This window comes from Rhodocyclus gracilis (genome assembly GCF_009617575.1).
In the GTDB taxonomy this organism is placed as follows: domain Bacteria; phylum Pseudomonadota; class Gammaproteobacteria; order Burkholderiales; family Rhodocyclaceae; genus Rhodocyclus; species Rhodocyclus gracilis.
The window spans coordinates 343,493-399,674 of sequence record NZ_WIXJ01000001.1; the positions used below are offsets into that span (position 1 = coordinate 343,493).

The 56,182-nt window shown below is 65.1% G+C and carries 55 protein-coding genes and 1 riboswitch (2 of these 56 cut by a window edge); of the genes, 15 read left to right on the forward strand and 40 right to left on the reverse strand.

Annotation, left to right across the window (positions count from 1 at the left end; genetic code table 11):
- The 24 genes from purF to fdxA form a co-directional block, all read right to left on the reverse strand.
- Positions 1-24 carry the beginning of an amidophosphoribosyltransferase gene (gene purF / locus GHK24_RS01550; RefSeq protein ID WP_153467886.1) on the reverse strand. 1,512 nt of this gene lie to the left of the window's left edge, so 24 of the gene's 1,536 nt are visible here — the first part of the coding sequence; the start codon lies at positions 22-24; the stop codon falls past the left edge of the window.
- Positions 25-33: 9 nt separating this feature from the next.
- A complete protein-coding gene (locus GHK24_RS01555; protein ID WP_153467889.1) occupies positions 34-525 on the reverse strand; it encodes a CvpA family protein in 492 nt (163 codons plus the stop codon).
- Complete coding sequence (locus GHK24_RS01560) at positions 522-1,418, reverse strand: SPOR domain-containing protein (protein WP_153467892.1); 897 nt, start codon at positions 1,416-1,418, stop codon at positions 522-524. Before GHK24_RS01560 ends, GHK24_RS01555 begins: the two co-directional genes overlap by 4 nt.
- Positions 1,419-1,464: 46 nt before the next feature.
- Positions 1,465-2,886, reverse strand: a complete 1,422-nt coding sequence (locus GHK24_RS01565) for a bifunctional folylpolyglutamate synthase/dihydrofolate synthase (protein ID WP_153468820.1) — start codon at positions 2,884-2,886, stop codon at positions 1,465-1,467.
- A 26-nt stretch (positions 2,887-2,912) separates the two neighbouring features.
- Positions 2,913-3,785: an acetyl-CoA carboxylase, carboxyltransferase subunit beta gene (gene accD / locus GHK24_RS01570; RefSeq protein WP_153467895.1), complete on the reverse strand. Its 873-nt coding sequence runs from the start codon at positions 3,783-3,785 to the stop codon at positions 2,913-2,915.
- A complete protein-coding gene (gene trpA / locus GHK24_RS01575; RefSeq protein ID WP_153467897.1) occupies positions 3,782-4,594 on the reverse strand; it encodes a tryptophan synthase subunit alpha in 813 nt (270 codons plus the stop codon). The genes accD and trpA overlap by 4 nt, the downstream gene beginning before the upstream one ends.
- A 17-nt stretch (positions 4,595-4,611) precedes the next feature.
- A complete protein-coding gene (gene trpB, locus GHK24_RS01580) occupies positions 4,612-5,817 on the reverse strand; it encodes a tryptophan synthase subunit beta (RefSeq protein ID WP_153467900.1) in 1,206 nt (401 codons plus the stop codon).
- Between the two features lie 191 nt (positions 5,818-6,008).
- Positions 6,009-6,626: a phosphoribosylanthranilate isomerase gene (locus GHK24_RS01585; RefSeq protein WP_153467903.1), complete on the reverse strand. Its 618-nt coding sequence runs from the start codon at positions 6,624-6,626 to the stop codon at positions 6,009-6,011.
- A 2-nt stretch (positions 6,627-6,628) separates the two neighbouring features.
- On the reverse strand, positions 6,629-7,453 hold the full coding sequence (gene truA, locus GHK24_RS01590; RefSeq protein WP_153467906.1) for a tRNA pseudouridine(38-40) synthase TruA: 825 nt from the start codon (positions 7,451-7,453) through the stop codon (positions 6,629-6,631).
- Between the two features lie 3 nt (positions 7,454-7,456).
- Complete coding sequence (locus GHK24_RS01595) at positions 7,457-8,095, reverse strand: hypothetical protein (protein WP_153467909.1); 639 nt, start codon at positions 8,093-8,095, stop codon at positions 7,457-7,459.
- A 50-nt stretch (positions 8,096-8,145) separates the two neighbouring features.
- Complete coding sequence (locus tag GHK24_RS01600) at positions 8,146-11,139, reverse strand: motility hub landmark protein FimV (protein ID WP_479725244.1); 2,994 nt, start codon at positions 11,137-11,139, stop codon at positions 8,146-8,148.
- Between the two features lie 176 nt (positions 11,140-11,315).
- Complete coding sequence (asd, locus tag GHK24_RS01605) at positions 11,316-12,446, reverse strand: aspartate-semialdehyde dehydrogenase (RefSeq protein ID WP_153467915.1); 1,131 nt, start codon at positions 12,444-12,446, stop codon at positions 11,316-11,318.
- Between the two features lie 145 nt (positions 12,447-12,591).
- Entirely contained in the window at positions 12,592-13,656 is a 1,065-nt protein-coding gene (leuB, locus tag GHK24_RS01610; protein ID WP_153467920.1) for a 3-isopropylmalate dehydrogenase, read from the reverse strand.
- Between the two features lie 163 nt (positions 13,657-13,819).
- A complete protein-coding gene (gene leuD, locus GHK24_RS01615) occupies positions 13,820-14,461 on the reverse strand; it encodes a 3-isopropylmalate dehydratase small subunit (protein WP_153467925.1) in 642 nt (213 codons plus the stop codon).
- Positions 14,461-14,586 carry an entericidin A/B family lipoprotein gene (locus GHK24_RS01620; RefSeq protein WP_153467928.1) on the reverse strand — a complete coding sequence of 42 codons (126 nt, stop codon included), beginning with the start codon at positions 14,584-14,586 and terminating at the stop codon, positions 14,461-14,463. Before GHK24_RS01620 ends, leuD begins: the two co-directional genes overlap by 1 nt.
- Positions 14,583-16,016: a 3-isopropylmalate dehydratase large subunit gene (gene leuC / locus GHK24_RS01625; protein WP_153467932.1), complete on the reverse strand. Its 1,434-nt coding sequence runs from the start codon at positions 16,014-16,016 to the stop codon at positions 14,583-14,585. The genes GHK24_RS01620 and leuC overlap by 4 nt, the downstream gene beginning before the upstream one ends.
- 141 nt (positions 16,017-16,157) lie before the next feature.
- The gene (locus GHK24_RS01630; RefSeq protein ID WP_153467936.1) at positions 16,158-17,045 is read right to left on the reverse strand and encodes a M48 family metallopeptidase; all 888 of its coding nucleotides are present in this window, start codon (positions 17,043-17,045) and stop codon (positions 16,158-16,160) included.
- On the reverse strand, positions 17,042-18,220 hold the full coding sequence (locus GHK24_RS01635) for an MFS transporter (RefSeq protein ID WP_153467940.1): 1,179 nt from the start codon (positions 18,218-18,220) through the stop codon (positions 17,042-17,044). The genes GHK24_RS01630 and GHK24_RS01635 overlap by 4 nt, the downstream gene beginning before the upstream one ends.
- 48 nt (positions 18,221-18,268) lie before the next feature.
- Positions 18,269-19,369 carry a chorismate synthase gene (aroC, locus tag GHK24_RS01640; protein ID WP_153467945.1) on the reverse strand — a complete coding sequence of 367 codons (1,101 nt, stop codon included), beginning with the start codon at positions 19,367-19,369 and terminating at the stop codon, positions 18,269-18,271.
- Between the two features lie 134 nt (positions 19,370-19,503).
- Positions 19,504-21,177, reverse strand: coding sequence for a long-chain-fatty-acid--CoA ligase FadD (fadD, locus tag GHK24_RS01645; protein ID WP_153467948.1), 1,674 nt, complete (start codon positions 21,175-21,177; stop codon positions 19,504-19,506).
- A gap of 181 nt (positions 21,178-21,358) precedes the next feature.
- On the reverse strand, positions 21,359-21,808 hold the full coding sequence (locus GHK24_RS01650) for a CBS domain-containing protein (protein ID WP_153467951.1): 450 nt from the start codon (positions 21,806-21,808) through the stop codon (positions 21,359-21,361).
- A gap of 182 nt (positions 21,809-21,990) precedes the next feature.
- Positions 21,991-25,821 carry a UvrD-helicase domain-containing protein gene (locus GHK24_RS01655; protein ID WP_153467954.1) on the reverse strand — a complete coding sequence of 1,277 codons (3,831 nt, stop codon included), beginning with the start codon at positions 25,819-25,821 and terminating at the stop codon, positions 21,991-21,993.
- Positions 25,814-28,867, reverse strand: coding sequence for a PD-(D/E)XK nuclease family protein (locus tag GHK24_RS01660; RefSeq protein ID WP_153467958.1), 3,054 nt, complete (start codon positions 28,865-28,867; stop codon positions 25,814-25,816). Before GHK24_RS01660 ends, GHK24_RS01655 begins: the two co-directional genes overlap by 8 nt.
- Positions 28,868-28,889: 22 nt before the next feature.
- Positions 28,890-29,213, reverse strand: a complete 324-nt coding sequence (fdxA, locus tag GHK24_RS01665) for a ferredoxin FdxA (RefSeq protein ID WP_153467962.1) — start codon at positions 29,211-29,213, stop codon at positions 28,890-28,892.
- Positions 29,214-29,678: 465 nt separating this feature from the next.
- Between fdxA and trxA the strand changes: the two genes are divergently transcribed.
- The 4 genes from trxA to GHK24_RS01685 all read left to right on the forward strand — a co-directional run bounded on the left by trxA (position 29,679) and on the right by GHK24_RS01685 (position 33,835).
- Positions 29,679-30,005: a thioredoxin TrxA gene (gene trxA, locus GHK24_RS01670; protein WP_153467965.1), complete on the forward strand. Its 327-nt coding sequence runs from the start codon at positions 29,679-29,681 to the stop codon at positions 30,003-30,005.
- 310 nt (positions 30,006-30,315) lie between these two features.
- Positions 30,316-31,572 carry a transcription termination factor Rho gene (gene rho, locus GHK24_RS01675; protein WP_153467968.1) on the forward strand — a complete coding sequence of 419 codons (1,257 nt, stop codon included), beginning with the start codon at positions 30,316-30,318 and terminating at the stop codon, positions 31,570-31,572.
- Between the two features lie 127 nt (positions 31,573-31,699).
- Entirely contained in the window at positions 31,700-31,915 is a 216-nt protein-coding gene (gene rpmE / locus GHK24_RS01680; RefSeq protein WP_153467971.1) for a 50S ribosomal protein L31, read from the forward strand.
- Between the two features lie 156 nt (positions 31,916-32,071).
- Positions 32,072-33,835: an ArnT family glycosyltransferase gene (locus GHK24_RS01685; RefSeq protein WP_153467974.1), complete on the forward strand. Its 1,764-nt coding sequence runs from the start codon at positions 32,072-32,074 to the stop codon at positions 33,833-33,835.
- A 38-nt stretch (positions 33,836-33,873) separates the two neighbouring features.
- Here the strand turns inward: GHK24_RS01685 and orn are convergent, their stop codons facing one another.
- Positions 33,874-34,419, reverse strand: a complete 546-nt coding sequence (gene orn / locus GHK24_RS01690) for an oligoribonuclease (protein WP_153467976.1) — start codon at positions 34,417-34,419, stop codon at positions 33,874-33,876.
- Between the two features lie 128 nt (positions 34,420-34,547).
- On the opposite strand from orn, the gene GHK24_RS01695 reads away from it, so the two are divergent.
- The 3 genes from GHK24_RS01695 to rsgA are packed head-to-tail and all read left to right on the forward strand — an operon-like array spanning position 34,548 to position 37,017.
- A complete protein-coding gene (locus tag GHK24_RS01695) occupies positions 34,548-35,801 on the forward strand; it encodes a M48 family metallopeptidase (RefSeq protein WP_153467979.1) in 1,254 nt (417 codons plus the stop codon).
- Positions 35,802-35,842: 41 nt separating this feature from the next.
- Positions 35,843-36,154 (forward strand): 4a-hydroxytetrahydrobiopterin dehydratase, encoded by a 312-nt coding sequence (locus GHK24_RS01700; RefSeq protein ID WP_153467982.1) that lies wholly within the window; start codon positions 35,843-35,845, stop codon positions 36,152-36,154.
- Positions 36,145-37,017, forward strand: coding sequence for a ribosome small subunit-dependent GTPase A (rsgA, locus tag GHK24_RS01705; RefSeq protein WP_422917817.1), 873 nt, complete (start codon positions 36,145-36,147; stop codon positions 37,015-37,017). The genes GHK24_RS01700 and rsgA overlap by 10 nt, the downstream gene beginning before the upstream one ends.
- Positions 37,018-37,164: 147 nt before the next feature.
- On the opposite strand, the gene GHK24_RS13545 is transcribed toward rsgA, so the two are convergent.
- Both GHK24_RS13545 and GHK24_RS01715 read right to left on the reverse strand, forming a co-directional pair.
- Positions 37,165-37,911, reverse strand: a complete 747-nt coding sequence (locus GHK24_RS13545; protein WP_228384475.1) for a phasin family protein — start codon at positions 37,909-37,911, stop codon at positions 37,165-37,167.
- Positions 37,912-38,084: 173 nt separating this feature from the next.
- Complete coding sequence (locus GHK24_RS01715; protein ID WP_153467985.1) at positions 38,085-39,014, reverse strand: esterase/lipase family protein; 930 nt, start codon at positions 39,012-39,014, stop codon at positions 38,085-38,087.
- A gap of 242 nt (positions 39,015-39,256) precedes the next feature.
- Here GHK24_RS01715 and gstA point away from each other — a divergent pair, with 242 nt between their 5' ends.
- Positions 39,257-39,871, forward strand: coding sequence for a glutathione transferase GstA (gene gstA, locus GHK24_RS01720; RefSeq protein ID WP_153467988.1), 615 nt, complete (start codon positions 39,257-39,259; stop codon positions 39,869-39,871).
- An 82-nt stretch (positions 39,872-39,953) separates the two neighbouring features.
- Here gstA and GHK24_RS01725 read toward each other — a convergent pair whose 3' ends face one another.
- The gene (locus GHK24_RS01725) at positions 39,954-40,670 is read right to left on the reverse strand and encodes a Crp/Fnr family transcriptional regulator (RefSeq protein WP_153467991.1); all 717 of its coding nucleotides are present in this window, start codon (positions 40,668-40,670) and stop codon (positions 39,954-39,956) included.
- Between the two features lie 431 nt (positions 40,671-41,101).
- Positions 41,102-41,340: riboswitch (cobalamin riboswitch) on the forward strand.
- Positions 41,341-41,562: 222 nt separating this feature from the next.
- On the opposite strand from GHK24_RS01725, the gene GHK24_RS01730 reads away from it, so the two are divergent.
- From GHK24_RS01730 to GHK24_RS01740, 3 genes are read left to right on the forward strand one after another with little or no spacing between them, the layout of a single operon-like run.
- Positions 41,563-43,599 carry a ribonucleoside triphosphate reductase gene (locus tag GHK24_RS01730; RefSeq protein WP_340642701.1) on the forward strand — a complete coding sequence of 679 codons (2,037 nt, stop codon included), beginning with the start codon at positions 41,563-41,565 and terminating at the stop codon, positions 43,597-43,599.
- Positions 43,600-43,624: 25 nt separating this feature from the next.
- The gene (gene nrdD, locus GHK24_RS13700; RefSeq protein ID WP_153467997.1) at positions 43,625-43,840 is read left to right on the forward strand and encodes an anaerobic ribonucleoside-triphosphate reductase; all 216 of its coding nucleotides are present in this window, start codon (positions 43,625-43,627) and stop codon (positions 43,838-43,840) included.
- A 16-nt stretch (positions 43,841-43,856) separates the two neighbouring features.
- Complete coding sequence (locus GHK24_RS01740; RefSeq protein WP_153468000.1) at positions 43,857-44,588, forward strand: radical SAM protein; 732 nt, start codon at positions 43,857-43,859, stop codon at positions 44,586-44,588.
- A gap of 55 nt (positions 44,589-44,643) precedes the next feature.
- On the opposite strand, the gene GHK24_RS01745 is transcribed toward GHK24_RS01740, so the two are convergent.
- The 3 genes from GHK24_RS01745 to GHK24_RS01755 form a co-directional block, all read right to left on the reverse strand.
- The gene (locus tag GHK24_RS01745; RefSeq protein WP_153468003.1) at positions 44,644-45,702 is read right to left on the reverse strand and encodes a CobD/CbiB family protein; all 1,059 of its coding nucleotides are present in this window, start codon (positions 45,700-45,702) and stop codon (positions 44,644-44,646) included.
- Between the two features lie 104 nt (positions 45,703-45,806).
- On the reverse strand, positions 45,807-46,433 hold the full coding sequence (locus GHK24_RS01750) for a CoA pyrophosphatase (RefSeq protein WP_153468006.1): 627 nt from the start codon (positions 46,431-46,433) through the stop codon (positions 45,807-45,809).
- 13 nt (positions 46,434-46,446) lie between these two features.
- Complete coding sequence (locus tag GHK24_RS01755) at positions 46,447-46,710, reverse strand: hypothetical protein (protein ID WP_153468010.1); 264 nt, start codon at positions 46,708-46,710, stop codon at positions 46,447-46,449.
- 165 nt (positions 46,711-46,875) lie between these two features.
- Here GHK24_RS01755 and GHK24_RS01760 point away from each other — a divergent pair, with 165 nt between their 5' ends.
- Complete coding sequence (locus tag GHK24_RS01760; protein ID WP_153468013.1) at positions 46,876-47,610, forward strand: type 1 glutamine amidotransferase; 735 nt, start codon at positions 46,876-46,878, stop codon at positions 47,608-47,610.
- 148 nt (positions 47,611-47,758) lie between these two features.
- On the opposite strand, the gene GHK24_RS01765 is transcribed toward GHK24_RS01760, so the two are convergent.
- The 7 genes from GHK24_RS01765 to GHK24_RS01795 form a co-directional block, all read right to left on the reverse strand.
- Entirely contained in the window at positions 47,759-48,253 is a 495-nt protein-coding gene (locus GHK24_RS01765; protein WP_153468016.1) for a YajQ family cyclic di-GMP-binding protein, read from the reverse strand.
- Between the two features lie 30 nt (positions 48,254-48,283).
- Positions 48,284-48,604, reverse strand: coding sequence for a pyrimidine/purine nucleoside phosphorylase (ppnP, locus tag GHK24_RS01770; RefSeq protein WP_153468020.1), 321 nt, complete (start codon positions 48,602-48,604; stop codon positions 48,284-48,286).
- Between the two features lie 67 nt (positions 48,605-48,671).
- Positions 48,672-49,100: a DUF2721 domain-containing protein gene (locus GHK24_RS01775; protein WP_153468023.1), complete on the reverse strand. Its 429-nt coding sequence runs from the start codon at positions 49,098-49,100 to the stop codon at positions 48,672-48,674.
- Positions 49,101-49,219: 119 nt separating this feature from the next.
- Positions 49,220-49,429, reverse strand: coding sequence for a DUF2788 domain-containing protein (locus GHK24_RS01780; RefSeq protein ID WP_153468026.1), 210 nt, complete (start codon positions 49,427-49,429; stop codon positions 49,220-49,222).
- 21 nt (positions 49,430-49,450) lie between these two features.
- Positions 49,451-50,692 carry an argininosuccinate synthase gene (locus GHK24_RS01785; RefSeq protein ID WP_153468030.1) on the reverse strand — a complete coding sequence of 414 codons (1,242 nt, stop codon included), beginning with the start codon at positions 50,690-50,692 and terminating at the stop codon, positions 49,451-49,453.
- A gap of 65 nt (positions 50,693-50,757) precedes the next feature.
- Positions 50,758-51,684 carry an ornithine carbamoyltransferase gene (gene argF, locus GHK24_RS01790; protein WP_153468033.1) on the reverse strand — a complete coding sequence of 309 codons (927 nt, stop codon included), beginning with the start codon at positions 51,682-51,684 and terminating at the stop codon, positions 50,758-50,760.
- Entirely contained in the window at positions 51,681-52,874 is a 1,194-nt protein-coding gene (locus GHK24_RS01795; protein WP_153468036.1) for an aspartate aminotransferase family protein, read from the reverse strand. The genes argF and GHK24_RS01795 overlap by 4 nt, the downstream gene beginning before the upstream one ends.
- 200 nt (positions 52,875-53,074) lie before the next feature.
- On the opposite strand from GHK24_RS01795, the gene GHK24_RS01800 reads away from it, so the two are divergent.
- On the forward strand, positions 53,075-53,950 hold the full coding sequence (locus tag GHK24_RS01800; RefSeq protein ID WP_153468039.1) for a ParA family protein: 876 nt from the start codon (positions 53,075-53,077) through the stop codon (positions 53,948-53,950).
- Here GHK24_RS01800 and GHK24_RS01805 read toward each other — a convergent pair.
- Positions 53,914-54,141: a hypothetical protein gene (locus GHK24_RS01805; protein WP_153468042.1), complete on the reverse strand. Its 228-nt coding sequence runs from the start codon at positions 54,139-54,141 to the stop codon at positions 53,914-53,916. The two genes, GHK24_RS01800 and GHK24_RS01805, sit on opposite strands and share 37 nt — an antisense overlap.
- 140 nt (positions 54,142-54,281) lie before the next feature.
- On the opposite strand from GHK24_RS01805, the gene GHK24_RS01810 reads away from it, so the two are divergent.
- Positions 54,282-54,608, forward strand: coding sequence for a DUF3579 domain-containing protein (locus GHK24_RS01810; protein WP_153468046.1), 327 nt, complete (start codon positions 54,282-54,284; stop codon positions 54,606-54,608).
- A gap of 50 nt (positions 54,609-54,658) precedes the next feature.
- Here the strand turns inward: GHK24_RS01810 and mnmL are convergent, their stop codons facing one another.
- Positions 54,659-55,561, reverse strand: coding sequence for a tRNA modification radical SAM protein MnmL/YtqA (gene mnmL / locus GHK24_RS01815; protein ID WP_167680694.1), 903 nt, complete (start codon positions 55,559-55,561; stop codon positions 54,659-54,661).
- 305 nt (positions 55,562-55,866) lie between these two features.
- Here mnmL and GHK24_RS01820 point away from each other — a divergent pair, with 305 nt between their 5' ends.
- Positions 55,867-56,182, forward strand: the 5' portion of a protein-coding gene (locus GHK24_RS01820) for a lipid-binding SYLF domain-containing protein (RefSeq protein ID WP_153468049.1). The gene runs 248 nt beyond the window's last position; only the first 316 of its 564 coding nucleotides appear in the window; it begins with the start codon at positions 55,867-55,869; the stop codon falls past the right edge of the window.

Consider the following 56,182-nt stretch of genomic DNA (forward strand, 5'->3'; position numbering starts at 1 on the left):
GACGACCCCGAGAATGCCGCACATAGGTTTTCCTTACCTGAAACGAATTCGTTTAGCCGCTTCCTGGGGCAACCAGGGGCGTGCGGCGAGAACTGCCGTCTCCAGTGGTGGAGAGAGGACCGCCTCGCTCCACCAACGTTCCTTCGGCAATGATGTCATGCCACCGACCGCCACCAACGCGGCGATGACCACGAGTCCACGAGCAGCGCCGAACAGCAGACCGAGCAAACGGTCGGCGAGCGACAAACCCAGCGCCTTGAGGAGTCCCTGAACCGCCAGCCGGCCGAGCGCCAGCAAGAGGAGCGTACCGACGAAGACCGCCGCCCAGCCGGCGACCAGTCGCAAAGCAGGATCGGCGATGCTGGTGAAGGCCAGCGCGGCGATGTCGGCACCCCACGCCTGCGCGGCGAAGAAACCGAGCACCCAAGCCGCGAGAGCGATGACTTCGCCGACCACGCCCCGCCACAGGCCGAGTACGGCGGAAGCCACCGTGATGCCGATAACAACATAGTCAAAAACGGTCATTGCTTGGCAGCAACCACTCCGCTGACGCCGATGCGTTTCATCCGGTCAAGCGCCTTTTCCGCCGCCTCGCGGCTCGGGAAGGGGCCCGCGCGCAAACGCGTCTTGGTTCCCTGCGGCGATTCGAGCGGCTCGGTGTAGGTCTTGATCGACAACTCGTTGAGCTTGGACTGCAACTGTTTGACATTACCCGGATTGGCAAAAGCGCCGATCAGAATCACATGTGCCGCATCCGAGGCCGGCGCGGCAGCGGGCTTGCCACCGAGAATGGCAGCCGCACGCCGCGATTCCTCGGCCGTTTTGGCCGCTTCGGCAGATTTGTCAGCCGCCTTGGCCGCCGACGCCTTGGCGGCATCTTTGGCGTTGTCCTTGGCCGACTCTTTCGACGACTCTTTCGACGATTCTTTCGCCAGTTCCTTGGCCGGTGGTTTGGCGGCTTCTTTTACTGGCTCTTTCGGCGTCTCTTTCGCCACATCACGCGACGGCGCTTTGTCGGAGGCCTTGTCAGCCGGCTTGTCGGCTGGCTTCTCCGGCGATTTCTCGGCAGGTTTTTCCGGCGCTTTCGCTACTGCCTTGTCGGCGGGAGGCGCCGCTACCGGAGCCACCTTGCCATTAGCGTCGGCGGGCGCAACAGGCACCGCAGCGCGCGTATCAACGGCGCTTGCCCCCGTCGCCGGCGCGGCTGGTGGCGCATTGGCGGCGAGACGCGTGGGATCGTATGGCGTCTGATCGAGCGAGGGAATGCGAATCTGGACGTCGTTCGCAGGCGCTTTCGGCTCTTCATCCATGACCATCGGCAAGACGATGGCCGCCAGTCCGGCGAAAGCAAAGGCGCCAACGAGGCGGCGCCGGGCCCGCTTCTTGAGCTGGAGTTGCGCGTCGGCAGTGTCGGTCATGGGCAGCGGCAGGGAATTCGGGGCGTCGAATCGACTTCTTGGAGGATCAGCCGCAACGTCGCAATTCGCCCAACACGGCGGCGACCGTCAAAAACGATCCGAAGGCGACGATTCTATCATCTTCACCCGCCAGCTTGAGCGCACGCGCACACGCGTCGCCGGGCGTGGCGAAACACTCGACTTCGCCACCCAACTCGCCGGCAGTGATCGCCGACGCCAGGGACTGCGCTGTCGCCGCCCGCGGTCCGCTGAGGTCAGCCACGAGCCAGACGTCGACACGCCCGCGCAGCGCGGCGAGGGTGCCCGCGATGTCCTTGTCGGCGAGCATGCCGACGACAGCGAAAGTGCGCCGGAAAAACGCCATGCCCGACAGACTCTCGGCCAGCGCCGACGCTGCTTGCGGGTTGTGCGCCACATCAAGAATCCAGACAGGACGGCCCGGCAAGACCTGAAAGCGGCCCGGCAGCTCGATCTCGATCAGGCCGCGACGTACCGCCTGCATCGACACCGGCAGGCGGGGCCGCAGCAACTCGACGGCCGTCATGGCTGCCGCCGCATTGTCGAGCTGACGTGCGCCACGCAAAGCCGGTGGCGCCAGCCCACCGCGCCGCAGCAAGGGCAGCGTGCTTTCGGAAGCAATCTCCTCCGCACCGCGCGTTGGCGCATCGGCTGCCGCAGCCACAGCGTCTTCGGCGCCCACGGACGACACGCGAGGGCGCAGCCAGTACGTCCATTGCATACGCTCGTCCGTCTGCGCGAAATGTCCAAAATCGCGGCCGAGCACGTACAGCGGAGTACCGATTTCGCGCGCGTGCCCGGAGAGCGACTGCGGCGGCTCGACATCGGCACAAATGGCCGGTGTCGCGGAGCGGAAGATGCCCGCCTTCTCGCGGCCGATGCTCTCCCGCGTCGGCCCCAGCCAGTCGGTGTGGTCCAACGCAATCCCCGTGATGATCGCGCAGTCGGCCGAATAGGCATTGACCGCGTCGAGACGACCGCCCAGGCCGACCTCCAGGATGATCACATCCACCGCCGCCACGACAAACGCCTCCCACGCGGCAAGGGTGCCGAATTCGAAGTAGGTCAGAGCGATATCGCCCGCCTGCCGCCGCGCCAGCTCGACTCGGGCAAAGGCGGCGCAGAGCGCGGCATCGTCGATGGACGCGCGGTCGAGGCGAACGCGTTCGTTATAGACCAGCAAATGCGGCGAGGTGTAGCAGCCGACGCGATAGCCGGCAGCGCTGTATATGGCCTCCAGATAGGCGCAGGTCGATCCCTTGCCGTTGGTGCCGCCCACCGTGATCAGCGGACAAAAGGGCGTCTGAGCGAGCGCATCGCGCACACGCTCGACACGCGCAAGCCCCAGCTCAATGCCGGCCTGCCCCTTCGGGTGCAGGCTTTCCAGATGCGCCAGCCAGCCGTCCAGCGTCGTTGGCAGTGCTCCTGCCGAGGACGACGCCTGCGCCATCGGCCAGGGCGCGCTCGTTCTCCCGGTCACGCCGCCGCCGGCGCTTTCTGCAGCAAGGCCAGCAGGTCAGCCAGCCGGTCCTTCAGTTCGCGACGGTCGACGATCATGTCGATGGCGCCCTTCTCGATCAGGAACTCGGAGCGCTGGAAACCTTCAGGGAGCTTCTGGCGCACCGTCTGCTCGATCACACGCGGCCCGGCAAAGCCGATCAGGGCGCCCGGTTCGGCAATGACGATGTCGCCGACGAACGCGAAAGACGCTGAAACGCCCCCCATCGTCGGGTCGGTCAGAATCGAAATGAACGGCTGCTTCACCTGCGCAAGACGCGTCAGCGCCGCCGTCGTCTTGGCCATCTGCATCAGCGAAAAGAGACTCTCCTGCATCCGCGCGCCGCCCGAGGCCGTCACGCAGATGAAGGGGATGCGGTGCTCGACGGCGGCCTGCACGCCGCGCACGAAGCGCTCACCCAGCACCGAGCCCATCGAACCACCCATGAAGCCGAACTCGAAGGCCGCGACGACCGCCGGCTGCGAGCGAATGGCGCCCTGCATGACCACCAGCGAATCGGTTTCGCCGGAAGACTCGGTCGCATCGCGCAGCCGCTCGGGATAGCGGCGGCTGTCCTTGAAGCGCAGCGGATCAACCGGCAGCACCTCGGCGCCGATCTCGAAACGGCCAGCGGCGTCGAGCAACAAGTCGATGCGCTCGCGGGCGCCCAAGCGGTTGTGGTGCGCGCACTTCGGGCAGACGTTGAACGTCGTCGCCAGATCGGTCGCGTAGAGCACGGCCTCGCAGGCCGGGCACTTGCTCCACAAGCCTTCGGGCAGCGCGGAGCGGCGGGCCGCGCCGGGTTCGGCGCGCTTGATTTTCGGCGGTAGCAGCTTGTTCAACCAGTTCATGTTTTTCCTCCCGCGGCATCGATACCGCGACGCAGTTCAGTGACCAGCGCATGCACGCGCGTGCACACGTTCTCAGGTTCAGATTTTTCAATTTCCTCGATGATACGACTGCCGACAACGACTGCATCGGCAACTTCTGCAATGGCACGCGCCGTGTTGGCGTCGCGAATACCGAATCCCACCCCGACCGGCACGCCCGTACTCGCGCGGATATGCGGAATGCGGGCGGCGACGGCGCCGATATCCAGCGCGCCGGAGCCGGTCACGCCCTTCAGCGAAACATAATAGACATAGCCCTGCGCATGCTCGCCAACGCTGGCAATGCGCGCCTCGCTCGACGTCGGCGCCAGCAGGAAGATCGGATCGAGCCCGTGCCGCGTCAGCGCATCAACGAAGCCCGCACATTCCTCAGGCGGGTAATCGACGATCAGCACACCATCGACGCCGGCATGCTGCGCCAGTGCTGCGAACGCTTCGACGCCCATCGCTTCGATCGGATTGGCGTAGCCCATCAGCACCACCGGCGTCACGGCGTCAGTGGCGCGGAACGTCTCCACCATGCCCAGCACCTGCCACAAGCTGACGCCCTTCGCCAGCGCACGCTCGGAAGCACGCTGGATGGTCGGCCCATCGGCCATCGGATCGGAAAACGGTACGCCCAGTTCAATGATGTCGGCACCGGCCTCGACCAGCGTAGCCATGAGCGCCGGCGTCAGCGCCGGATCGGGATCACCGGCAGTGATGAAGGGAATCAGTGCCTTGCGGCCTGCGGTTTGCAAACGGGCGAAGGTAGCTTGAATTTTCGACATAGTGGTCTCCCGCGCGCTCAGAACTGCAAGCCGGATTTTTCGGCGACGGTATGCATATCCTTGTCGCCGCGACCGGACAGGTTAACCAGCAGAATCTTCTCGCGTGAAAGCGTCGGCGCCAGTTTCAGGGCGTAAGCGAGAGCGTGGCTCGACTCCAGCGCCGGAATGATCCCTTCCAGACGGCACAAATCATGGAACGCCGCCAGCGCCTCGCTATCGGTGATCGTCACGTACTCGGCACGACCGGAGTCCTTCAGCCAGGCGTGTTCCGGCCCGACACCGGGGTAGTCGAGGCCGGCAGAAATCGAATGCGTCTCGATGATTTGACCATTGTCATCCTGCAGCAGATAGGTGCGGTTGCCGTGCAGCACGCCGGGACGACCGGCGGTGAGCGAGGCCGCGTGCCGCCCGGTATCGATACCGTCACCCGCCGCCTCGACGCCGATCAAGCGCACATTCTCGTGCGGGATGTAAGGATGGAATATGCCGATGGCGTTGGAACCGCCGCCGACGCAGGCGATCACGGCATCGGGCTGGCGACCGCAGTGTTCCGGCATCTGCTCCAGGCACTCGCGGCCAATGACCGTCTGGAAATCGCGCACCATCATCGGATAGGGATGCGGCCCCGCCACCGTACCGATGATGTAGAAGGTGTCGGAGATATTGGTCACCCAGTCGCGCATCGCTTCGTTGAGCGCGTCCTTGAGCGTCTTCGAGCCACTTTCGACTGGGCGTACTTCGGCGCCGAGCAGCTTCATGCGATAAACGTTGGCGGCCTGCCGGCGCACGTCCTCGGCGCCCATGTACACGACGCACTGCATGCCATAGCGGGCGGCGACCGTCGCCGTGGCGACACCGTGCTGACCGGCGCCGGTTTCGGCGATGACACGCGGCTTGCCCATGCGGCGGGCGAGCATCGCCTGACCGATACAGTTGTTAACCTTGTGCGCGCCGGTGTGATTGAGGTCTTCGCGCTTAAGATAAATCTGCGCGCCGCCCAGACGCTCGGAAAGCCGGCGGGCGTGATAGATCGGGCTCGGGCGTCCGACGTAATGCTTGAGTTCGTATTCGTATTCCGCGACGAAAGCGGGGTCGCGACGCGCGGCGGCGTAGGCTTCGTTCAACTCGTCGAGCGCGGCCACCAGCGTTTCGGCGACAAAGGTACCGCCATATGGGCCAAAGTGGCCGCGGGCGTCGGGCAGATCATAGGTAGGCTGGGTCATGCGTACTCTCCTGGGGTTCGTGGCATTGGCTGCGAAGTGACCGGGCGTGCGCATCAAGCGCGCGCCATCAGGCACTCCCTCAGGTGTGCTTCGCCACAAAATACCGCCAGGACCTACGGGTCCGGCCACCGGCAAATCTGCGCATAAAACTCCTGTTAGTGCTCACCGGCTCGCGCGTCCGGCCAGCTTGATCACGCGGCGCCGCGAACGGCCGCAATGAAGGCACGTACCTTCGCCGCGTCCTTGATTCCCTTGGCCGACTCGACGCCGGAAGAGACATCCACCGCCGCCGGACGTACGCGTCGAACCGCCTCGCCGACATTGCCGGCATCCAGCCCGCCGGAAAGAATCAGCGGCCGGGAAAACCCTGCGGGAATCAGCGACCAGTCAAAGACGGCGCCGCCACCGCCGTAGCCCTCGACGAAGGCATCGAGCAAAATGCCCTGAGCCGAGGGAAACGCGGCGGCGTATTGTAGCAAATCCATTCCCGGCCTCACGCGCGCCGCCTTGATGAAGGGACGGTCGAACTGGCGGCACCAGGCGTCATCCTCGTCGCCATGAAACTGCAGGAGATGGATCGGCACCTGCGCCAGTATCTGCCGAACCGTCGCCGCCTCGGCATTGACGAACAAGCCGACAGCGCTGACGAAAGGCGGCAAACGCCGCGCCAGCAGAGCGGCCTGCTCGGCGCTGACGTAACGCGGACTCGGCGGGTAAAAAACAAAACCGATGGCATCCGCGCCAGCACTGACGGTGCTGTCGACATCCTCCTCGCGCGTCAGGCCGCAGATCTTGATGCGTGTCGGCATACTCAATCCTCGCGGGGCAAAGCAATGCGTTGTTCGTCGGCGGCAGGAGCGCCCGCCAAAAGGTCATCGGCGAGCGGCGGCAAGCCCCAGCGGGGATCGTAATCGACCCCGACAAGATACAAGCCCGCCGCCGAAAAGGTGGGCGCCGCCAGACGGCGGTCGCGAGCCGCGAGCAGTTCGTCGATCCACGCGGGCGCTTGGCGCCCCAAGCCAACGTAAACAAGGCTGCCCACCATGTTGCGCACCATGTGGTGCAAGAATGCCCCCGCAGCAAAATCGAAGACGATGAAGTCGCCCTGCTGCGAAACATCTGCACGCCGCAACCGTTTGATGGGCGAGCGGGCCTGACACTCAGCCGCACGAAAGGCCGAGAAATCGTGCTCACCGAGCAAAGAGCAGGCAGCGGCCTGCATCGCCGACAGATCGAGTGGCGCGTGATGCCAGCCGGCGCGTCCGTGCCATATCGCCGGGCGCTGCGGACGATTCAGTAGCAGATAGCGGTAGTGCCGACCCTGCGCACAGAAACGCGCATGAAAGTCGTCCGCCACCGGGCGCGCCCACCGCACGACAACCGCCGGCGGCAAGAAGGTATTCGTGCCCCGCACCCACGCCGACACGGGACGCGCAACCGGCGCATCGAAGTGCACCACCTGCGCACTGGCGTGCACACCGGCGTCGGTCCGTCCGGCGCAGACGATATCGATGGGCTGCCCTGCCAAAGCGGCCAGCGCGGTCTGTACCGCATCCTGCACACTGCCGCCCGCCGGCTGCGTTTGCCAGCCGCAGAACCCGCCGCCGTCGTACTCGATGCCCAAGGCAATACGCATCGCTTACCCCCCCAGCAAAGCGACGAGGCCGATCAAGCCCAGCGCGAGCGCCAACCGGTCACGCCCGCGCAAAGGCGAATCGTCAAGCTCGATGCTCTCGGCAAGAGGCGTCGCCGGCGCAGCGAGAAGGCTGCGCCAATCGCGCGGACGCGGCAGCGCCTCGGCGTAGCGCAGCGCCAGCATCAGCCGAATGACACCGCGATCCGCATCGATCCCCGTCCAGCGCAAGGGCTGCAACAAACGCCGTGCGCCGCTCAGCAAGGTGCCCAAGGGCATTTTCTCCAGAAACGCCGCGACGACGACCAGTACGAGCAGCAAACGTCCTAACTGCAAGGCCGCCTCGTCGAGGCCTTCGCGCGTCGGCGCCCCCCAGCCAGCCCAGAGAGGATCGCCGGCCACGCCCCAGGCGAAGACCGCGAAGAGCGACAACAACAACCAGCGCGTACGCCGGATCAGGCGTCCGGCACGCTGGCGAATCGCGCTGCCCGCAAAAACGCTCAAGGCCAATGCGAGTAGCAAAGGCACGCCGGAAAGGCGCTGTATCGCCAGCAAAGCGAGCAGCCAGCCAGCCAGGCGAACGGCGGGATGAAAAGTCGGGAACACGAGCGTATTGGCAAAAACGCGGTAATCAGAGGGGCGCAAAAAAACGGCCGCTGCGACCTGAGTCGCAACGGCCTGCGCCTACGCGAAGATCAGCCCTCAAGACGGGCGAGGGTCATGCCGGCACGCTCACGCTGCTCGGTGTTGCCCTCGGCAAGGACTTCTTCGAGCAACTCGCGCGCGCCCTCCAGATCGCCCATCTCTTCATAGGCCTTGGCAAGATCGAGCTTGGTCTCCGCCTCTTCGTTGACTGGTTCCTCAACATCGGCCGGGGGTTCGGTCGCGGCCGGCGCAGCGGCCTCAGCCGGTGCGGCGGGCGACTCGAACTCCTGTCCGAAATCAAGCGGCTCCGCTAATTCAGGCGTTGCAGGCGAAGCCGGCGAGCGACCGGCGAAGGGGTCAGGCAGGTCCGGCGGCACAGAATCAGCGGTATCAGCGGTCGCAGCCTCGTCATCGGCTGAATCAGCCGGTTCAACTGGCCCGGCTGGCTCGGCGAGATCGAGATTGATCGAGGAGAGATCAAAAGGCGGCGCCACCGGCGCCTCGTCGGGAATACCGACATCGACGAGATCGGCGAGGTTGGCGTCGAACTCCAGCGCCCCCTCTTCGTCTGCCGGCAGTTCGTCGCTGGCCGCTTCTGCCACATTCTCCGACGACTTCTCCGCCTCGACGTCTGGCGCGGGCGGAACCGCAGCGCCCGTCGCAGGCGAAGGCGTAGCGCCCAGATCGAAATCAATGTCGAGCATCGCCTTGGGCAAGGCGCTAGCCGGCGCCTCAGGCGGCTGCGGCAGGGAGTCGGTCGACGCTTCACTCAGGAGCAACTCTTCACTCGGCTCGTTCACCGCGCCGGCGTCAGCGAGGTCGGGGGTGAGATCGAAATCGAGCATGCCCGGCTCGCCCGGCGTTTCGTTTTCGGCAAACGCAGGAGCTTCTTCCGGCACGACTGCCGCGCCGTCTTCGATACGCGTATCGCCGGCTTCTTCCGCCGCCGACACCGGCTCGGCGACTGCCGCAGGTTCGCTGGCGACAGCGTCGGCGCCAGGCTCAGCCGCAGAGACGGCGGACTCAGCGGGCGAATCCACCTCGACCGCAGCACCCTCAACGGCGGCGAACGACTCGCCCGGCAACTCTTCGGGAACGGCGACCGTATCGGCGCGACCGGCTGCGGCCGAAGCCTCCGGCGCGGCGGAAGTAGGGCCAGCGGCATCCGCGAAATCGTCTTCCTTTGGCGCCGCATGCGCATCATTGGCGAGCGCCGCGTAGGCCGCCGTGGCGACTGGCGCGAAAGCTGCGGCGGGCGCAGCCGCCGGCGCATACGGCGACGACTGATCTGCCACCACTTCAGTGCTCGCAATTACCGGCGACACTGGCGCCGGGGCCTCCTCCCGCTCAGGCTCTGGCGACGCCTCCTGCGGCTCGTTGGCCGAGAGCGTATCGCTGCCTTCGGAACCGTCTTCTTCCTCGACAGGCGTCACGGCGGGCTGGCGCCGACGGGCGAAGGCGAAGAAAAGCCCCAGCACGGCGGCAAGCCCCGCTCCGGCCAGCAGAATCGGGTTGGCCTGAAGTTTCTTGAGCAGCGACTCGTCGGCGTTCGTCGCGTCCGTCGCAGGCACAGCCGCTGGCGCGTCGGCAGCGGCGGATGTCGCGGGAGTCTCGGGTTTCGCTTCCGGTGCGGCCGCTTCTGGGGTCGCGGCGGGTTCCGCAGCCGTAGCAGGAGTCTCTTGTCTGGCGGGTGCTGCCGAATCGGCTGTTTCAGCGGTGGTCGCGTGAGGAGCTGACGCCTCGGGCACGGCCGCCTTACTGGCGTCTGCTTCGGCTTTCCGGGTTTCGCTCGCCGGTACCGGCGTTGACTCCTTGGCGGCGGCGAGCTTTTGCAAGTCGGCGAGTTTCTGGTTTTTCAGTTCAACGAGCTTCTGCAAATCGGAGACGTTCTTTTCCAGCAGGACGATGCGCTCGTTCGCCTCTTTCAGCGCCTTCTCGCGCGCGATGGCCTCTTCTTCGGCCTTCGCTCCGGCGCGTGCGGCGGCCGACTCGCTCTTCGAGACCTGGAGCCGGTCTTTGGTATCGCTGGCCGGTGCCGCCTTGTCTTCGACGCGCGTCGTCACGCGCCCCGTCGCGCCCTGCCGATCCTGATCGTCCTTGGCTGCGGACTTGGCAGCCAATTGCGCAAGTTTGCGCCGATAGGCTTCCCAATTGGCTGACTGGGCAACGACGATCTTCTTCGCCTCTTCGTCGGGCAGCGCGGCAGCTTCCTCGGCCGAGGGAATAGTGAGAATCCGCCCGGCCTGCATGCGATTCATGTTGGCGCCGTCGAATGCCTCAGGATTGGCGCGAAAGAGGCCAACCAGCATCTGCTCGAGCGAAACGTTCTGGGGACGCGTCTCGCTGGCGACGCGGTGCAAGGTTTCGCCACGCTTCACCTCGTGCGTTGCGCGCGGGGCTGCGGTTTTTGACATCGTCGGATCGACACGCAGCGAGGGAGAGGCATCGGCCGCCGCCTCGCTCGTGCGCTCCGGCGTGCTTTCGCTGGATTTCTCCGCCGCCTTGGCAGACGCATCGGTGGCAGACTCCGAGCGGATGACACGGCGAATCGGAGACGGCGCCGTTACCGCAGGCACCACTGGCGCCACGGCCGTCAGGGAGGCAGGCGCGTTCGCCTCAGGCGGATCGAGCAAGAAGCTGAATTCGCGCACCAGACGGCCGGCCGGCCAGTTCAACTCGAGCAGAAGATCGACGAAGGGTTCAGCCATCGGGCGCTCGCTGGAGAGCTTGACGACCGCCTGACCGTTCGCCCGCGTATCGATAGCAAAACGCAGGCCGAGCAACGCCGGGTTGTAGTCAACGCCGGCCTGGCGAAAGGCCTCTGGCGAGCCGAGGCTGGCTTTCATCCCCGCCAGTTCATCGGACGTTGCCGCCAGGTCGATCTCGGCGCGCAAAGGTTGCCCCAGAGCGGAAAGCACATTCACCCGCCCCAGACCAGCCGCCTCTGCCGCCAGCGGGAGCGAAAAACCAAGACATGCCGCGACTGCCAGCGCGCAGCCGCGCCGCCGAAACCGGGTCAATGCGGGTTGAGATGGTTTGGCCACGGCACCACCTTGAGCGTCGATTTTTAGAATAATCAAAATAACATCATGCAGTTAGCGGCGCAAGCTAAACTTGCTTGTGATCTGGGAAGCGTCTGCGGAAAAAAACCGGGGCTTTCCCCGGCTTTTTTCGGCGCGCCTACGCACATCCACCGCGCCACCCGAAGGCAGCGGCGGAGTCAGCTTTCCAGAAGGATGCGCAGCATGCGCCGCAGCGGTTCGGCGGCACCCCACAGCAGCTGATCGCCGACGGTGAAGGCGCCGAGGTATTCGGGGCCCATCGCCAGCTTGTGCAGGCGGCCGACCGGAACGGAAAGCGTGCCGGTGACGGCGGTCGGCGTCAGTTCGCGCTCGCTGATCTCGCGCTCGTTGGGAACGACCTTGACCCACGGATTGGCAGCGGCGATCAGCCCTTCGATGTCGGCCAGCGGCACGTCCTTCTTCAGCTTGATGGTCAGGCCCTGCGAGTGGCAGCGCATGGCGCCGATGCGCACGCACAGGCCGTCGATCGGGATCGAGCCGGCGCTGCGGAAAGCGGGCTTGCCGAGGATCTTGTTGCACTCAGCGCCACCCTTCCACTCTTCTTTCGACTGGCCGTCGGCGACGGGAACGTCGATCCACGGGATCAGGCTGCCGGCGAGCGGGGTGTTGCGGAAGTTCTTGGTCGGGAAGTCGGCCGAACGCATCGTCGCCGCGACCTTGCGGTCGATGTCGAGGATCGCCGACGCCGGATCGGCCAGCTCGGCCTTCACCGCGTCGTGCAGCGCGCCCATCTGCGCCAGCAGTTCGCGCATGTTCTGCGCGCCGGCGCCCGACGCCGCCTGATAGGTCATCGCCGACACCCACTCGACGAGGTCGGCACGGAACAGGCCGCCGAGGCCCATCAGCATCAGCGAGACGGTGCAGTTGCCGCCGATCCAGTTGTTCACGCCACGCGCCTGCGCCGCCTTGATCACGTCAAGGTTGACCGGGTCGAGGACGATCACTGCGTCGTCGGCCATGCGCAGCGTCGATGCCGCGTCGATCCAGTGCCCCTTCCAGCCGGCCGCGCGCAGCTTCGGGAACACCTCCTTGGTGTAGTCGCCGCCCTGACAGGTGATGATGATGTCCATCGCCTGCAGCGTGTCGATCGACGCCGCGTCGTGCAGGACGCCGCCTTCCTTGCCGCCGAAGGCGGGCGCCGCACTGCCGGCGGCCGAGGTCGAGAAGTAGAACGGCTCGACGTGGGCGAAGTCGCCCTCCTCGGCCATGCGCTGCATCAACACCGAGCCGACCATGCCGCGCCAGCCGACCAGACCCAACTTTGTCATCGCCATCTTCGTGTCACTTTCTTCGCATCGCCACGACGGCTCCTGCGCACTTGGGCGCGCGGGCCGCCGATTCGTTCATTCGGGAGGGAGAGCCGGGCTGACGCCCGACCCTGTCTACGGGTAACGCAGGAGCTGCGGTTTTCGCCTACAGCGCGGCGAGGACGGCGTCGCCCATGCCGCGCGTGCCGACCAGCGTCGTTCCCGGTTCGTAGATGTCGCCGGTGCGATAGCCCTGCGCCAGCACCTTCTTCACCGCGTTCTCGATGCGCTGCGCACCTTCTTCCTGCGCGAAGGTGTAACGCAGCATCATCGCCGCCGAGAGAATGGTCGCCAGCGGGTTGGCCTTGTCCTGTCCGGCGATGTCGGGCGCCGAGCCGTGCGAGGGTTCGTACAGGCCCTTGTTGTTGGCGTCGAGCGAGGCCGAGGGCAGCATGCCGATCGAACCGGTGAGCATCGAGGCTTCGTCGGAGAGGATGTCGCCGAACATGTTGCCGGTGACCACCACGTCGAACTGCTTCGGGTTGCGCACCAGCTGCATCGCCGCGTTGTCGACGAGCATGTGCGAGAGCTGCACGTCCGGATAGTCGCGCGCCATGTCGCTGACGATGTCGCGCCACAACTGCGTGCATTCGAGCACGTTCATCTTGTCGACCGAGCACAGCCGGCCGTTGCGCTTCTGCGCCGCCTCGTAGGCGACCTTGGCAATGCGACGAATCTCGCTCTCGCTGTAGATCATCGTGTTGTAGCCGACGCGCTCATTGCCGTTGCCCGTGTCGCGCATCTCGATGCCGCGCGGCTGGCCGAAGTAGATGTCGCCGGTGAGTTCGCGCACGATCAGGATGTCGAGACCGGCGACGACCTCGGGCTTCAGCGTCGAGGCGTTGGCGAGTTCCGGGTAAAGGATCGCGGGACGCAGGTTGGCAAAGAGGCCGAGCGTCTTGCGGATGCCGAGCAGACCGCGCTCCGGACGCTGCTCGCGCGGCAGCGTATCCCACTGCGGGCCGCCGACGGCGCCCAGCAGCACCGCGTCGGACTCCAGCGCCAGACGGCGCGTTGCTTCCGGGAAGGGATCGCCGGTGGCGTCGACGGCACAGCCGCCGAGCAGCGCTTCCTCGAAAGTGAAATCGAGGTCGAGCGCGCGCAGCACGCGCAGCGCCTGCGCCATGATTTCGGGACCAATGCCGTCGCCGGGCAATACGCAAATCTTCATGTCATTCCTCGCTGTAAGCGCCGCTGGCGCTGGGTCGCTGGCAGGTCGTCGTGATGGACGACGCTGCGCTGCCGCCGGACTCGCCGACGGGATGAAAAAACACCGGCACCTTACGGCGCCGGTTTGCCCGCACCGCGACACGCACGGTGCAAAAGACGGGAAATCAGCCGCAGAACAGCCAGGGCTGTTCGCGCCGACGACGTTCCTCGAATTCGCGAATGATGTCGGCGTGGCGCAAGGTCAGGCCGATGTCGTCCCAGCCATTGAGCAGACGTTCCTTGCGGTAATCGTCGATGGCGAAAGGCAGTGAAACGCCGTCAGGCCGCTCGATGACTTGCCGTTCGAGATCGATCAGCAGGCGGAAGCCGGGCGTACCGCTCACAGCGGCAAACAACGCATCGATCTCGGCGGCCGGCAGCGTGATCGGCAGGATGCCGTTCTTGAAGCAGTTGTTGAAGAAGATGTCGGCGAAGCTCTCGGCGATCACGGCGCGGAAGCCGAAGTCGAGCAAGGCCCAGGGCGCGTGCTCTCGCGAGCTGCCGCAGCCAAAGTTCTTGCGTGCCAGCAGAATCTGCGCGCCCTGATAGCGCGGCTGGTTGAGCACGAAATCCGGGTTGCGCGGACGATTCGTACTGTCCTGACCCGGCTGGCCGACATCGAGGTAACGCCACTCGTCGAACAGGTTGGGGCCGAAGCCCGAACGCTTGATCGACTTGAGGAACTGCTTCGGGATGATCGCGTCGGTGTCGACGTTGGCGCGGTCGAGCGGCGCCACCAGCCCGTTGAGGCGAACGAAAGCGTCCATTAGCGTGCCGCCTTTTCGATGGCCTGACCACCGCGTTCAATGTCCTTGCCGATGCCGTGAACGGTGTTGCACGCCGTCGCGGCAAGCGCCAGCAAAACGAGGAAGGATGCGGTAGCGCGACTCATACAGGCTCCTTGCAGACAATTTCACGAACGTCGGCGAAACGGCCGGCGATCGCCGCCGCCGCTGCCATTTGCGGACTCACCAGATGCGTGCGCCCACCGGCGCCCTGGCGACCTTCGAAATTGCGGTTCGAGGTCGACGCGCAGCGCTCGCCCGGCTCCAGGCGGTCGGCGTTCATCGCCAGACACATCGAACAGCCCGGTTCGCGCCACTCGAAACCGGCGGCGATGAAAACCTTGTCGAGCCCTTCGGCCTCGGCCTGGCGCTTGACCAGACCGGAACCGGGCACCGCCAGCGCCAGCTTGACGTTGGCGGCGACATGGCGGCCCTTGAGCACGCTGGCAGCGGCGCGCAGATCCTCGATGCGCGAGTTGGTGCACGAGCCGATGAACACCTTGTCGATGGCGATGCTCTCGACCGACTGGTTCGGCGCGAGCCCCATGTAGGCGAGCGCGCGCTCGGCGCCCTCGCGCTTGACCGGATCGGCGAACGACGCCGGATCGGGAACGCGGCCCTTGATCGAGACGACCATCTCCGGCGAGGTGCCCCAGGTGACGAGCGGGTCGATCGCCTCGGCGCGCAACTCGACCACCTGATCGAAACGCGCCCCTTCGTCGCTCGTGAGCTGCCGCCAGCTGGCGACGGCGCGCTCCCAGTCGTCGCCCTTCGGCGCGAACGGACGGCCCTTCAGGTAATCGATGGTGGTCTGGTCGACGGCGACGAAGCCCATGCGTGCGCCAGCCTCGATCGCCATATTGCACAGCGTCATGCGGCCTTCGATCGACAGCGCGCGGATGGCGCTGCCAGCGAACTCGATGGCGTAACCGGTGCCGCCGGCGGTGCCGATGTTGCCGATCACCGCCAGTGCGATGTCCTTGGCCGAGACGCCGCGGCGCAATTGGCCCTCGACGCGAACGAGCATGGTCTTCGACTTCTTCTGCACCAGACATTGCGTCGCCAGCACGTGCTCGACTTCCGAGGTGCCGATGCCGTGCGCCATGCAGGCGAAAGCGCCGTGCGTGCTGGTATGCGAGTCGCCGCAGACGACGGTCATCCCCGGCAACGTCGCGCCGTTTTCCGGGCCGACGACGTGCACGATGCCCTGGCGCGAGTCCTTGAACGGGTAGTAGGCAAGCGCGCCGAACTCGTGGATGTTGGCGTCGAGCGTCTCCACCTGCAGGCGCGACACCGGATCCTCGATACCGCGCTCCCAGTGATTGGTCGGCGTATTGTGGTCGGCGGTGGCGACCACCGACGAAATCCGCCACGGCTGGCGCTTGGCCAGCTTCAAGCCCTCGAAGGCCTGCGGGCTGGTCACTTCGTGGATGAGGTGACGGTCGATGTAGATCAGCGCGGAGCCGTCGTCCTGTTCGAGCACGACGTGGCTTTGCCAGAGTTTGTCGTAGAGCGTTTGCGGCGAATTGTGCGACATGGAATCAGCCCGAAGAACGTGCCGGGAAGGCATGACAGTCAAAGCGGCCATAAAACCGGCCAGCGGATGCGCCGTCGGCCGCCCATCCTGCCGGCAACCGCAACGAAAGCCGCCGATTATGTCACAGCGCTGGCGGCGCTGTCAGCCGGGGCGGGGCTTCTCGCTCCGCTCGGGGCGCAGCGTTCGCCGCGCCGCGACATAGAGCGGCTGCACGCGTTCGGCGGCGACTTGCAGATCCGCAATGCGCGTCGCGTGCGAGGGGTGGGTCGACAGCCACTGCGGCGGCTGCCCGCCATTGCGCGCCGCCATTTTCTCCCAGAGCGACACGGCCGCCTGCGGGTCGTAGCCGGCGCGCGCCGCGAGTTCGACGCCGATGCGGTCGGCCTCGGCCTCGTTCTGCCGGCTGTTTGGATGCAGCACGGTCAGATCGGTGATTTGCCCGGCCAGATCGACCTGATTGCGCGACAGGCCAGCCGCCGCTCCCAGGAACGTCAGCCCGAGATTCGCCGCCTGCGCCTGTGAGGCGCGCTCGCGGCCGTGTTCGCGCAGGGCATGCGCGATCTCGTGGCCCATGACGGCAGCCAGTTCCGCGTCGGTCGGCCGTAGCGTATCGATCAGGCCGGAATAAACGGCGATCTTGCCGCCCGGCATGCACCAGGCGTTGAGCTCCTTGCTGTCGATGACATTGACTTCCCAGCGCCACGCCGGCGCGTCGGCCCGAAAGGCAGCGGTTGCGGGAATCAGGCGGTTGGCGATGGCGCGCACGCGCGCCGTGTCGCCGGCATCATGGTTGAGCTGACCCTTCGCCTGCGCCTCGCGCAGGATCTGCCGATACGACTGCTCGGCGGCACGATCCATGTCTGCCGCCGGAATCAGCAGCATCTGCTGCCGGTCGACGCCAACCGCGCCCGGCAAGGTGGTCTGTGTCGCGCAGGCGGCGAGCAGCGCCGCAGCCACCAGTACAGCGCCGCTCGCACGGCGCAGGCGGAACCAATGGGGCCAATCACTACGCGTCGAAAATTGCCTCATGTTTTGCTCTCAATCACCGCTTCGCCCGCCCCGTCTTCGCCGCGCACACCGGCGTACACCAGCAAAAAACCAAGCAGGGCGAAGGCCGAACCTATCGAAAAACTGATGCCGGCGCCGAGGCTATCCCAGCTCCAGCCGCTGATCAAGGCACCGAACAGCCCGCCGGCACCGAAGGACAGGCTCGAATACAAGGCCTGTCCGCGCCCCTGCGCGCGCCCGGGGAACCAGCGGTTGATCGCAGCGATGGCCGCCGCGTGGTGCGCACCGAAGGTCAGTGCGTGCAGCACTTGCGCGACGAGGAGGATGGCGAGACTGTCGGCGCCCCAGCCAATCAGCACGAAACGCAGCGCCGCCGCCGCGAAGCAGGTGAGCAGGACGGCGCGCAGGCTGAAACGGCGCATCAGCGGCGCCATGATCATGAAAACGCCAATCTCGGCGACAACCCCAAGCGACCACAAGCCGCCGACCAGCGAGGTCGAATAGCCGTGTCCGGCGAGATGGATCGAGTAGAAGACGTAGTACGCGCCGTGCGCCGCCGACATGGCAAAACACGCGGCGAGCAGCGCACGCACGCGCGTCTGCCTGAGGATCGCGCCGAGCGCCGGCGCCGGCCCGGTGGTGCTGCTGTGCGCCTTCGCTTCCGGCACGCGCAGCGCGCAAACCATGATGCCGACTTGCGTCGCCAGCAACATCCAGAGCAGATGGCTGATCGGCTGGTATTCGAGCCAGGCGCCGACCACCATGACAGCGAAGATGAAGCCAATCGATCCCCAGACGCGGATGCGGCTGTAGCGCGCCGGATCGTCGCGCAGGTGGTCGAAGGTCTGCGTTTCGACCAGGGGCAATGCTGCGCTCCAGAAGAACGCGAGCATTGCCATCGCCGCCAGCAGCCCGCCGAGGCTGGTGGTGAAGAAGAAGGCGACGAAGGAAACCAGGCTGATCGCCGCTGCCAGGCGGATGATCGGCGTGCGCCGTGGCTGCCGGTCGGCGAGCGCGCCCCACAGATAGGGCGCGAACATGCGCATCAGCTGCATCTGCGACATCACCAGACCGATGTCCCAGGCCGAGAACGACAGCGACTTCAGGTACAGGCCGAAGTACGGCGAGAAGGCGCCGATGAAGGCGAAGTGGAAGAAGTAGTAGCTGGACAGTCGCCAGTAGGGCAGCGCGGACAAAGTGACGGCAGCGGGTGTTAAGCGCGCGAATCAGGCGGAGCAGGCCGCTCAGGCCGCCGACGACGGCAGGCGCGGCGTCGCGCAGACGACGTCGCCGCACTGCGCACGGTGGCGCAACGCGTGGTCGATCAGCACCAGCGCCAGCATCGCTTCGGCGATCGGCGTCGCACGCAGGCCGACGCAGGGGTCGTGCCGGCCGTGCGTCGCCACCGTCGACGCTTCGCCGGCGAGATTCACCGACTGCCGTTCGAGGCGGATGCTCGACGTCGGCTTCAGCGCGATGCGCGCGACGATGTCCTGCCCGGTCGAGATGCCGCCGACGATGCCGCCGGCGTTATTGGAAAGGAAGCCAGCCGGGCTCATCTCGTCGCCGTGCTCGCTGCCCTTCTGCGCCACCGCGGAAAAACCCGCGCCGATCTCGACGCCCTTGACCGCGTTGATTCCCATCAGCGCATGCGCGATGTCGGCGTCGAGGCGGTCGAACACCGGCTCGCCCCAGCCCGGCGGCAGGCCGCTGGCGGTAACGGTGATCAGCGCGCCGACCGAATCGCCCGACTTGCGCAGCGAATCCATGTACGCCTCGAGTTCGGGGACGATCGCCGCGTTCGGCGCGAAGAAGGGGTTGTCGTCGATCGCTGCCGCGTCGACAAAGGGAATCGGCAGCGGTCCGAGCTGGCTCATCCAGCCGCGAATGACGACGCCGTAGCGCTCCTTCAGCCACTTGCGCGCGATCGCGCCGGCGGCAACGCGCGTCGCCGTCTCGCGTGCCGACGAACGGCCGCCGCCGCGATAGTCGCGGAAACCGTATTTTTGCGTATAGGCGTAGTCGGCGTGGCCGGGGCGGAAGGTCTCGGCGATGTTGCCGTAGTCGCGGCTGCGCTGGTCCTCGTTGCGGATCAGCAGGCCGATCGGCGTGCCGGTGGTGCGCCCCTCGAAAACGCCGGAGAGGATTTCGACCGTGTCGGACTCACGTCGCTGCGTGACGTGGCGCGAACCGCCGGGCTTGCGCCGGTCGAGTTCGACCTGGATATCCGCCGCCGACAGTTCCAGCCCCGGCGGGCAACCGTCGACGACGCAACCGATCGCCGGACCGTGCGACTCGCCGAACGAGCTAACCGAGAAAAGAAGGCCGAAACTGTTGCCGGACATGGCGATTCCATGCAAGACGAGGGGAGCGGAAGTCTACCATAGCCCTCCGCCCCCTCCAGGACAGCCGGGAAAGCGCCTCTACGCAGCCGGACGGCCCACTAACAGGCCGCCCAGCCGCAGCGGAAGCCGCGCGTTCAGACGCCCGGCACGTCGTCGCGCAAGGCGCGGCGCAAGATCTTGCCGACGTTGGTCTTCGGCAATTCGTCGCGGAACTCGACGATGTGCGGCACCTTGTAGCCCGTCAGGCTCTCGCGACAGTGCGCGATGAGGTCGGCTGCCGTCAGCGCCGGGTCTTTACGCACGACGAAGATCTTCACCGCCTCGCCGGAGCGGGCATCGGCAACCCCCAGCGCCGCCACTTCGAGAACGCCGGGGTGCAGGGCCACGACGTCTTCGACCTCGTTCGGATAGACGTTGAAGCCGGAGACGAGAATCATGTCCTTCTTGCGATCGACGATGCGCACGAAGCCGCGCTCGTCCATCACCGCCACATCGCCGGTACGCAAGAAGCCGTCGGCGGTAAACACGTTGGCCGTCTCGTCGGGGCGATTAAAGTAGCCCTTCATCACCTGCGGCCCGCGCACACAGAGTTCGCCGGGCTTGCCAAGTGGCACTTCCTTGCCGTTGTCGTCGAGGATGAGCACTTCGGTCGACGAAATCGGCAAGCCAATCGAGCCGTTGAAATCGGTGATGTCGAGCGGGTTGATGGTGACCGCCGGGGAGGTTTCGGTGAGGCCATAAGCTTCGATCAGCGGCTTGCCGGTGACGCGCTTCCAGCGTTCGGCGACGCTTTTCTGCACCGACATGCCGCCGCCGAGCGTCACGTTCAGGCGGCTGAAATCGAGGCGGGCAAAATCCTCGTTGTTCAGGAGGGCGTTGAAGAGCGTGTTGACCCCCGTCAGCACCGTGAACGGGTATTTGCGCAACTCGGCAATGAAGCCTGGAATGTCGCGCGGATTGGTGATCAGCACGTTGGTTGCACCGATCTTGAGGAAGGTGAAGCAATTCGCCGTCAGTGCAAAGATATGGTAAAGCGGCAAGGCGGTGACGATCAGCTCCTGCCCCTCGCGCACCGCCGAGCGAATCCACGCGTGCGCCTGCGTCAGATTGGCGAGGATGTTGCCATGCGTCAGCATGGCGCCCTTGGAGAAACCGGTCGTGCCGCCGGTGTATTGCAGGAAGGCGATGTCGTCGTGACCGATTACCGGCGGCGCGTAACTCGCCGCCGCGCCACGCGCCAGCGCCGTATTGAAGCCCGTCACACGCGGCAGACGCCAAGCCGGCACCATGTGCTTGATGTATTTGACGGCGAAATTGACCACCATGCCCTTCGGGAAACCGAAGAGATCGCCAATGCGCGCCATGACGACATGCTTGACGGCCGTTGCGCCGATGGCGTGCTGCAACGTATGCGCAAAGTTCTCGAGGATGACGATGGCCTCTGCCCCCGAGTCCTTCAACTGGTGTTCCAGTTCGCGCGGGGTGTAGAGCGGATTGCAATTGACCACCGCGTAGCCCGCCCGCAAGGCGCCGAGCATCGCCACCGGGTATTGCAGCACGTTCGGCATCATGATCGCCACGCGCGCGCCGCGCGGCAGCGCAATGACCGACTGCAGATACGCCGCAAACTGCCGCGATAATTCATCCAGCTGACCGTAGGTCAACGACACGCCCATGTTGATGTAGGCGACGCGGTCGCGATAGCGCGTAACGCTCTGCTCGAACAGTGCCCCCAGCGAGGCGAATTCGCCAAGATCGACTTCCGCGGGAATACCTGCCGGATAGCTTTTCAGCCAGATTTTTTCCAAAGTCTCCTCCTGAGGATGCGTCTTATGGTCTGTTTATGTTGTAGTTTTCAGAGAAAAGCCCCGCTATACGGGGCTGTGCAACAGGTAAAACACGACATCAACCACCAAGCGGCGCCGTCGAACGCGACGCGCGACGCGCTCAAAAATGCAAAAGGCGCCGCACGAAGCGGCGCCTGAAGTCTTATTCGCTCTTTTCGCCCTCTGGCCAATTGCGGATGTAGTTCTTGAGCAGCAGGTTTTCGAAGCTCTGTTCTTCGAGCACCGCGCGCGCCACATCGTGGAAGGAAACGATGCCGGCGAGTTCTTCGCCATCGAGCACCGGCAAATAACGCGAGCGCTTGTCGACCATCAGCCGACGCAGTTCGTCGAGGTCCATGTCGGGCGACGCCGTCACGGGATCGGGCACCATGACCTGCGCCACGGTGATCGCCGAGGTCTCACCGAGGGGACGATGCAGCGCATGCAACATCTCGCGGAAAGTGAGAACGCCAACCAGGCGCTTGCCGTCGAGCACCGCCAGCGAGCCGATGTCGTGGTCGGCCATGGCCGCCAGCGCCTCGCTCAAAGGCTGATCGGGCGAAACGGTGTACAAACGCGAGCCCTTGACCCGCAAAATCTCTCTCACCAGCATGGTTCATCCTCTCAAGTGCCACCACCCGACAAACGCCGAGCCATGAATAGAGCGCTTTGACGCCCTCTGATTATTGCCAAATGTTATTCCATTGACGCGCTTTGCGGAAGCCGCCACTTGGCTCACCAAAGCACTCCACGCGCCCCGCGCGGCGCACGGCATCCTCCCGGAAGCAGAGCGCGTTATCCGGCCTCGACAGGAGCAGTCGCCGCCTGCTCGACGCACACCTCCAGCGCCGACAGATCGCCACTGGCAAAAGCCAGCATGCCGCGCACCGGGCGCCCGGCAAAGATCGCGGCAATCGCCCGACAATACGCGTCCACCTGCTCCTGATACTCGGCAAGACGCGAAGTCGTTGCCGCCGAACTCTTGTAATCGAGCACCCACAACTCGCCCGGCCCGCCGTCGGCGTTGGCGAATTCGACGAGGCGGTCAAGACGCAGCAGGCGGCCATCGAGACTGACCAGTTCGGCCTCGTCCCAGGCGCGCCGGTAGCATTGCGGATCGAAAAAGCGGCGCAGGATCGGCGCATTCAGCAAGCGCTCAGCGGCTGGCAAGGCAGCGCGGTATTCCTCGTCGCTAAAGCCCAAGGCAAGCCACCACTCATCTGCGGCGATGCGCCCGGTGCGGTGTTCGAGAATCGCGTGCAGCAACACGCCGAAACGCTCGTTGGCCGTTGGCACGCCACGCCGCACGCCAACGGGCGCGCCGGGCGCACCGGTTGCTGTGGGTGCCGCTGCGTCAGGCACCTCCCCTTGCGTCTCGCCTGTACTGCCGGCAACCGCCTCATCGGTCGCGGCGGGGAAGCCCCCAACTGCTGCCGAAACCTTGTTCGCGCTGGCGCCGAAAAACGCATCGCCCGACGCCCTCCCCTCTGCCGCGCGCGGCGCCAGATCGGCAAGGCTCGACAGATCGCACCAACCTTCGGCGTAATCGCCGTAGACCGCGAGCACAGCCGCCTCGGGCGCTGCGCCGTTCCCGGCACACACGCCATCGCCCGAGCGCAACTGCGCCAGTGCCCGTTCAAGGCGGCGATAGGGCGTCGTCTCGCTGTCGCGCGCCCCCGCAATTCCGCTGGCGATAAACACCTGACGGGCACGCGTGATGGCGACGTAAAGCAGATTGAGTTCCTCGCGCGCCGCCGCAGCGGCGTCGGCGGCGAAAAGCGCGTCGCGTTGCCGTCCGCGTAATTCCTTGCTGCCACGAATCGAAAAATGGCTGGGCGCACTCGCCGTCGGTGGCCATTCGACCAGGGGCTGCCAAGGGCTTTCCGGGCGCGTCGTCGCATGCGCATCGAGCAGCCAGACGATGGGCGCCTCCAGCCCCTTGGCACCGTGGATGGTCAGAATGCGTACGCGCGACGCCGCATCTGCCCCCTCGGCCGGCGCCTCGATGGCGCCTTCGTCCGGTGCCTCGTCGTCGGCGACCTCGTTGAGGACGCGCAACTCGTCGATGAAGCGCGGCAAACTGGGGTAACGCCCACCATCCAGATCGAGCGCCAGCAGCAAAAGCGCCCCCAGATTGGCGTCGACGCGCTCGCGCAAGGCCGCCGGGACAGCGTATCGATAGCGTTCGCGCAATTGCCCCTGATGAAAGATGCGATCGAGCAAATCATGCGCCGGCAAGCGCTGCGCCGCCTCTCGCCAGTCGCTGAGCAAGCCGGCCGCGCGACGCAACTCGACGCTGCCGGCACTTGCCGTCAAGGCGCGCAGGCGCGCCCACCAGTCGGCACCCGGCGTCTGCGCCAGCAACAGCAGGTCGTCGTCGGCGCAGCCGAACAAAGGCGAGCGCAAGGCATGCGCCAAAGCGAGATCCGCCGCCGGATTGACGAGAAATTCAAGCAGCGCGGTGATGTCGCGCGCTTCCAGCGTGCGCAGTAAGCCGCCCCGCGCAGCGCCAACGAAGGGGATGCCGGCCGCAGCCAGCGCCCGCTCGTAGATCGCCAGTTGCGTGCGCGTGCGCGCCAGCAAGAGGATGTCGCCGTAGCGCGCGAGACGCGTCGTGCCGTCGCGTTCATGCACCTGCCAATGGCCGACGATGGCTTGAATCGACGCGGCAAGATGCGCCGCTTCGCGCTGCCGGCGCGTATCGACCATCTCGATGGCCGGCTCGCGCAGCGGGTCGCGCAAGCGCGGCAGACCATCGGAGTACGCCGCGCCACCGGCCTCGACTGTCGTCTCGACTCTCGCCGTGTCGGGAGTGGAGGCGTGAGCGTCCGGGGCGGCAGCGCTGTCGGCCGCCGACGCCGCGCACAAGGGCAGCAACTCAACCCGGCCGGGCAACGCGCCCGCGGCAGATGACTGCTCGCGAAACGGCTGAAAAGCGGCTTCGGCGGCGAACAGCGTATTGACCACATCGACCACCGGCTGCGCGTTGCGCCGCGTCATGTCGAGCAGGCAGCGCGCAGCGGCGAAGTGCTGCGAGAGATACTCACTGGCGGCAGCGAACAGGCGCGGTTCGGCGCGACGGAAGCGGTAAATCGACTGCTTCGGGTCACCGACCAGAAAGACGCTGGGCCGCGCCGCGTCGGAATACGCGTCGAACCAGGCCAGCAGGATCTGCCACTGCAAGGGATTGGCGTCCTGGAATTCGTCGAGCAGGACGTGACGATAGCGGGCATCGAGACGCGCCTGCACGTAGGCCGCGTTGTCGCTGTCGCGCAGCAGTTGCAAGACACGCCATTCAGCGTCGACGAAGTCCATGATCCGCCGCGAGGATTTGACGGCCTCGACCTTTTCCAGAAAAGCGTCGATCACCACCAGCGCGTCGCGGTTGAGCGCAAACGCCGCCGCGTCGGCGCGCCGCTCAAGGCAAGCCAGCACGCGTTCGCCCAAGGACACATGCAGCGCCAGAAAGCGCGCAGCCCCCTCACTACCGAAGCGCCGGTCGAGCGTTTTACCCGGCTTGCGCGCGCGCAATGCGCCCCCCGCGGTCAGGAAAACGTCGCGCAAGGCTGCCAGACGCTCGGCGTCGGCCAGCTCCGCCCCATCGGCCAAGGCGGCGCGCAAGCTCGTCGCCAAGCCTTGATCGCTGGCCAATTCGCTCAGTTCGAGCAATCCCAGATATGCGTGAAACTCAAGCGCCCAGCCGGGGGCAAAAAAATCGGCGAGGATCGCCGCATCGTCAGCCTCGGCGCAGTCTTCGTAGCTCGCCGCCGCGTCCGCCAGGTTGATGGCATCGGCGTGGACCGGCAGACCGAAGGATTGACGCACGCGCAGCAGCGCCCCTGCCATGGCGGGATTCGCCTCGACGGCATCACTCGCCGCCGGCTCACCATCGAGCGAAGAGAGGGAGGAGTGCGAGGCGTACGGCGAAAGCCACGAGAGCCACTCAGCGCGGCGCTGCAAGCCGCTTTGCAGCAGGCTGCGCGTCGCCTCCTGACCGATGCTGCGCAGCAGCGCGACGAAGGCGCGGCCTCGGGCGCTGTCGCGGCCGGCTTCGGTGTTGACCTGCTCGGCAACGAACTCCTGCCAGCATTCGTCGAAGAGACGCGCGCCGCCCTCGACCAGCGTGGCACCGGCAAGATCGGCAGAGAGCGGCGCCGCTGCCACCAGTTGCAGAAACCAGCCGTGGAAGGTGTTGACCGCCAGCCCCGGCTGCGCGCCTGCGACCCGCTCGAAAAGCCCGCGGGCGCGGCGCAAGGTATCGGCATCGACGACAACGCCCCGCTCGACGAGAAAGCGCGTGACCGCCGGCGTGTCGTCCGTCGCCAGCAGACGCAGCCAATCGATGACACGCTCCTCGATTTCGCGCGCCGCCTTGCGGGTAAACGTAATGGCGAGGATTTCGCCGGGCGCGGCCCCCGCCAGCAGCAGACGCACGATGCGGGCGGCCAGGAGCCAGGTTTTACCGCTACCGGCGCAGGCCTCGACGACGACACTGCGGGCCGGATCGAGCGCCACCGAGCGCAGCATCGCGGCGTCGCTGATCGGCGCCGCGTCGGCCACCGCCGGTGCGCCAGAGCGCAGGGCGCTTCCGGTGCCGTCTTCAGGAGTATCGGAAAAATCAGACATCTTCTCTCCGGCACAGGCCGGCCATTTCGCACCAACGGCACGCGCTATCGGCACCGTGCGCCGGCAGGGGCGCACCGGCACGCAAGGCGCTGAAGGCGTGCACCAGACGCTGCGCATGCGCCCGCGCCAGATCGGCCAGCGCCTCGGCATCGCGCTCGGCAGCGGCCACGGCGCCCACCGTCTCATCGTCGAGGGCGATGTAGGCCGCTTCGAGCACACGCGCACCGCCGCCCGGAAGTTCTGCCGCGCCGTCGTCGCGGCGGCTCGGCTCACGCCCCGCCCACAACAGCGCATAGGCGGGCAACTGCACATCGTCGGCGAGACCATCACGAATGGCCTTGGCCGTGCGTGTCTTGTAATCGAGCAAGGAGACGCCCGCCTCGTTGCGAGTACTGCCCTGAGTGCCGCTGCCGACGTCGCTGGCGGCAGCGCCCTCGACAAGGCGGTCAACGCGATCAATGCGCCCAGCCACTTCCAGCGAAGTGCCGTCTTCGAGCGTGAAGACACGCTTGACCGACGTCTCGGCCTGCTGCCAGCGCCAGCCCTCGGCCTCGCGTTGCCCTTGCCAGGCCAGATAGGCGTCGAGACGCTTTTCCCAACGCAGACGCCAGCCCAGTGCCAGCGCGTTTTCCTCGATGGCCGGGGCGAACACCTGCTCGGTATCGCGCCGCAACGCCTCGCGCGCCGCCTCCGGTGACAGGCTTTCCAACGACGCATGCTGCGCGTGGAAGCGCTCCAGCACGCGATGCACAAGAGCGCCGTAATCGCTTTTATCGACCGTCTCGGCCACCTCGTCGACCGCCCCCAGCCCCAGCACGGAACGCGCGAAAAAGCGGTAAGGACACGCCAGCAAGGTCGCGTAGCTACTCACGGTAATGCGTCCCGGAATCGCCGCGGCAGGCGCCGAAGGCGCCGCGCGGTGGGCGACGGGTGGCGAGAATTTCCCGCTCGGGATGTCGCCGCCGGAAAGCGAGCGCACCGCTCGCGCCAACGGTGCGCGCCGCAGATCGTCCGCCCACGCCAGTTGATGCAGCGCCGATAGCACATCAATCTCCGGCGCCGGCAGATTGGCCTCACCGTCGATCTCGGACTGCCAGACGACCACCACACGCGGCACGCTGACCAGCAGCAACTCCAGATCGCGCCGCATTTCGCGACGGGCATCATCGTGCGTACGCAGACCGAGCTCGCGGCGCACCGACTGGTTGAAGAACGCGCCACTAGCGGCCGGCGCCAGCTGTCGCGCATCGCCGCCCAGCAACAGCGCGGCATCGAAGCGGCGCAAGGCGACGGCATTCAGCGGCGTCAACACCACCGGGCTCGCCACGCTGGCATCGCGGAACGAGCCGCTCTCGAACTCCCGGCTCAACCATTCACGCCAGCTGGCGAAGGAAAACGTCGCGCGATGCTCGATCAGTTCGGCATGCCGCAGCGCCAGCAAGTCAAGCAGCGCTGCGCCCGCCGCGTCGCTGCGGAGCGCTGCCCGCGCGCCGAGCGCGTCGAGGGCTTTTTCCAGTCGTTCGATCCAACGCGCCAGCGGTGCCGGCCGATCCACCAGCAAGGTCAGCGCCGCATCGACGCGATCGAGCAGGCTGGCAGCCCCCGCCAGCGCCGCCGGCCCGGCGTGCGTCGCCGCCCCGGCCTGCTCCATGCGCGCCGACGAGGCGGCGAACTGGCGCAGGGCATGCCGTATGCGCGGTAGGCCGCGTACGGCGGAAGCGGCTCGCACGGCCGCTTCGAGCACGAAAATCGCCGTTTCGCGCGCATCACTCGCCGCCATCTCGGGCGAAGACGCCATCCCGCCAACGACATAGGGGGATTTCACGAGGTCGAGAAGATCGCGGTGGTAGGCCCCGCCCGCCACGGTTTTCAGCAGCGCATCAACGCACGCCGCCGCCCGCGAAGTGGAAAGCTTCCAGCCGGTTTCGTCGGCAACCAGCACCTCGTCGCGTTCAAGCAAGGCGCGCACGCGTCGCGCTGTCAGACGATCCTGGCTGATGAGGGCAATCCGACGCCGTCCCTCGCCCAGCCAGGCGAACACCCGCGCGACGGCCGCCTCGGCCTCGGCCTCGCGGCCACTCGCCGACACCAGCGCCAGTCGCTCCGCCAGAGGGCTGAGCGGATGCGTCGCCGCCAACGACCGCGCGCGTTCGATGAGCGGGGGCGTCGCCTCATGGGCAGCCAGCACTTCCGGCCAGGCTGCGTCGAGCGCCGCCTGCACGGGCGTTGCGGCGTGGCAACGCGGCTGCGGATAAAACACGGCCACGGTCTGCCGTGCCGCCCAACGCACGAGAAATTCGCGCTCGGCCGCGCTCAGCGCCTCATCAGGCGCCGCGTCGAGCACCACCAACATGGGCCGCGCCGCCGTCGCCGCCAGTCGCGCCAGTCGCAGCTGCTGTAATGCAGCGCCGTCAGGACGGCCGATAGCGGACAAGGCGCGCCACAACTCGACGACGAGACGCGCTTCAAAGGCCAGCGGTGTGGAAAGGCGCGTGTCGTAAGCGCGCGCCAATTGCTCCGCCAGCGCGGCATCGTCATCCGGCAATACGACGGCGGCAACAGTCAGTTCGTCAAAGAGTTCCGCCAGCTCGCCAGCGATCGTCCAGCGCGCGCCCTCGTCAAACCAGTTGCGCTGCCGCAGGGCGTCGTAGAGCAAGGCCAGCCGCTCGCTATCCGTCATGGCGGCTGGCAAGTCCGCTACCGGCTCCGCCTCGGCCCAACGCCGCAGAACGTCGAAGTGCGGCAGCAGCACCGGGCGACCGGCAAGCCGCACGAAGGACTGGCGCAACTCGGAAGCAATCGGCAGCGAGGGCGCCAGCACCAGCCAGGCCGAAAAGTCGTCGTCGCTGCCCCCGCAATCGTCGCGAACGGCAGCGATACGCGCCAGCATCGCCTGCGCCACCGCATCGAAAAATCCGTCGCCGGGAGGCAAGGCCCGCGTCGCGATGGCGGCGGCGAATGTGGCGAGCTTCTCCGTATTGGTAGACACCGCCGGTAATGCGCCAGCGCCCGCGCTATCCGCCGCGCTGGAAACCGGGCCGGTCATTGCTGCACCGGCAGGTCAACGCTCAGCGTTCGAGCAGGGAACGCTTGTTCGGCGCGCGGTTCCACTCGTCCGCGTCGGCAGCGGGCGCCCGACTGGCGGTAATCGGCGGCCACTGCTTGGCCAATTCGGCGTTCAGGGCGATGAACGCATGCTGCGCCGCCGGCACGTCGTCCTCGGCAAGAATCGCCTCGGCCGGGCACTCGGCAACGCAAAGCGTGCAATCGATGCACTCGTCGGGATCGATGACCAGAAAATTCGGCCCTTCGCGGAAGCAATCGACAGGGCAGACGTCGACACAGTCGGTGTATTTGCATTTGATGCAGTTTTCGGTAACGACATACGCCATGATGGTTGTACTCCGCAGTCCCTTCGAGGTGTGTCTGCGCGGCCACTATAGCGTATCGCCGGGAGGCGGGTTTGCTTCCCTTGGCGGATTTTTTTCGCTAGCATACCGCGCTGATTGATCGCTGATTCATGACGAATCGCGCTGGTTGATTGATGCATTCCCGAGCACCACCAAGGCGCCGTCTGCATCGCACACCGTTCGACGCAAGGTGTCCTGAGCGGTTCCCCTGAAGTTATCGACGCTCGCCGGAACACCCCGGCTCCGGCCACCGCTCCACTGCCTGCAGAAACGTCCGCCTCGACATCCTTCAGCTCACGCTGCGCTCCAGACCGCCCTCACCCCCTCCGCATACCGCACGCCCGTCGACGATTCTCACGACCGCGAAAACTTCTCACGTCTTGCCCCCTCGAACGCTACGGATTCATCGTATCCGTTCATCCCTTGATCACGCGAAAGGCCATTTCAATGAGCGAACATATTCACTACGTCACTGATGACAGTTTTGCCAGCGAGGTTCTGCAATCGACGCAGCCGGTGCTGGTCGATTACTGGGCCGAATGGTGTGGCCCGTGCAAGATGATCGCCCCTCTGCTCGACGAAGTCGCCAAGGACTATGCCGGCCGCCTCAAGGTCGCCAAGCTGAATATTGACGACAATCCCAAGACGCCGGCCAATTTCGGCATCCGTGGCATCCCGACGCTGATGCTCTTCAAAAATGGCAATGTCGAGGCGACGAAGGTCGGCGCCCTGTCGAAATCGGCGCTTGCAGCGTTTATTGACAGCAACTTGTGAAGTCGATAGGCTCCGCCAACCGTTTCGAGTCGCGCGGCCACCGATGACAGGCTACTAGCCGGCCGCCGCGCGATATCACAGACGCCCGGCCTCCCGGATTCGCCCGCGTCCTTACCATCCCGAAACCTCCCCGCTCCAACGCTCTCCGCTCTCTTCGAGACTTTTTCTCCCTGCTCTGTCGGACGCGTCGAATCCTCCTGTCATCGGCGATTGCGACGCGCACAGCCCACACGTTCCGTTCGCCCGGCAGCTTTCGCTGTACCAGTTGCCCGGCTCGACCTCCGTTTCATCTCTCTCCGCTCGACCGCCCATGCACCTTTCCGAACTCAAAGCCCTCCACGTCAGCCAACTCCTCGAGATGGCCGTCGCCAACAACATCGAGGGTGCCAACCGCCTGCGCAAGCATGAGTTGATCTTCGCCCTGCTGAAGAATCAGGCCAAAAAAGGCGAGACCATCTTCGGCGACGGAGCCCTCGAAACACTGCCGGATGGCTTCGGTTTCCTGCGTTCGCCCGACACGTCCTACCTCGCCAGCACCGACGACATCTACGTCAGCCCCAGCCAGATCCGCCGCTTCAACCTGCACACCGGCGATACGATCGAAGGCGAGATCCGCACGCCGAAAGAAGGCGAACGCTACTTCGCGCTGGTCAAGGTCGACCGCATCAACGGCGAACCGCCGGAAGCCTCGAAGAACAAGATCCTCTTCGAAAACCTGACGCCGCTGCACCCGAACGAACATCTGCGTCTCGAACGCGACATCCGCGGCGAAGAAAACATCACCAGCCGTATCGTCGACATCATTGCGCCCATCGGCAAAGGCCAGCGCGGCCTGCTCGTTGCCAGCCCGAAGAGCGGCAAGACGGTGATGATGCAGCACATCGCGCACGCCATCACCAGCAACCACCCGGACGTGATGCTGATCGTCCTGCTCATCGACGAGCGCCCCGAAGAAGTCACCGAAATGCTGCGCTCGGTACGCGGCGAAGTGGTTGCCTCGACTTTCGATGAACCGGCCACGCGTCACGTACAGGTCGCTGAAATGGTTATCGAAAAGGCCAAGCGACTCGTTGAACACAAGAAGGATGTGGTCATCCTGCTCGACTCGATCACCCGTCTGGCGCGCGCCTACAACACCGTGCAACCGGCCTCCGGCAAGGTGCTGACCGGTGGTGTCGACGCCAATGCGCTGCAAAAACCGAAGCGCTTCTTCGGCGCCGCCCGCAATATTGAAGAAGGCGGCTCGCTGACGATCATTGCCACCGCGTTGATCGACACCGGCAGCCGTATGGACGAGGTGATCTACGAGGAATTCAAGGGCACCGGCAACATGGAAATCCACCTCGACCGCCGCATGGCCGAGAAACGGGTGTATCCGGCCATCAACGTCAATCGCTCCGGCACCCGTCGCGAAGAACTGCTGCTCAAGCCCGACGTCCTGCAAAAGATGTGGGTGCTGCGCAAGCTGCTCTACAACATGGACGATCTCGACGCGATGGAATTCCTGCTCGACAAGATCCGCTCGACCAAGAATAACGGTGAGTTCTTCGACGCCATGCGCCGCTGACCCCTCACCTAAACCCTGGCGGATGTGCTGCCGACCTTGCGCTAGGGCGACGAAACGCGGATAATCGCGCGCTTTAGCGATTCCGCCGCGCGCCACCGGCTAAACCGAACCTCAGAAAGATCACGCGATGAAGACCGAAGGCCATCCCGATTACAACGAAATCCAGGTGACTTGCTCCTGTGGCAACACCTTCACCACGCACTCGACGATGAAGAAGGCTCTGACCATCGAAGTCTGCTCCAACTGCCACCCGTTCTACACCGGCAAGCAGAAGATCGTCGACACCGCTGGCCGCGTCGAGAAGTTCAACCAAAAATACGGCGCGATGCGCAAGTCCGCCTAAGGTATGGTCGTTTGCGCGCCGGCCATCGCGGCAGTCGCGCCAACCCAACCGACGGCGTTGCCGTAGTGGTTTATTCCGAAAGGCAGCCTGCGGGCTGCCTTTTTGTTGCCGCAGAACAGATCCTCCATCGTCCTCGCCAAGGCCCGTTCACCGGCAATGCCCGCACTCCCCGAACATAGCCGCTTCAAGGGAATCCCGCTGCCGCCGCGTGGCTGGCCGCTGGCCATTCTGCTCGCGCTCTATCTGCTGCCGGGCCTGATTGGTCACGACCCGTGGAAGGTCGACGACGCCGAGGCATTTGGCGTCATCCGCGACATGCTGGTGCGCGGCCATTGGCTGACACCGACACTCGCCGGCCAACCGGTCTTCGAGGCGCCGCTGTACTACTGGATCGCCGCCGTGCTCGGCCAACTGCTGGCCTGGCCGCTGGCGACGGTACTGCCGCTGCACGATGCCGTGCGGCTGACCAGCGCTGGCTTCGCCCTCCTCGTACTCGGCTTTGTCCACCTCGCCGCGCGGGCGCTCTATGGGCGCGAATATGCCGTCGCCGCCCCCTTGATCCTCGCCGGCAGCATCGGTTTTCTCGTGCATGCGCACGAAATGCAGCCGATGCTCGTGCCGCTGGCAGCCTACGCCGCCGCCTACTGGGCGCTCGCCATGCTTGACCGCCGGCCGTGGATGGCCGGCATCGCCTTCGGCAGCGCCTTGGGCCTCGGCCTTTTGGGCGGAGGTTTGGCGCCGATGGTCTGGCTGCTACCCGTCGGACTGATGGCCTTCGTACTCAGCCAGCAAAAAACGCGCACCGGCCCGGCCCTGCTGCTCGGCGTACTGGTTGCCGCAACCTGGCTCGCCCTCTGGCTGGTGCCGCTGGCCCTGCGCGATCCGGCGTATTTCGCCGGCTGGCAACGCGCGACGCTGGCGCACTTCGGCAGCACAGAATCGCCACTCGACACCGCGCTTGGCTATCTCAACCTGCTGCCCTGGTACGCGCTGCCGGCGCTGCCGCTGGCGGCGTGGACCCTGTGGATCAAGCGCCGCGAGATCGCCACGCCGGCGCTCGCGCTGCCGCTCGCCGGCTTTCTCCTCCTCTGGCTCGGCCTGTGCCTGACCTATCAGGCGCGCAGCGTGCCCGCCCTGCTCTTGCTGCCGCCCCTAGTCTTGCTGGCGGTGCCCGGCGTACCGTCGCTGCGGCGCGGCGCCGCGAACGCCTTCGACTGGTTCGCCATGCTCAGCTTCTCGCTGCTGGCCGTGCTGCTCTGCGTTGGCTGGAGCGCGATGGTATTCGGCTGGCCGGAGCAACTGGCGCAACAGGCCGTCCGCCTGGAGCCGGGATTCGTCGGTCACTTCCACTGGCTGCCCACCCTGCTCGCCGCATTCGGCTGCCTTGCCTGGATCTGGCTAATCATCACCAGTGCCCGCTCACCTTTCCGCGGCATGGCGCACTGGGCCGCTGGCGTCACACTGTTCTGGCTGCTGGCGAGCACGCTCTGGCAGCCGTGGGTCGATTACGGCAAAACCTACCGCCCGCTCTCCGTCGCCGTCGCCCGCGCCTTGCCCGCCGACCACGGCTGCATTGCCGGCGCCCAGTTGGGCGGCGCGCAACGCGCCTCGCTCGACTACTTCGGCGGCATCACCACCGTGCCGCAACTCTCCGCCGCTGGCCGCGAGTGCCGCTGGCTGCTGACACAGTCCTCCGGCCGTCACGACGAAGTATCGCCCGGCGAACATTGGAAAAAAGTCTGGGAAGGCGGCCGCCCTGGCGACCGCAACGAGCGATTCCGCCTCTACCGTCACACCGGCGCGCTGACGCCGGACGCAGCATCAGTGCGAGAGTTGGTTCAGGAGTCGGCCAGCGAGCGTGCGGGTGAATCCAACGCTTCCACCGCCCCCGTCAACGCGCCCGCCACGCCGGGGCGCTAAGCCTCCCGGCGCGAAGCGCCGCACTCGCGCCGAAAAACTCAGACGCGGAAAAAGTGCTCGCGGTAATACCGCAATTCGGCAATCGACTCGCGAATATCTGCCAACGCCGTATGCGCGCCCTGTTTCGCAAAACCCTTGTAGATCTCGGGCTGCCAGCGCCGACAGAGTTCCTTGACCGTGCTGACGTCGAGATTGCGATAGTGGAACCAGTCTTCCAGCTGCGGCATGTAGCGCACCATGAAGCGCCGATCCTGACCGATGGAATTGCCGCACATCGGCGTCGTCCGCTGCGCCACGTACTCGCCAGTAAAGGCCAGCGCCGCCGCCTCGACCGCCGCCTCATCGAGCGTTGACGCACGCACGCGGTCGATCAAGCCCGAACGGCCGTGCGTCTTCTTGTTCCAGTCGTCCATCGCGTCGAGCACGGCGTCTGACTGATGCACAACCCACACCGGCGATTCAGCAATGACATCGAGATTGCTGTCGGTAACGATCATCGCCAGTTCGATGATGCGTTCGCGCTCCGGATCAAGTCCGGTCATTTCCATATCCAACCACACCAGGTGGTTTGCATCCTGTGCCATATAATCCGCCCATCTTCTGAATAAACGCCGCGCGCTGCAACAGGCGCCTGCGCGAGTACCGCTGCCTGGGCAGACCGGAGTGTCCGCCGTCGTCGGCGCGGCCATTTTCTCACACTGCCAGACTGCGCATGAACGCCTTCACCCTCCTCTTTCTACTCACCCTCGCGGCCAGCGTCGGCATCCGGCTCTGGCTCGCGCAACGGCAGATCACGCACGTCGTCGCCCACCGCGATGCGCCGCCACCGCAATTCGCCGACCGGATCGACGTCTTCGCCCATCGTCGCGCCGCTGACTACACCATCGCCCGCACCTTCTTCGGCGTCGTCGCGCTCGGTGTTGAAACGCTTCTCCTGCTTGTGCTGACGCTGGGAGGCGGGGTCGCCGCACTGCACGCGTTCTGGCAAAACCATCTGGCAGGTTTAGCCGGCGGCGCCGCGCTCATCCTCAGCGTCATCGCCCTGGGTGCCGTGATCGACTTGCCATTGGCCTGGTGGCGGCAGTTCGTCATCGAAGCGCGCTTTGGCTTCAACCGCATGACGCCGCACCTCTTCTTCGCCGACCTCGCGCGGCAGACGGCACTCGGCGCGCTGATCGGCGTGCCCGTGATTTTCGCAGCGCTCTGGCTGATGGAACGCATGGGCAGCGCTTGGTGGATATGGGTCTGGCTGTTCTGGTGCGGCCTCAACCTCCTGCTGCTTTTCATCTACCCGACCTGGATTGCGCCGCTGTTCAACCGTTTCACGCCGCTGGAGAACGCCTCGCTCAAATCACGCATCGAGGCCTTGCTCGCCCGGTGTGGCTTTGCTGCGGCCGGTTTCTTCGTCATGGACGGCTCGCGCCGCTCAGCGCACGGCAACGCCTATTTCACGGGCTTTGGCCGCAACAAGCGCATCGTTTTTTTCGACACCCTGCTGGCGCGCCTGCAAGCCAATGAAATCGAGGCGGTGCTCGCCCATGAACTGGGCCACTTCCGTCGGCATCACGTCATCAAACGGATCGCCCTGCTTTTCGGCCTGTCATTTGCCATGCTGGCGATTCTCGGCTACGTCGCCGATGCCCCCTGGTTCTACCAGGGGCTGGGCGCGGGCTTCGGCGACGAAAAGAGCGCCGCGCTGGCCTTGGTGCTCTTCTTCCTCGTCGCGCCGGTTTTCTCCTTTTTCCTGACGCCGTGGATGAGCCTGCTGTCACGCCGCCACGAGTTCGAGGCCGATCAGTTCGCTGCCGAACACGCCGCTGCGGCCGATCTCGTCAGCGCCTTGGTCAAGCTCTACGAAGACAACGCCGCAACGCTGACGCCTGATCCGCTGCACTCGCTGTTTTACGATTCACACCCGCCGGCCGCCCTGCGTATTGCCCGGCTGAGCCCACCGGCCGCCACATGACGCTTCCGACCGCACCACTACACGACGAGCATTGCCGTGCCATGCACGGCGCGGCGGATCGTCTCGACGACGCCACGGCGGCAGCGCTACTCGGCCAGCTTAAGGGCTGGCGCATCGTCAACGGGCGGTTGCGCAAAGAAGTTCCGGTCGCCGATTTCGTTGCCGCGATGCAGCTTGCCAATGCCGTCGCGAACATTGCCGAGCGCGAAACCCACCACCCGGAGCTTGCCATCGCTTACGCTCGCGTCCGCATCGATTTTTGTACCCACGATGTCGGCGGTCTGTCGCGCAACGATTTCATCTGCGCAGCCAGAATCGACCGGCTGCCGTTTCTTTCCGGAGCATCATCCTGAGCATCCACGGAGAAGTCGTTGCCGCGCATGGCCGGCAATATCGCGTCGCACTCGCCGACGGGACGACCGTGCTGGCCTTCCCGCGCGGAAAAAAAAGCGAGATTGCCTGCGGTGACCGCGTCGACGTGACGCCCGGCGGCGACGGACAGGCGGTCATCGACGCCATCCTGCCACGACAGTCGCTGCTCTACCGCTCGGACGAATTCCGCCGCAAGCTGATCGCCGCCAACGTCACGCAGATCGTCTTTGTCGTCGCCGTTGAACCCGGCTTTTCCGACGAATTGCTGACGCGCTGCCTCGTCGCCGCCGAAGATCAGGACTTGCGCCTGCTCATCGTCCTCAACAAATGCGACCTGCAAGACCGCATTGCCCCGGCGCGCGCGCTGCTCGCCCCGTTCACGCAGCTCGGCTACAGCGTCCTCGAACTGTCCGCACAAAGTAGCGCGGAAGCCTTGCGCCCGCAGCTTTCCGGGCAAACGAGCGTGCTTGTCGGACAATCCGGCATGGGTAAATCGACGCTGATCAACGCGCTGATCCCCGGCGCCGCCGCTGCCACGCGCGAGATTTCCGCCGCGCTCGATTCCGGCAAGCACACGACGACGCACGCGACGCTCTATCGCTTCGACGCCGACTCGGCGCTGATCGACTCCCCAGGTTTGCAGGAACTCGGCCTCCACCACCTCGACATCGGCGCCATCGAACAGGGCTTTGTTGAATTCCGGCCCTTTCTCGGCCACTGCCGCTTCCGCAACTGTCGGCACGAGCGCGAACCGGACTGTGCGCTACGCGCCGCCGTCGCCGACGGCCATATCCATCCACGCCGCTTCGAGGCCTTCCGCACCCTGCGCGCGCAATCGGAGTAGGCCACCGCCGGCGCCTTGGCTGGTCAGCCACTCGCCGGCGCCGCCGTCGAAAACGCCCGGCGGCTCGACAGCGCACGCGGGTGAGCGGCGGCCATACCGGCCACCACCCTGTGCACCTTCTCCCGCCCCCGCTCCCTGAACGCCTCGCTACGCCGTCGGGGTACCGCCCGTCTTCGGCGCGAGCGATTTTTTTGCTGCGCCCGCTTTGCCGGGTTTGGGAGTTTTGGCGGGTGCCGGGCTCTTCGCGGCGACTGCGCTCTTGCCTGCCGGCGCCTTGGCGGGGGCGGCGACCTTGGCCGCTTTGCCGCCAGGGGCACTGGCGGCGGCGCTCGTCCTTGCCGCCGTCGTCGATGTCGCGGACGCTGCGCGCTCTGGAAGCGCTGTTAGCGGAGCGACCGCCTCCGCCGCCTTTGTCACCTTTGTCTTAGCCGGCGCGCTCTTTTTCGGCGCGGCCTTGCTCGTTGGTATAGCAGCAGGGGCGCGCGCCTTAGCTGCCGGAGCAGCGGTTTGCGCGCGCAACTCCTCGACCGCCGCGGTCAGTTCGGCAATGCGCCGGGAGAGTTTGTCGATTTCCTTGCGCGACGGCACGCCCAAGCCATCCAGCGCCTGCGTCAATTGCGAAGACACGCGTTGTTCCAGCCGATCCCAGGTGCCACCGGCCTTGCGCGCGAGTTCGGCGAGTTTCTCGTCGCCCAGCGCACGGGTACGGGATTGAATCGTCTCGCCTTCCTTGACCAAGGCGTCGAACACCTTGCCGCCTTCGGCCTGCGCCTTGGCGAAGGCGCCCAGCCCGGCCAACCAGATTTGCTGCGCCGATTCCTTGATGGCCGACGTCAACGGAGTTTCCGACGTTTCGCCCAGACTGCCGGCGAGTGCTTTTTGCTTCTTGCCCATAGTCCCTATCCTCAAAAGTCGTTACACACTGAGTCGTCACACCGGCACCACGACGCTGCGGCGCGGCGCGCATGTCAGTGTAGTGACAAATCGCAACGCCGGCACATCCGTTTGGCTCAGGGCGGCGCGACGAGGAGACCTCACCGCTCGCCTGCCGCGACACCTTCGTCCGCTTAACGCGGGGGTACGCCATCTGCCGCCACGGCCTCGCCAGCGAGCGACGGCGCCGCCAAAACCACGAGCAAGGTCGCGACCACGCGCGGTGAGAACAGCATGGCCAGATGCCCGACACCGTCGACACGCCGCTGCGGCACCCCCGGCAATTCGAGCAGGGTCTGCGGCATGACGTAGTTGTCGTGCGGACTGTAAATCACCACCGTATCGACATCGGACGACACACGGGCGAGGCGCTGCAACCAGTCGCTCTCCGGCTGCATTTGCCGCGCGTTGTCGCCAATACCCAGATGCGCAAGGCGGCTGCCGCGATGGGGTGTTCCCAGCGTCAGCACGCGGGCAACGCGCGCCGCACCGTGCTTGCGAACGTAAGCACGCGCCGCCAGCCCCCCCATGCTGTGACCAATGAGGACGACCTGCGACCGCCCCGTCGCCTTGCAGACCGCATCGATGCGACGGTGGATCGACGCGGCGTAAGCGTCGATATCACTGCATACGGGCTCCAGATTGACCGTGGCCACATTCCAGCCGGCTCGCTCAAGGCGTCCGCGCATCCACCACCAGACGCCGCGCGAACACCCGTAGCCGTGAATCAGTAGCAGCGGCGGACGTGGATTGGCCGGATCCAGCCGATCCGCCCCCAGCCAGAGTCGCTCCAAGGGCAAAACCAGCACAAAGCAAAAGACGAAGGCCGCGTAATCGGCGAGCACCATCAGGGCAAAACGCGCTGCGCCGAGCGCTGGCCACGGCGCCCGCCATGTCGTCGCCACCGCCCAGCTGAGCGCATTGACGGCGGCACGCACGCCAAGCAAGCCGGCAGCGACGACCAAGAGCGCCACACTCGGCGTCACATCAAAAAAGTGCCGCGCGAGCGAAAAATACAGCACCACTTCGCAGAGGATGAACGCCAGCAAGGAAACGGCAAGCATCGTCGATCAGCGCTTTTAGCGAATCAGAGGAGACGCGTAAGGATAGTGCAGCATCGCCCGCCCAAGGCTACCGTCTCGTGACAGTTTTCCCCATGACGAAGGGCGCTCCGGATGGGAGCCGGCAACGCCCATCGTGTCCTCTTCGCCTCGCCACGAAAGGCAAAGAACGAGCGACAGCCGCCTCGGTCTACTCCTGCGCACGGCACTCCACCGGACATCCCATTAATCCATAAGGACTCCCGATGAAACTCTACTATGCCCCCGGCGCCTGTTCGCTCTCGCCGCATATCGCGCTGAGCGAAAGCGGCTTGCCCTTCGAGGCCGTGCGGGTATCGACAAAAACGCACACGCTCGACGACGGCAGCGATTTTTACGCGATCAACCCGCTCGGCTATGTGCCACTCCTCGTTCTCGACACCGGCGAACACCTCCACGAAGGCCCGGCCATCGTCCAGTACATTGCCGATCAGGTGCCGGAACGCGCGCTGGCGTCGCGCAACGGCAGCTTTGCCCGCTACAAATTGCAGGAATGGCTCAATTTCATCAGTACCGAATTGCACAAAGCCTTTTCCCCGCTTTTCAACCCTAACGCCAGCGACGACGCAAAAGCGGCGGCGAAGCAGCAACTCGGCGCACGCCTCGCCTGGGTGGATAGCCAACTGAACGGCGCGGACTACCTGCTCGGCGCACAGTTCTCGGTCGCCGATGCCTACCTTTTTACCGTCACCAACTGGGCCAAACCGGTCGGCCTCGACCTGTCGAAGCTCCCACACCTCATCGCCTGGCGGGCGCGCGTCGGCAAACGCCCGGCGGTCATCGCCGCCATGACGGCGGAAGGCCTGCTCAAAACCGCCTGAATCGGCCTGAGTCGACCTGAATCAGGCCCGCTCAGGTCTGCGTTGCGAACTGATTGCGGCCTCTGACTGCGGACTGATTTGCCTAGAAATCGCAGCCCGCCGGACACACGTACTGCGAAAGCGCGGCGACGTCGGGAATGAAATAGCCACGCCCCTGGCGCACGATCAGCGACGCCTCCTCCAGCTCGCGAAAAGCGCGTGAGAGGTGCGAGTCGCTGATCGACAGGCGCGAGGCGAGCTTGTTGCGGGGAATCGCCAGATGCAGGCTATGGGTGCCATCGGGTGAGGCAGGCGTCTGGTTGAAGTGGCAGACGAGGTAGCAGACCAGCCGCGCCGTCGCCTTTTTGGTGCAAAACGTCAGCACGTCGCGGCCAAGATAGTCGATGCGCTCGGCAATCAACGCCGTCAGCCGGCGGGCAAAGGGCGGATACCGCTCCATCCACTCCGCCACCAGCGTTTCCGGCAACTGAAGGACGGCGGCCTGCGTCAGGCTGCGCGCCGTGTATTGCAACGGACGGTCGCCAAACAGCGACTCTTCGCCCAGCGTGCCGCCAATCGCTGCGAAATCGAGGATTTTTTCGCGTCCGGCGGCATCGACGATGAAGGTCTCGATCGTTCCGTGGGCGATCACCCACAGCCCCGTTTGCCGCTGGCCGGCCTTCAAAAAGACCGTATCGGGCGGCAGTAGCAACTGCTCGCCAAGCTGAGCAGCCACGGCCGCGTTGACGACATGCGCAGGCACTTCGCCGAGCAGCGGCGCCGACTTGATCAAACCGAGTTCGGTGTCGCTGAAGGACATCTCCCGTTCTCCTCAAGGGTGGCGTCGGCCAGAGCAGGCCGATCGCCTGCGCCGGAGAACACTCTCCACCGCCCACGACATGCATTCGCCGGGGCAGGACGCCGAAAAAAGCGCGCCCACCGCACGCGGGGGCACTGCGACCGAGTCTAGCGTAAACCCCCTCTCTTCAGTCGCTACCACTCGCTACCGCCCGCTCCCCACCACGAGGAGGGCAAAGCACAGCGCCGCCATTCGCCTTACCAGTGTCCGTGCGAGACCAGCCCAGTCCACGCCAGCATGGCGTCGGCACAAACAAGCGCAAAAATATCGACACAACATTTAGTCATAAAAACAAAGAAGAACACTACCAGTAGTAGCACACCAGCAGAAATTTGATTGTCGGCGCCGCGCAGCGCCGCTACAATCGGCCCCATCTTTGGCGTCAGACGGTCGCCCTGCGCTGCAAAACGCGTCGGCGAGGCCGCTTGAAATGGGAATCCGGTGCAAATCCGGAACTGACGCGCAGCGGTAATGGGGAACGAAGCTGCTAGCGGGAAAACCGCAGGCACTGGCCGCAAGGTCGGGAAGCCGCAGCGCTAGGCCACGTCGGTGCGAAACGACACTAAAAACGTCACTTGCGCACCGGCGACAGCCCCTGAGTCCGAAGACCGGCCAGAGATGCAGCGCGGTTCCGTGGACTGCCGCACTGCCCCGCTGGACCTGCGCGCTGTCAGGGACCAGACGTTGCCCGATGCCGGTGTGCCGTGCGCGCCGCATGGCCTCTTTCTGGCTGCATCGAGCCGTCGACTCCCCACCGGTACGCACCAGCACCACCACGCGACCCAGGGAGTCACACATGGAACAGAATTCCGTCGTCTCGGCCTCCCACCCAGCTTCCGCAGAGGAGCCTCGGGTGGCCGACACTCACGCCGCGCCGCACGCGCCGACCGCCATCCTCAAGCGCGACGGCACGACCGCCGCCTTCGACGGCGAAAAAATCGTTTCGGCGCTACGCCGCGCCGGCGCCGCCAGCGGCGACTTCGATGCCGACGAGGCGCGTCTGTTGACGGCGCAAGTCCTCAAGGTGCTGCGCCACCGCTTTGCCAACCGTCTGCCGAGCGTCGAGGAAGTGCAGGACGTCGTTGAGCAGACGCTGATCGCCGCCAACCACCTCGCCACGGCGCGCGCCTACATCGCCTACCGCGACGCGCACGCCCGCCTGCGCGCCGACCGCCGCACCTTTGTCGACGCCGCCGCGTCGATCAACGAATACCTCGAACGCGCCGACTGGCGCGTGCAAGCCAACGCCAATCAGGGCTACTCGCTCGGCGGCCTGATCCTCAACGTCTCCGGCAAGATGACCGCCAACTACTGGCTGTCGCACGTCTACCCGCCGGAAATCGGGCAGGCGCACCGCGACGGTGACTACCACATCCACGATCTCGACATGCTCGCTGGCTACTGCGCCGGCTGGTCGCTGCGCCAGCTGCTGCACGAAGGCCTCAACGGCATCCCGAACAAGGTCGAAGCCGGCCCGCCCAAGCACCTCTCATCGGCGCTCGGTCAGGCAGTGAACTTTCTCGGCGCGCTGCAAAACGAATGGGCCGGCGCGCAGGCCTTCAGCTCCTTCGACACCTACCTCGCGCCCTTCGTCCGCCGCGACCGCATGCCCTACGACGAAGTCCGCCAGGCGATCCAGGAGTTCGTCTACAACCTCAACGTACCCTCGCGCTGGGGCACGCAGACGCCGTTTACCAACCTCACCTTCGACTGGGTGTGTCCGGAAGACCTGCGCGAGCAGGTACCGGTGATCGGCGGCGAGGAGCAGCCCTTCACCTACGGCGAACTGCAAGCCGAGATGGACATGGTCAACCGCGCCTTCATCGAAGTGATGAGCACCGGCGACGCCAAGGGCCGCGTGTTCACTTTCCCGATCCCGACCTACAACATCACGCCGGACTTCCCCTGGGAAAGCGAGAACAGCGAACGCCTGTTCGAGATGACCGCCAAGTACGGCCTGCCCTACTTCCAGAACTTCATCAATTCGGAACTGACGCCGAACATGGTGCGCTCGATGTGCTGCCGCCTGCAGCTCGACCTGCGAGAGCTGCTCAAGCGCGGCAACGGCCTGTTCGGTTCGGCCGAGCAGACCGGCTCGGTTGGTGTGGTGACGATCAACTGCGCGCGTCTCGGCCACCTCTTCGCCGGTGACGAAGACGCCCTGATGGCCCGCGTCGACCGTCTCGCCGAACTCGCCTGCCAGAGTCTGGAGATCAAGCGCAAGGTGATTCAGCGCCTGATGGATCAAGGGCTCTTCCCCTTTACCAAGCGTTACCTCGGCACGCTGCGCAACCACTTCTCGACCATCGGCGTAAACGGCATCAACGAGATGATCCGCAACTTCACGCACGACAGCGGCGACATCACCACGCCAGAAGGCGAAGCGCTGGCGCTGCGTCTGCTCGACCGTCTGCGCGAACGCATGCGCGAGTTTCAGGAGCGCACCGGCCACCTCTACAACCTCGAAGCAACGCCGGCCGAAGGCACCACCTACCGCTTCGCGCGCGAAGACCGCAAGCGTTTCCCCGGCATCCTCCAGGCCGGCACCGCCGAGCGGCCGTACTACACCAACTCCAGCCAGTTGCCGGTGGGCTTCACCAGCGACCCGTTCGAGGCACTGGCGCGTCAGGAAGCGCTGCAAAAACGCTACACCGGCGGTACCGTGCTGCACCTCTACCTGAACGAGCGCGTCTCCTCCTGGCAGGCCTGCCGCGAGCTGGTGAAAAAGTCGCTGAGCAACTTCCGTCTGCCGTATGTGACGGTGACACCGACCTTCTCGATCTGCCCGAAGCACGGCTATCTCGCCGGCGAACACGAGTTCTGCCCGCGCTGCGACGAGGAAATCCTCGAACGCAAGCGCCGCGCCGCCGAACGCGCCACCACTGCCTGAACCCTTTCCTTACTGGAGAACCTTCATGTCTGACACCCCCCGCAACGACATCCACCTCGACGACGCAGAGCGCACCCGCTGCGAAGTCTGGACCCGCGTCATGGGCTATCACCGCCCCGTTTCCGAGTTCAACCCCGGCAAGCAGGCCGAACACGCCGAGCGCTGCCATTTCAATGAGCCCTGCGGCTTGCGTAACGACACCGCCACGCCGGACAGCCGCGCCGTCGCGCTGACCGCCTGAGGCCGGACGCGCCGTCATGCTGGAGATCGGTGGCATCGAGCCGTTTTCGACGCTCGACTACCCCGGCAAGCTGGCGGCCGTCCTCTTCTGCCAGGGCTGTCCGTGGGACTGCCCGTACTGCCACAACGCCCATCTCCGCCCCCTGCGGCCAGCGCGGCCAAGCGCCAACGCCGATGGGGGCGATCACACGGCTGTTGCGAACGTGGTGGCGCCCGCCGCAGCACCCGCCAGCGGCTGGAGCAAGGCGCTCGCCTTGCTGCAACAACGGCGCCAGTTACTCGACGCCGTCGTCTTCAGCGGCGGCGAACCGCTGGCGCAGCCATCGCTCACCGCAGCGATGCAGGAAGTCAGGGATCTCGGTTTTGCCATCGGCCTGCATAGCGCAGGCGTCCACACCAAGGCCTTTGGTCGTGCGCTGCCGCTCTGCGACTGGGTCGGGCTCGACGTCAAAGCGCCACGCGGCCGCTACGCCCCCCTTGTCGGGCGCAGCAACGCCGCCGCGCAGGTCGAAGGCTGCCTGCGGCGGCTGGTGGATTCCGGCATCGACTACGAAATCCGCACCACCGTCGATCCACGGCAGCTTGACGCAGCGGCACTACTGCAACTTGCCGACGAACTCGCCAGCGCCGGCGCCCGTCGCTGGCGGCTGCAACGCTGCCGCGGGTTATCTGCCGGTAGCGCGTCAATTGATCTGGCGGGAATCCTGCCCGCCCTGCGGGAGCGCATCGCCGACTGCGAAATTCGCTGAAACGCAGCGCAGCGAAAGTCACCACCACGCAACCGTCTGCGCAGATTAGCGCCGCCTAATTGCTGACCAGCGTCGCAAAGCCGAGCAGCAGCAACACCAGCATCCACAACAAAAGCGCACGCCAGACGAGGCCAACGGCGCTCTGCATATGGTCGGCCTCCGCCTCGTCGCCCGCCCCCAACTCGACAGTGGCGCCGGCGGGCGGATCGCTCGCGGCCGGCGCGGCGCTGCCATCGACGCTACCGAGACGCACGCCCAGCGCGCCAGCACCGCTGGCCAGCACAATGCCGATTCCCGCATCGCGCACGCGGTCTGCCTGCGTACGCCAGCAATAGACGGCATCTTCAAAGTCGCCGACGACGGCAAAACCCGCAGCCGTCACGCGCACCGGCAACCAGTCGATAAAAGCAAAGGCCCGCGTTGAAAACACGCCGAATTCGGCGAACGTCAGCGCATCCGCCGCCCGCGGAAGTGATGCGGAAGCGCCCGCCTTCTCAGCTTTCTCCGCCTTCTCGTCGCTACCGCTCACACCTGTCCTCGCCCCCCAATGCTCGGCGAGGAAAGCTGCGCAACGGTAAAGCACCGCACCACACGGCCCCGGCAAGAGCACAAAGCAGACGAGCACGCCAAACACATGCCGATGCGAGGCAATCAGCGCCTCTTCAATGGCCGCACGGGCGATCTCGCCGGCCTCAGGAATGGGCGGCTGGACGTCGCGCGAAGCGGGCAGCGGATCACTTTCCGTGGCGCCACGCCACTCGCCGAGCAGACGGTAGGCATGCGCAAGGTCGCCCATACGCAGCGCCAGCTGAATGTCGGTGAAGAAATGACTGAACTGGCGAAAGCCGAGTGTGAAATAGAGTACGGCCACGTTCCACAGCCACGCCAGCAAGGGCGATACCGCGTAGAGCGCATAAAAGACGCCGCCCGCCAGCAGCGTCGGTGCGATCACCGCCAACACCCAGGCAAACACGCCATGCTGGCGTGCACCGCCATTGAGATGGTGCTCGAGAAAGTCCGCCAGCGCCGTCAGCGGCGCGAGCACAAAGCGCCGGTAATCGAGCGGGCGGAACTGCTCAAAGAGCAGCGCGACGATCAGGGAAAACAGGCTCATCCGAGAGTAAAACCGGCACGGCCAACGGCTCCGCGCCCCAGTCGAAATAAAGGCGCACGATAACACAGGCCTCGCGCGGCGAACGCCACGCCGGCTGTCATCAACTAGCGCTCAAAAGGCGGCAAGACCTCGCCCGCACGGCAGGCCAGCAGGCGGATCATGCCGGCAGTGGCGCCCCAGATGTAACGGTCCTGCCAGGGAATTGCATCGTAGTGTCCCGAACGCGTCGGCAGCGTATACGGATGGCGTTGATGATTCGCCGGATCGAGCATGAAGGCGAGCGGCACTTCGAAAATCTCGGCGACCTCATCCGGCTCGGCGCGCAGAGCGAAAGGCGGATGCAGCGTCGCGACCACCGGCGTGATGCGAAACCCCGTTCCCGTGCAGTAATCCGGCAAGAAGCCCTGCACTTCGACCCGCCGGTGGTCAAGGCCGATTTCTTCCTGCGCCTCACGCAGGGCGGCGGCTTCCGGCGACGCATCGCTCGCCTCAATCCGCCCGCCAGGAAAACTGATCTGTCCGGGGTGATCCTTCAGTCGATCATTGCGCCGCGTCAGCAGGAGCGTCGGCGCCCGCCGGCGCAGGACGATCGGCACCAGTACTGCTGCCGGCGTCAGCGCCGTGGAATCAACGCTGGCCTGCACTCCGTCCTCCACGCTGGCGTCGCCCTGCGGTCGCGGCGCCGTCAAAAGCCGCGACCGCAGCGCGGCAAGGTCGATGTCGCCGGCCATGGCCTTTTTACGCCTAGCGGACGGCGACGACGCTTTCCGGCGTACTTTCGGCATTTACGGCGGCCAGTGCCTCGCGCAGGGTTTCTTCGGACAAAGCGTTGATCGTCGTTGCTGCCAGATCGGCCGCTTCGATGGCCGCCAGCGGCAACTGATCGCTTTCGAGGCCGGCGATCAGGGCGGCCGTCGCGCCAACCACCTGCAAGAGCGCCTCACGTTCGCCCATCAACAGTTCAACTTCGCGGCGCAGCAAGGCAATTTCTTCGTCGCGGTGGGGCATGGTGAGTCTCCTGTCGTTGTTCTATCGGTTCCGTGGCCGTCTGGGCGAGCGTTGGAAAGGGCAAAAAGGTGAGAAGGCAAGGACGTCAGTGAAGCGGCCCACCACCCGCGTACGCATGCAGGTAGAATTTTCGCTTTCGTTGTCACCGAGGACGTGCGTGCCGTCATGAAACCCATCGCCATTTTTCGCCATCTGGCCACGGAGGGTCCGGGCTATTTTGCCACATTCCTTGAGGCGCACTCGCTTGCCTGGCGCCTCTTTGCGACCGATCGCGGCGAACCGGTACCGACCCGTGCCGAAGATTTCGCCGGACTCGTCTTCATGGGCGGGCCGATGAGCGTCAATGATCCCCTGCCGTGGATCGCCGAGGAATGCACGCTGATCCGCGACGCCGTCGCACACGATATTCCGGTGCTCGGTCATTGCCTCGGGTCGCAATTGATGAGCCGGGCGCTCGGCGGTTCGGTTTTCCCCAATCCGCAGAAGGAAATCGGCTGGTCGCGCGTGGTCGCCGATGACACGCCAACGACCCGCCGCTGGTTGGGCGAGGCGACTGACGACCTACTCGCGAGCGACGGTTCGGCGGTGGTTTTCCAGTGGCACGGCGAAACCTTCACCCTGCCCGAAGGCAGCGAGCGACTGTTCAGCAACGCCTTCTGCGCCAACCAGATGTTCGCGCTCGGCCCGCATCTGGGCATGCAGTGTCACGTCGAAATGACCGAGCCGATGATTGCCGAGTGGTGTCAGTGCTGGAATGACGAGACGGCGGGGCTCGCCAGTCTGCCCGTCTCGGTGCAAACCCCTGAGGTCATGCAAGCGCAGGCAGCCACACAGATGCCGGCCATGCGCCGACTGGCCGACCGGCTCTACACGCACTGGATCGCCGGACTGAAGCCTTAGCCGCAGCCACCCGCGCCCACCTGCGGGTGCTTCGGTAGAAAAGAGTCGGGCCATGGCCGCGTGTCGCCGCCATGGCCCGTATGCATTGTGAGACGTGTTACAGGCTGCGCAGACCGAGCGCCGTCACCGCCAGTCCGTCGCGCGACAGTCAGTCGCGATAGTTGCCGTGCTTCAGCGGAAAATCGGTGATCGCCTTCGTCACCATGGCGATGCACGCCTGCAATTCGTCGCGCTTGGCTCCCGAAACGCGCACTGCGTCGCCTTGGATCGAGGCCTGAACCTTGATCTTCGAATCCTTGATCAGCTTGACGATCTTCTTGGCGAGGTCGCTGTCGATGCCGCTACGCACCTTCATTTCCTGCTTGACCTTGTTGCCCGAAATTTTCTGCACCGGCTGATGGTCGAGGCGCTTGACGCTCTCTTTCTCTTTCTTTTCCATCGCCGGGAACAGCAGATCCTTGATCTGATCGAGCTGAAAATCGGAATCGCCCCAGATCGTGATCAGTTTTTCCTTGTCGTTCAGCTCGACCTTGGCGCTCGTTCCCTTGAAATCATAGCGATTGGTAATGGCCCGTCCGGCGACATCAATGGCGTTTTTCAACGCCTCCATGTCGGCTTCCGAGGTGAAATCGAATGAAGACATATGCGTTCCTCCGTCGTCAGATCGTGGCGCTCAGCCGAAATGGCAAACGTAGTGATACGGCTCGTCGCAGGCGATCTCGAACGACGAATTAGCCGGCGCGTTGAAGGACTCGCCAACGCCGTAGTGCTTCCATTCCTGCTCGCCGGCCAGACGCACGCGGCAGGAACCGGCGACGCACTCCATGATTTCCGGCGCGCCGGTGTTGAAGGTCAGCGTGGAGGGCAGGATCACGCCCACGCTCTTGCGCGTGCCGTCGGCGAGAACGAGCGCATGGCTGACGCACTTGCCATCGAAGTAGACGTTGGCTTTCTTGACGACACTGACCTGATCGAATTGCGTAGCTGAAGACATGAAGGCTTCCTGAATAAGCCAGCCCGCGAAGGCCGGCGATTAAAGAAAATCGGCAAGGCGTGGCAGATCAGATATCGATCGATTCGATACCGCCGGTGGCCAGCGAAATTTCGCGAAGAAACGAGAACAATCCGCCAATCAAGGCAAACATGGCGGCGATGAAAAGCGCCGAGACGATCTTCGCGGGGTCGATATGCAACTCGGAAGCGAGGAAAAGCACGACGATCACCAGACACACCAGCAAGGCGCTCAGCGTGCACAGGGTAATGGCGTGGTGAATCCAGCGCGCCCGACGTGCCAGCTTGATGATCTCATCCGCGCATTGCTGGCACTTCTCAGGCCCTGCCTCGGTCAGGCGCCGGCGACGGTCAACGACGCGCCCAAGACGATTGACGAGCACCCCCATGATGGCGCCAACCCCGGTTAACAAGAAAACCGGCGCCACGGCCATCTCAATGACGTGGGCGATATTGGTAACGCTGGCGGAATCGATCATGGGCGGTCGAAGGGGCTGGCAAAAAAGCGCAAGGCTACGGATCGGCGCCCGAACAAGCAATAGGCGTCTGGCGCACACCGCCCGTCTATGCGCGGGGAAGGCGCCGCCAGAAAGGCCCTCTAGATCCCCAGAATCTTCTGGATGATTCCCTTGGCGATGAAGCCAAGCATGCCGAGCGAGAGAACGATGAAGAGAACGATGGTTCCCGTCTTCCCCGCTTTGGCCTTCCACGCCAGTTCGCCAACGATGAACAGCATGAACAGGATCAGGGCGCCGACGCCGAACGTCATCCCGAAGTCGGCGACCTGCTCCTCACTCAGCCCGAACATCGTCCGGCGCCGTCCGTCGGCTTAGCGCTTGCGCTGCGCCAGATTGGCGGCAATGCGCAGACGCAGGGCGTTGAGCTTGATGAAGCCGCCTGCGTCCTTCTGGTCGTAGGCGCCGGCATCGTCCTCGAAGGTGGCGATGGTCGAATCGAACAGCGAGTCGGTCTTCGAATCGCGGCCGGCAACGATGACGTTGCCCTTGTAGAGCTTGACGCGCACCCAGCCGTTGACGACCTGTTGCGTGTTGTCGATGAGCGCTTGCAGCGCGCGCCGCTCCGGGCTCCACCAGTAGCCGTTGTAGATCATGCTGGCGTAGCGGGCGAGCAGGTCGTCCTTCAGGTGAGCGACTTCACGGTCGAGCGTGATCGACTCGATGGCGCGGTGCGCCTTGAGCAGAATCGTGCCTCCCGGCGTTTCGTAGCAACCGCGCGACTTCATGCCGACGTAGCGGTTTTCGACGAGGTCGAGGCGGCCGATGCCATGCTTGCCACCGAGCTGATTGAGCTTGGCCAGCAGTTCGTGTGCGGCGAGGCGCTCGCCATTGATCGAGACGAGGTCGCCCTTCTCGAATTCGAGGTCGAGGTATTCGGCGGCATCCGGCGCCGCTTCCGGCGAGACGGTCCAGCGCCACATCGATTCTTCGGCTTCGGCCGCCGGGTTTTCGAGGTGACGGCCTTCGTAGCTGATGTGCAGCAGATTGGCGTCCATCGAGTACGGCGAGCCGCCCTGCTTGTGCTTCATCTCGATGGGGATGCCGTTCGCTTCGGCGTAAGCGAGGAGCTTTTCGCGCGACAGCAGATCCCATTCGCGCCACGGAGCGATGACCTTGATGCCGGGCTTCAGCGCGTAGGCGCCGAGTTCGAAACGCACCTGGTCGTTGCCCTTGCCGGTGGCGCCGTGCGAAATGGCGTCAGCGCCCGTCTGGTTGGCGATCTCGACCAGACGCTTGGCGATCAGCGGCCGTGCAATCGAGGTGCCGAGAAGATATTCGCCTTCGTAGACGGTGTTGGCACGGAACATCGGGAAGACGAAGTCGCGCACGAACTCTTCGCGCAGGTCGTCAATGAAGATGTTTTCCGGCTTGATGCCGAACTTCAGCGCCTTGGTGCGCGCCGGCTCGAGCTCTTCGCCCTGGCCGAGGTCGGCGGTGAAGGTGACGACTTCACACTGATAGGTGTCCTGCAGCCACTTCAGGATGACCGAGGTGTCGAGGCCGCCGGAATAGGCGAGAACGACTTTGTTGATAGCTGGTTTGGTATCGCTCATAACTTTTTTCTCCGCGAACTAAAGACGGCGGCGACCGGCGCGTGCGCCCTCGCCGGCCGGACGCCTCAGGATTCGATACGGCCGAGGAGCAGGAACTCCATCAGGGCCTTTTGCGCATGCAGACGATTTTCGGCTTCTTCCCAGACGAGGCTGTGCGGCCCGTCGATCACCTCGGCGGTCACTTCCTCGCCACGGTGCGCCGGCAGGCAGTGCAGGAAGATCGCGTCAGGCTTGGCGACGCGCATCATGTCGCCATCGACCTGCCAGTCGGCGAAATCCTTCAGGCGCTCCTCGTTCTCGGCTTCGAAACCCATCGACGTCCAAACATCGGTGGTGACGATGTCGGCACCGCGCGCCGCTTCCATCGGATCGGCGAACTGCTCGAAGTGATCCGTGCCGACCAGACCGGCGCGTTCAGGTTCGATCTCGTACCCCGGCGGCGTCGACACGTGGACGCGGAAATCGAGGACTTCGGCGGCCTGCAGCCAGGTATTGCACATGTTGTTGGAGTCGCCGATCCACGCCACCGTCTTGCCCTGGATCGGGCCGCGATGCTCGATGTAGGTGAAGATGTCGGCCATGATCTGGCACGGATGGTACTCGTTGGTCAGACCGTTGATCACCGGCACGCGCGAGTTGGCGGCGAAGCGCTCGATGATGTCCTGCTCGAAGGTGCGGATCATCACCAGATCGCTCATGCGCGAAATGACCTGCGCCGCGTCTTCGACCGGCTCACCGCGACCGAGCTGCGAGTCGCGCGTGTTGAGGTAGATCGCCGAACCGCCGAGCTGCTGGATACCGGCCTCGAAGGACAGACGCGTGCGCGTGCTCGCCTTCTCGAAGATCATCACCAGCGTGCGGTCAGCCAGTGGCCAGTAGCGCTGGTAGGCCTTGAACTGGCGCTTGATCCACAGCGTGCGCTCGAAGAGATAATCGAGTTCGTCGCGCGACAGATCCTTCAGTTGCAGGAAATGGCGAATGCCCGGCTTCATGGCTTGACCTCCGCACAGGTCGAGGCGAGGAACGCGCGGACCAGCGCGCTCAGGCGCGTCACCAGTTCATCGGCCTCCTCGGCGCTGAACACCAGCGACGGCAACAGGCGAATCACCCGCTCGGCCGTCACATTGATAAGCAAGCCGGCGTCGAGGCCGCGGCGCACCAGTTCGCCACAGGGGCGATCAAGTTCAACGCCGATCATCAGGCCGCGGCCACGGATATCGACAACACCGGAGACGCCCGCCAGCTGACTCGCCAGCCCTTGGCGAATCCGCTCACCGATGATGGTCGCCTGATCGATCAGGCCGTCCTTCTCCATGACATCGAGCGTCGTCAGGGCCGCCGTACAGGCCAGCGGATTGCCGCCGAAGGTCGAGCCGTGGTTACCCGGCTTGAAGAGGCCAGCCGCCCGCCCGCCGGCGAGGCACGCGCCAATCGGCACGCCGCTGCCCAAGCCCTTGGCGAGCGTTGCGACGTCGGGGAGGATGCCGGAGTGCTGATAGCCGAACCACTTGCCGGTGCGACCGATGCCACATTGCACCTCGTCGCAGATGAGGAGCCAGCCGAATTCGTCGCAAAGCGCGCGCAGGCTGCGCAGGTAATCCGGATCCGCCAGATGGATGCCGCCCTCGCCTTGCAGAACCTCAAGCATGACGGCCACGACGTCCGGGTTATGGCCAGCCACCGCACGCACGGCGGCCAGATCGTTGAACGGTACCCGCACGAAGCCCGACACCAGCGGCTCGAAGCCAGCCTGAGCCTTGCGGTTGCCCGTCGCCGACAGTGTCGCCAGCGTCCGACCATGGAAAGCGTGCTCCATGACGATGATCGCCGGGCTGTCGACGCCACGCGTGTGTCCGTAAAAGCGCGCCAGCTTGATCGCCGCTTCATTCGCCTCGCAACCGGAATTGCAGAAGAACACTTCTTCCAGACCGGACAGCGCGGCCAGTCGGTCAGACAGCACTTCCTGCTGCGGCACGCGATACAGGTTGGAGGTGTGCAACAGGCGCGAGGCCTGTCGGGCAATCGCCGCCACCAGCGCGGGGTGGTTATGCCCCAGTGTCGACACCGCGATCCCGGAAAGCGCGTCGAGGTAGCTACGCCCCTCGGTATCCGTCACCCAGTTGCCCTCGCCATGGCTGAAAGCCACGGGCTGACGCGCGTACGTATTCATCAGGTGAGACATAAGAATCCTCTAGCAGAGGCTCTGAAACGGAAACGGCGGCTTACGCCGCCGGACTGTCGAACCTCGTCGGTCAAACAACATCGTTACCACGCCAGCCGGACGCAAAAAACAATTTCGCGCATATTCGGCCTTGCAAGGGGAGGGATGTTAAGGGATAAATAGCGCCTTGTATATATTCGGGCAGAAAGCAGAGAGACGACATGCGGATCGCGGTTTTCAACCAGAAGGGCGGCGTCGGCAAGACCACCACGACACTCAATCTCGGCGCAGCCATCGCCCGCGACGGTGGCTCTCCACTCCTCCTCGACCTCGACCCGCAGTGCCACCTGAGCGCCATCCATGGCTTGGCACCCACCGATTCGTCACACAGCCTGTTCGGTTTTTATCAGGACTCGCGCACGCTCGAGGAACTGACGATTCCGTGGGAAGGCATTGGCCGCCTGATCCCCTCGCATCAACAACTGATCAAGGTCGACTCGATTTTCGGCAAGGGGCCGGCCATTCTCAACAAGCTGCGCCTGGGCCTCGAAACGCTCGAAGGCTCCAGCGCCGCCTCGTCGATGACGCTGATCGACTGCTGCCCTTACATCGGCGTGCTGGCGCTGAATGCGATCTTCGCCTGTGACCTCTTGCTGATCCCTGTCGCCACCGATTACCTCTCGTTACAGGCGGCGGAGCGGATGACGCAAACCCTGGCGATTCTCGAACCCGTGCTGAAACGCCGGGTACCGCGCCGCTATCTGCTGACGCGTTTCGATCGCCGCCGCCGCATGAGCGAAGACGTGCAAAACCGTCTGCGCACGCTCTACGGCGACGAGGTGTGTGCGACGGTGATCGGCGAAAATGTCTCGGTGGCGGAAAGCCCGGCCTTCAATTGCGACGTCTTCACCCACAACACGTCAAGCAACGGCGCACGCGACTACGCGGAACTTCGCCACGAATTGGCGAGTCAAGGGCTGGTGAGTCCGTCTGATGGCGGGCGCGCAAACGGGTCGCAGTCGGTGAAAACTGCACAAACCGACACGGAAATCCGGGAAAATCAGCGTTTGGAAATGAGATCCACGACGTCTTCGTAGTTGAGCTGACCGTTGCGTGGCGTCGAGACGAGCAGGTGGCGCGACTCGATGATTTCGCAGCCCAGATAGATCTGCCGCAATTTGCGCTCGGCTTCGAGGGCGTCGCGACCGGAGAAAGTGAGATTGTCGACGACCGCGCCGCTGCGCGTTCGAATACGGAAACCAAATTTGGCAGTCTGCGTTCTTTGCATGAAAACCACCTAAATTTCAACAATATGCCGCGAATATATGCAGCAATTTGTCATCGCGCAAGCATTAACTTCGCAGCGCCCACTGCGATCAGTCGCCCATCGTCGGGTAGCACGGACGGATCGCTGCCACGGACTATCCCATGTCTGAAGAATTGATCGGAATATCGTTTGTCATCGTCGGCCAGACCCTGGCCGGCAAGCGTTTTCGCCCTAGCGACTGGGCCGAGCGACTCTGCGGCGTGCTCTCCGGCTTCGGTGCCGGCAAACGCGTGCAGTACTCGCCCTATGTCGGTCCCGGCGATTACGAAGGTCACAAGGCGGTCTTCGTCGATGGCCGGCTGTACGACTTTGAGCCAATGGCCTACCGCTTTGTTCTGCATTTCGCGCGCGATAACGAGTTGCGCGTGCTCAGCAACGTTTCCGCCGACCAGGCGGACAAGCCGCCCAGCGCCGACAGCGCGCGCTAAGCGCCGGGCAGCGCGTTAGCGGCTGGCGGCGTCCGCCGCTGGCTTGCGTATCAGCGCAGCGCCCGCCCCTGCCCGCCGTAGGCAGCGAGATTGACGGCAATGGCGTTGGCGGCAGGAAAGCTCGTGTAGCACCAGTCCGGCGCGATCAGCGTCGGTTCGCGCGCCGTCGCCGTGATGCGATGAAATACCACTTCCGGCGGCGTCCGCCGGATCAGGTCGGCGGCAATCGCCGCATAGTCGGGCAAGGTCGGCGGCAGCGTTTCGCCGCGGGCGTACTCCGCCGCCATCCGACACCCTTTGACGATCATCAGCGGGTGCAGCTTCAGCCCCTCGACACCGAGCGCCAAAACGCGTGCGTGCGTCTCGTGCATCATCGCCGTCGTTTCGCCGGGCAGACCGAGGATCAGGTGCGCGCATACCGGCACGTCGTAGCGTTGCGCGCGCGCCACGGCATCCGCGTAGGCGGCAAAGCCGTGACCGCGATTGATCCGTGCCAGCGTCGCATCGTGCGCACTTTGCAGCCCCAACTCCAGCCACACCTCAAAGCCCTGCGCCCGGTAGTCGGCGAGGATTTCCAGCACGGCATCGGGAACACAATCCGGGCGCGTACCGACGCACAGGCCGACGATGTCGGCATCGACGACGGCGGCGGCATACAGGCGGCGTAGCTCTTCAACTTCCGCGTAGGTGTTGGTGTAGGCCTGAAAGTACGCCAGATACCGCGTTGCCCGCTTCAACTCGGCGCGACGGGCGGCGATCTGTGCGCTAACGCTTTCCTCGGCCTTGTCCTCACTGAACGACAGCACGCTGCAAAACGTGCAACCGCCGCGACCGAGCGTTCCATCGCGGTTGGGGCAGGTGAATCCGGCGTGCAGCGAGAGCTTGCGCACGCGTGTGCCAAAGCGTGATTTGAGGTGCCGGCCAAGCGTATTGACGTAAGGTTCGAGTTGCACGGAAGCAAGAGCCAAGATCGGGCGGCGAATGGTAGCACTGTTGCTGCCGACGGCACTGCGGGCAACGGGCGCGGCTGACCGCCTTACCCGCCTTTGTCCGCATTCCACGCCGTCGCATGCCGCCGCACGCCACATGTGCGCCCCTCGGCAGAGCCGCCGTGCCACGCCCGCTCCACGCCAATGTTCGCCAGCGCACAGATCACCGGCGGACGAAGCTGCAACCTCGTACAGCGGGCCGGCCTGTGGAGAGTCAGACGGCCCTGAGCGAGCGATTCCCGATGTTTTCCGAGGTAAAGGAGAGAACCATGAGCACCCTGCGCCGTAGCTTCCAACACCTGTTCATCATCGCGGCGACCACCTGCGCCCTGACCGGCTTCAGCCAGCAGGCTGCCGCTGCCAGCGCCGAAGACCTCAACAAGGATGCTGCCCAATCCTTGCAGACGCTCTACCGCAGCAACCCCGTCGCGGAGAGCATCGCCAAGAAGGCGCGCGCCATCCTGATCTTCCCGAGCATCGTCAAGGCTGGCCTCGTTTTCGGCGGCAGTTACGGCGAAGGAGTGCTCACCCGTGACGCGCACACGGTCGGCTACTACAACTCGGTGTCGGCCTCCTGGGGCTGGC

Coding starts and splice junctions, on each gene's coding strand:
- GHK24_RS01555 (WP_153467889.1), bottom strand. CDS start 525: ATGACCGTTTTTGACTATGTTGTTATCGGCATCACGGTGGCTTCCGCC.
- GHK24_RS01560 (WP_153467892.1), bottom strand. CDS start 1,418: ATGACCGACACTGCCGACGCGCAACTCCAGCTCAAGAAGCGGGCCCGG.
- GHK24_RS01565 (WP_153468820.1), bottom strand. CDS start 2,886: ATGGCGCAGGCGTCGTCCTCGGCAGGAGCACTGCCAACGACGCTGGAC.
- accD (WP_153467895.1), bottom strand. CDS start 3,785: ATGAACTGGTTGAACAAGCTGCTACCGCCGAAAATCAAGCGCGCCGAA.
- trpA (WP_153467897.1), bottom strand. CDS start 4,594: ATGTCGAAAATTCAAGCTACCTTCGCCCGTTTGCAAACCGCAGGCCGC.
- trpB (WP_153467900.1), bottom strand. CDS start 5,817: ATGACCCAGCCTACCTATGATCTGCCCGACGCCCGCGGCCACTTTGGC.
- GHK24_RS01585 (WP_153467903.1), bottom strand. CDS start 6,626: ATGCCGACACGCATCAAGATCTGCGGCCTGACGCGCGAGGAGGATGTC.
- truA (WP_153467906.1), bottom strand. CDS start 7,453: ATGCGTATTGCCTTGGGCATCGAGTACGACGGCGGCGGGTTCTGCGGC.
- asd (WP_153467915.1), bottom strand. CDS start 12,446: ATGACAAAGTTGGGTCTGGTCGGCTGGCGCGGCATGGTCGGCTCGGTG.
- leuB (WP_153467920.1), bottom strand. CDS start 13,656: ATGAAGATTTGCGTATTGCCCGGCGACGGCATTGGTCCCGAAATCATG.
- leuD (WP_153467925.1), bottom strand. CDS start 14,461: ATGGACGCTTTCGTTCGCCTCAACGGGCTGGTGGCGCCGCTCGACCGC.
- GHK24_RS01620 (WP_153467928.1), bottom strand. CDS start 14,586: ATGAGTCGCGCTACCGCATCCTTCCTCGTTTTGCTGGCGCTTGCCGCG.
- leuC (WP_153467932.1), bottom strand. CDS start 16,016: ATGTCGCACAATTCGCCGCAAACGCTCTACGACAAACTCTGGCAAAGC.
- GHK24_RS01630 (WP_153467936.1), bottom strand. CDS start 17,045: ATGAGGCAATTTTCGACGCGTAGTGATTGGCCCCATTGGTTCCGCCTG.
- aroC (WP_153467945.1), bottom strand. CDS start 19,369: ATGTCCGGCAACAGTTTCGGCCTTCTTTTCTCGGTTAGCTCGTTCGGC.
- GHK24_RS01650 (WP_153467951.1), bottom strand. CDS start 21,808: ATGCTGGTGAGAGAGATTTTGCGGGTCAAGGGCTCGCGTTTGTACACC.
- GHK24_RS01655 (WP_153467954.1), bottom strand. CDS start 25,821: ATGTCTGATTTTTCCGATACTCCTGAAGACGGCACCGGAAGCGCCCTG.
- GHK24_RS01660 (WP_153467958.1), bottom strand. CDS start 28,867: ATGACCGGCCCGGTTTCCAGCGCGGCGGATAGCGCGGGCGCTGGCGCA.
- fdxA (WP_153467962.1), bottom strand. CDS start 29,213: ATGGCGTATGTCGTTACCGAAAACTGCATCAAATGCAAATACACCGAC.
- trxA (WP_153467965.1), top strand. CDS start 29,679: ATGAGCGAACATATTCACTACGTCACTGATGACAGTTTTGCCAGCGAG.
- rho (WP_153467968.1), top strand. CDS start 30,316: ATGCACCTTTCCGAACTCAAAGCCCTCCACGTCAGCCAACTCCTCGAG.
- rpmE (WP_153467971.1), top strand. CDS start 31,700: ATGAAGACCGAAGGCCATCCCGATTACAACGAAATCCAGGTGACTTGC.
- GHK24_RS01685 (WP_153467974.1), top strand. CDS start 32,072: ATGCCCGCACTCCCCGAACATAGCCGCTTCAAGGGAATCCCGCTGCCG.
- orn (WP_153467976.1), bottom strand. CDS start 34,419: ATGGCACAGGATGCAAACCACCTGGTGTGGTTGGATATGGAAATGACC.
- GHK24_RS01695 (WP_153467979.1), top strand. CDS start 34,548: ATGAACGCCTTCACCCTCCTCTTTCTACTCACCCTCGCGGCCAGCGTC.
- GHK24_RS01700 (WP_153467982.1), top strand. CDS start 35,843: ATGCACGGCGCGGCGGATCGTCTCGACGACGCCACGGCGGCAGCGCTA.
- GHK24_RS13545 (WP_228384475.1), bottom strand. CDS start 37,911: ATGGGCAAGAAGCAAAAAGCACTCGCCGGCAGTCTGGGCGAAACGTCG.
- GHK24_RS01715 (WP_153467985.1), bottom strand. CDS start 39,014: ATGCTTGCCGTTTCCTTGCTGGCGTTCATCCTCTGCGAAGTGGTGCTG.
- gstA (WP_153467988.1), top strand. CDS start 39,257: ATGAAACTCTACTATGCCCCCGGCGCCTGTTCGCTCTCGCCGCATATC.
- GHK24_RS01725 (WP_153467991.1), bottom strand. CDS start 40,670: ATGTCCTTCAGCGACACCGAACTCGGTTTGATCAAGTCGGCGCCGCTG.
- nrdD (WP_153467997.1), top strand. CDS start 43,625: ATGTCTGACACCCCCCGCAACGACATCCACCTCGACGACGCAGAGCGC.
- GHK24_RS01740 (WP_153468000.1), top strand. CDS start 43,857: ATGCTGGAGATCGGTGGCATCGAGCCGTTTTCGACGCTCGACTACCCC.
- GHK24_RS01745 (WP_153468003.1), bottom strand. CDS start 45,702: ATGAGCCTGTTTTCCCTGATCGTCGCGCTGCTCTTTGAGCAGTTCCGC.
- GHK24_RS01750 (WP_153468006.1), bottom strand. CDS start 46,433: ATGGCCGGCGACATCGACCTTGCCGCGCTGCGGTCGCGGCTTTTGACG.
- GHK24_RS01755 (WP_153468010.1), bottom strand. CDS start 46,710: ATGCCCCACCGCGACGAAGAAATTGCCTTGCTGCGCCGCGAAGTTGAA.
- GHK24_RS01760 (WP_153468013.1), top strand. CDS start 46,876: ATGAAACCCATCGCCATTTTTCGCCATCTGGCCACGGAGGGTCCGGGC.
- GHK24_RS01765 (WP_153468016.1), bottom strand. CDS start 48,253: ATGTCTTCATTCGATTTCACCTCGGAAGCCGACATGGAGGCGTTGAAA.
- ppnP (WP_153468020.1), bottom strand. CDS start 48,604: ATGTCTTCAGCTACGCAATTCGATCAGGTCAGTGTCGTCAAGAAAGCC.
- GHK24_RS01775 (WP_153468023.1), bottom strand. CDS start 49,100: ATGATCGATTCCGCCAGCGTTACCAATATCGCCCACGTCATTGAGATG.
- GHK24_RS01780 (WP_153468026.1), bottom strand. CDS start 49,429: ATGTTCGGGCTGAGTGAGGAGCAGGTCGCCGACTTCGGGATGACGTTC.
- GHK24_RS01785 (WP_153468030.1), bottom strand. CDS start 50,692: ATGAGCGATACCAAACCAGCTATCAACAAAGTCGTTCTCGCCTATTCC.
- argF (WP_153468033.1), bottom strand. CDS start 51,684: ATGAAGCCGGGCATTCGCCATTTCCTGCAACTGAAGGATCTGTCGCGC.
- GHK24_RS01795 (WP_153468036.1), bottom strand. CDS start 52,874: ATGTCTCACCTGATGAATACGTACGCGCGTCAGCCCGTGGCTTTCAGC.
- GHK24_RS01800 (WP_153468039.1), top strand. CDS start 53,075: ATGCGGATCGCGGTTTTCAACCAGAAGGGCGGCGTCGGCAAGACCACC.
- GHK24_RS01805 (WP_153468042.1), bottom strand. CDS start 54,141: ATGCAAAGAACGCAGACTGCCAAATTTGGTTTCCGTATTCGAACGCGC.
- GHK24_RS01810 (WP_153468046.1), top strand. CDS start 54,282: ATGTCTGAAGAATTGATCGGAATATCGTTTGTCATCGTCGGCCAGACC.